Genomic DNA, 57671 nt, shown 5'->3' on the forward strand with positions numbered 1-57671 from the left:
TGCCGAGGCTGATGACGGCCTTGGCCTTGTTTTCCGGCACAACCGGCTCGCCGGAGCGATCCTTCAGGTCGGTCACGGCCTCGCCCAACCCTTTCAGCTCGGCCGAATAGCGGGGCAGCCTTTCATCCGCCAGCGCCGCCAGCGTGTCCGCGTAGTTGTCCAGCAAGGCCACCAGGCTGAGGATGTGCGTGTTGTCCTGCGCGACCGGCGCGCAGTCGGCGGCGGCTTTTGCGCGCACATCGTCGATCCGGAACGCCACGAAGGCATCGCGCGTCTGTTCCTGCATCATGAACTGCGACTCGCACAATCGTACCGGGGTATCGGCGATGGCCGCGAACGACGCCCCCAGCTTCCGGGTATCATCCGCGTAGGTTCGCACGGCCGAGAAGTCGGCGCAGCCGGCGACCTGCAGCGCGATCGCGATCGCAAGGCCCGGCCGGGCAAGAATTGACAGCGAGGTGCGGCGCATTCTGTTCACGTTCAGCTCTCCCGATCGTTGAGACGAAAGCGACGAGGCGGATTCCCGCGAACACCACGGCGCCCGGCGTCCGGGCACTTGTCGGGAATCCGACACCTGTCGAATTGCTATCAGTTACTCTACACGATCGCACTGCCGTTGGGGAGACGGCCCCTGCGATTTTTCGACATGGCCGGCGCGAAGCCCTGCGCCGGCGGCGCGGCACGCACGCCGCCGGCGGATTACTCCGCCGCCGGCCCCATCGACGCCACCAGCGCGTGATACCACCGCTCCTTGCGGGTCTTGTGCAGCTGGTACCAGGCACGGATGGTCTCGGGCCGCCACACCTTCAGCATCTTGAGGACCTCGGCGCTGAACTCCAGCGGCGCCAGCCCGGTGGCGGTCAGCAGGTTGTCGCCGCGCACGGCCGGCTCGTGCCGGTACAGTTTTTCGCCCCGGTAGTCCGGACAGCTCTGCTTCAGGTAGCCCAGGTCGTTGCTGGTGTGGCGGCGCTTGTCCAGCGCCCCCACGCTGCCCAGCCCGTCCACCGCGCCGCAGATCGCCGCCACGTGATGGCCGGCATCGAGCACATCGCGCACCAGCTCCAGGACCGGCCGCAGCTCGGGCTCGTCCCATCGCTCGCCGCCCGGCAGGATCAGCACGTCGCCCGGCTCCAGCACCAGGTCCGCAAGCGCCAGGTCCGGCACGTGGATCACGCCGCCCATGCTCGTTACCGCGGCCGTGGTCAGGCCCACCTTCCGGAAGCTGAAATCGGCCAGCGGGTTGGCGAAGAAGCGGCGGCTGTGCAGCTCCGCGCACAGGTAGCCGATCTCCCAGTCCGCCAGCGTATCGACCACCACCAGGTAAGCGTTCATGGATGTCTCCTTCGTTATCGGGTCTTCCAGTATAGAGGCTTGCCGGCAAAACGGATCAGGCGGCGCGCGGCAGCAGGCTGTCGCGCCACAGGCGGGCTGCCCGCGCGCCTTTGGAACGCTCCAGGAAAGCGCAGCCTGCGTGGAGCGCGCCATCGGCCAGCGTGCGGTCGTGTGCGACCGCCGCCTCCAGCTGGAACAGGCCCTGGTCGTCGTCCTCGGCGAGCAGGATGCAGCCGAAGTGGAACGCCGCACGGGGGAACGGGCCGCCCGGCCGGGCCAGCAGGCAGGCCAGCACGTCCTTCGCCGCGGCCGGCGCAACCAGCCCGACGCGCAGCAGCGCCAGCTCGTGCAGGTCGGCGGGCGACAGCGCGGCCAGCGGCTGCGCATCCAGCTCGGCGAGCCGCGACCGCTCCCGGCCCGCCTCGCGGTGGCGCGCCTGCCAGGACCGCGCGGCGCGCGCCCACCAGGCCTCGTCGAATTCGCGCACCAGCACGCGCAAGGTTCCGGCCGGCAGCAGCACATCGGCCGCGCAGCGCTCCACCGGCCGCGGCAGGGCCGGCCGTTCACCGATCGCCTGTACCCGCTCGCGCAGGCAGGGATGGGTATCGTGCACGTCCGAGCGCACGGCGAGCGCGGCGGCCAGTGCCTGCGGCTGGGCCCACTGCGCGTAGCCGGCGCCGAACGCGGTCTTCATCGCGGCGAACGGCATGAACGGCGGCTGCGCGGCGTGATCCGCCTGGCGCAGCAGCGTCGGCCAGAACTGATCGGCGATCCAGCGCGCCTGCAGCGTGTCGCGCACCAGGCCCTGCGCGTTGGCGACGCTGCCGGCCAGGCTGCTGGCGATGCGGTCGGCCTCGTATTCGTTCTGCCGCGACAGCACGAACGTGTACGCATGGTAGCAAGGCATGAGCCGGTCGAGCACGCCGGCGGCGGCGCGGTGGCACAGGCTGCCCGCGGCGTGCCCGCTCACGTGCTGGTGCAACATGTCGAACAACAGCCGCTGCCGGCCGATCCAGGCGCCCGACTTGCCGTGATCGCCGCACAGGTGGCCGACCTCGTGCGCCACCGTTGCCGTCATTTCCTTTGTCGGCACGCCGAGCATGTATGGCAGGCCCAGCGTCAGGTAATTCGTTTGCCCGAACAACACGCCGAAGGGCCCGAGGAAGCCGAAGCGGGGCCGCTGCGCGATCGCCGCGTTGTAGCGGTCGTCGACCAGCACGTGATCGATGCGGGGCGCGTCCAGCCTGGCGCGGACGCGGTCGAGCATGTCGAACAGGGCCGGGGCTTCGTCCCGCGTCAACGGACGGCCCGCCGGCACCGGCAGGCGGCCGGACAGCGTGCGCAGCACCAGCAGCGCCGCGGCCATCGGCAACAGGGCCAGCAATGCGAAGCCGGCGGCGGCGGCCGCGATATGCGCGGCGAGCGCGAAGCGCACGGCCAGCGCGGCCAGCAGCAGCGCCGATACCAGCGGGACGAGGATGGCGGCATGCGCCAGGGCGCTTACCAGCAGCACACGCCGGCGAAAGGCGTCGGGCGCCGCGTGCGAATCGAGTTCCAGCCGCCGCACCAGGCGGCTGTCGTGGTGCATGCCGGGCCCGTGCCCCGGTTCCGCCCGGCACCGCATGCCCGGCTGTTGCCGCGTGTCGAACTCCTGTTGCGTGTTCAACTTCTGCTGGGTGTTCAACCGGTCTCCCTTTATCGTTTTGCAAAAGAGCGCCACGATAAAAGAAAAAGACCTTTGGAAAACTCTCCAAAGGTCACTTTGCTCAACAATATTTGAGCCTGCCGGCCCCGATCACTGCGGCGGCACGTCCTTCAGCACGCCGATCGGTGCATTGACCAGCTTGCCATCGACCTTCTTCACTTCGCGGATGTACATGTTCTGCACGATGTCGCGGGTGGCCGGGTCGATGCTGATCGGGCCGCGCGGGCTGTTCCACTTCATGCCGGCCAGCACCTTGATCGCCGTGTCGCCGGTCACGTTGCCGTTCAGCTTGCGGACCGTCTCGGCGATCATGCCCATCGTGTCATACGCCACCACGGTGACGAACGTCGGCGCCGGGCGCTTCGGGTTGGCGGCGGCATAGGCCTTCAGGAACACCTTGTTGGCATCGTTGTCCAGCGCCGTGGAATAGTTCAGCACCGTCACGGCGCCGAGCGCGCGATCGCCCAGTGCTTCCAGCGTGGGCGAATCGCTCGTCATGTCGCCCACGCCGAGGAACCTGATGCCGGCCTTGTCCAGCCCCTTGTCGGTAAAGACCTTCAGCAATGCCGTGCCGTCTTCGGCGCCGGGCGCGAAGAAGAACAGCGCATCGGGTTTCTGGTCCTTGGCGCGCTGCACGAACGGCGAATAGTCGGGATTGGCCAGCGGCGCGCGCGCCGAGCCGACCACCTTGCCGCCGGCCTCGCTGAAACCCTTGATGAACTTCGTCTCGGCATCGGCGCCGGTGCTGTAGTCGCTGACGAGCGTATATACGGTGCCAATCGCCTTGCCGTTCCTGCTCTTGCCCGTCCAGGTGCCGAACGGCTCCGTCATCTGGTGCATCGTCATCGACGTGCGCACCATGTACGGCGACTTTTCCGTGATGCCGGTGGTAACGGCGTTCATCACGATCATCGGCGTTTTCGAACGCGTGGCCAGCGGCGCCACCGCCAGCGCGCTCGGCGTCAGCGAAAAGCCGATCAGGAAGTCGACCTTCTCGCGGGCGATCAGTTCCTGCGCGGCGCGTTTCGAGTGGTCGGCATTCGAGCCGCCGTCGTCGCGGTAGATCACCTCGATCTTCTTGCCGGCCACCTTGTCGCCGTATTGCTGTAAGTAGGTGCGAATGCCATCCTCGAACGGCTTGCCGATGTTCGCATACGGGCCCGTCAGTGCGGCGATCACGCCGATCTTGATCGTGTCCTCGGCCAGCGCCGCCGATGGCAGGCAGGTCGCGGCGATGGTGCCCAGGGTAGCAAGTGCGATGGTGCGGATCTTCATGGTGTCTCCTCCATTTATAGGTTGTCAGTGCGCCGTCAATGCGTCGTCTGCGCGTTGTCAGTGCGCCCGGATGGTGCCGTCACCGTCACGACCGCCGTCGTACATCGCTGCCACCTGCTCCGCGCGCCGAGCCAGCACCGCCGCCTGGTTGACGGAACCCTTGTCCGTCAATTCCCGGTGATCGATGGATGGCGGCTCGTCCTGCAGCCGCAGCATCGCCACCGCGGTCGAGGAACCGGTGGATTCGGCATTCAGGCGTCCCAGCAGGCCGGCAAAGAATTCCCTTACCGGCGCGCTGGCAAGCACCTGGGCCGGTGTCGCCCCGGCCGCCAGCCCCGCCAGCGCCTGGCAGTGTTCCATCCGCGGGAACACCAGCAGCCCGATCGCGTTGCGGTCGATGCCGGTAGCGACGGCGTCGAGCACATATGGCGCGCCCATGCTGATCACCTTCGCGCGCAAGGGCCCCACGCTGACGAAGGTGCCGGTGGCCAGCTTGAAATCCTCGGCGATGCGGCCGTCGAACATGAAGCCCAGTTCCGGCTGCGATGCGTCGGCGAAGCGCAGCGCGTCGCCGGTGCGGTAGTAGCCTTCGTCGTCGAACGCCTCGGCGGTCAGCGCCGGCATGCGCCAGTAGCCCGGCATCACGTGCGGCCCCTTGAAGCGCGCTTCGAGCTTGCCGCCGACCGGCACCAGCTTGACCCGGCAGCCGGGCGCCGGCACGCCCACGTAGCCGGCGCGCACGATCGGCCCGGTGCCGAACGTGCACGACGGCGACGTCTCCGTCATGCCCAGGCCCGTCATGATGCGGATCGATTCGCCGCAATGGCGCACCGCGATCGCGTCGAGCCGGTCCCACGCCGCCTGCGACAGGCCCGCACCCGCGCAGAAGAACAGTTTTACCCGCGAGAAGAAGGTGTCGCGCAGCTGCGCATCGGTTTCCAGCGCGTCGGTCAGCATCTCCCATCCCTTGGGAATGTTGAAGTAGACGGTGGGCGCGATTTCCTTCAGGTTGGCCAGCGTGCGGCCGATATCGTTCGGCGTGGGGCGGCCGTCGTCGAGGTACAGCGTGCCGCCGTTGTACAGCGCGATCCCCACGTTGTGGCTGCCGCCGAATGTGTGATTCCACGGCAACCAGTCCACCAGCACCGGCGGCTCGTCGCCGAAGAAGGGAAACGTCTGCAGCAGCATCTGCTGGTTGCTGCTCCACATGCCGTGCGTGGTGATCACCGCCTTCGGCTTCTTCGTCGAACCGGACGTGAACAGGAACTTGGCGATCGTGTCCGGCCCGACGGCGGCATTGGCCGCGTCGACCGTCGACGGCACGGTCTCCAGCAGCGCGGCAAGGCGGGTGGCCTCGATGCCGGGAACGTCGCCTTCATCGAGGATCAGTTCCGCATCGCCCGGCAGCACCGCCGCGATCGCCCGGCCGAACAGGCGGCCGTCCGACGCATACACGGCGCCGGGCGTCAGGTGGGCGACCAGTTCGTCCAGCCGGCCGAAATCGGTGGCCACCAGCGAATAGGCCGGCGACACCGGCACATAGGGCACGCCGGCGTACATGGCGCCCAGCGCCAGCTGGTAATGCTGCAGGTCGTTACCGGACAGGATCACCAGCGGCCGTTCGGCGGACAGGCCGCGGTCCAGCAGCGCCTGGCCGATCCGGCGGGCGCGCTCGAGCATGTCGGCGTAGGTCAGCCGCACCCATTCGTCGTCGGGCCCGCGCCGCGCGACCAGCGTACGCGCCGGCCACTCGCGCGCGCCGCGCACCAGGCAATCGGTAAAACGGCGCGGCACGTCGCCCAGCGGCGTTTCGGCGTCCACGTACCAGGCGTCGCCTTCCTCGCGGACGGATACCTGCGGGCGGCCGATCGCCACGGGACGGCACCGTCCCGGCATCTGCGATGCAATCATGTGCCCTCCTCAGATCGGGTAGTGGCGCGGCGTGGTCTGCACCGTGATCCAGCGCAGGTCCGTGAATTCGGCGATGGCGGCCCTGCCGCCGAAGCGGCCGTAGCCGCTGGCCTTCACGCCGCCGAACGGCATTTGCGCCTCGTCGTGCACGGTGGGCCCGTTGATGTGGCAGATGCCCGATTCGATACGGCGCGCCACGGCCATCGCGCGACCGATGTCGCGGCTGAATACGGCGGCCGACAGGCCGTATTCGCTGTCGTTGGCGAGGCGGATTCCTTCCTCGTCGCCGTCGAAGCGGATGATCGACACGACCGGGCCGAAGGCCTCTTCGCGGTAGGCGGCCATGTCCGGCGTCACGCCGTCGATGATGGCCGGCTGCAGCAGGTTGCCGTCGGCGCTCGGCACTGCCGGCAGCACCGTCGCGCCGCGTTCCACCGCGTCGCGCACCAGCGCTTCCACGCGCTGCGCGGCGGCCGGGTCGACCATGCCGGCAAGCGGCGCGTCGGCATGCGCAGCCTTCAGGCCGGCGGTCTTGGCGGCGAATTTTTCCAGGAATGCCGGGGCAATCTTCCGGTCGACGAGGATCCGGTCGGCGGACATGCAGATCTGGCCCTGGTTGAAGAACGACGAGAACGCGGCCGCTTCCACTGCGGCATCGATATCGGCATCGTCCAGCACCACGACCGGGTTCTTGCCGCCCAGTTCCAGCAGCACGGGCTTCAGGTGCTTCGCGGCCTGCTGCGCGATGATGCGGCCCACATGCGTGGAGCCCGTGAAATTGATGCGGCGTACGGCCGGGTGGGCGATCAGCCGTTCGACCACGGCGGCCGCATCCTGCGGCGCGTTGGTGATCACGTTGACGACGCCGGCCGGGAAGCCCGCTTCCTCGAACACGGTGCCGATCAGCCGGTGCAGCGCCGGACATTGCTCGGAAGCCTTCAGGATCACCGTGTTGCCGCAGGCCAGCGGCATCGCCACGGCGCGCGTGGCCAGGATCACCGGCGCATTCCACGGCGCGATGCCAAGCACCACGCCGCACGGCTGGCGCACGCCCATCGCCAGCGAACCGGGAACGTCGGATGGAATCACTTCGCCGGCAATCTGGGTGGTCATGCCGGCCGCCTCGCGCAGCATGTTCGCCGCCAGCGTCACGTTGAACCCGTACCACATCGGGCTGCCGCCCGCCTCGAGCGTGCCGCGCGCCACGAACTCGGCGCGGTACTGTTCCATCGTGTCAGCAGCCTTGAGCAACAGGCCGCGGCGCTGGGCCGGCGGCATCGCCGACCATGCCGGGAAGGCACGCTGCGCGGCATCGGCGGCGCGCTGGGCGTCCTCCACGGTGGCCGCGGCGGCGCGGGTGGCGGTTTCGCCACTGGCGGGATTGCGGCGCTCGAACACGGCGCCGTTCGAAGCGGCGGACGGCGATCCGTCCACCAGCAAATCGGTGTCAAACATGGTGTCTCCTCTGTGTTCCGGGTGGGCCGGCGGGTGGCTCCCGCTCTTGTGGCCCGTACTATATAGGAAGGATCGAAGGCGGATCAGCCGCGCTTGTAGGCCTGCAGGCCCGGCTTGATGGTCTTGTCGTCCAGGAACTGCTTGAGGCCTTCCTTGCGGCCCTTTTCCGGGTCGCGGTAGTTCGACTGGTCGGTCTTCGCGTACAGGTAATCCTCGCCCTGCTCCCAGGTCAGTTCGCGGGCGCGCTTGAAGCCCTGCTTCGCATAGCGCAGCACCACCGGGTTTTTCTCGAGCAGGTTCCGGGCCAGCGCGATGACCGCGTCGCGCAGCTCTTCCTTCGGCACGCTGCGGTTGACCAGGCCCATCGCGGCGGCCTGCTTGCCGGTGAACGTCTCGCCGGTCATGATGTAGTGCAGCGCCTGGCGGTGACCCATCGTGTCCGCCACGGCCTTGCTGACCAGGTTGCCCGGGGGGATGCCCCAGTTCACCTCGGACAGGCCGAATACCGCCTCGTCGGCCGCGATGGCCAGGTCGCAGGCCACCAGCGGCGAGAACGCGCCGCCGAAGCACCAGCCGTTGACCATGGCGATCGTGGCCTTGCTGTACATGCGCAGCAGTTTCCATTGCCACTGGGAGCAGTCGCGGCGCATGCGCTCCTGCATGATTTCCGGCTTGCCGTCGGTCTCGCGGAAGTACTCCTTCAGGTCCATGCCGGCGGTCCACGCCTCGCCGGCGCCGGTCAGCACGATCACCTGGGCATCGTCGTCAAGTTCCAGCGTTTCCAGCACGTCGATCATTTCGCGGTTCAGCGTGGGGCTCATCGCATTGCGTTTTTCCGGGCGGTTCAGCGTGATCCAGCCGATGCCGTCCGCCACGTCCACCTTCACCGTCTGCCAGCGCGCTTCGTAATTTGCCATCTTTGTCTCCTCTGGGTTGTCCTCGGCAGGCAGCCCGACTGTCGTCCGATATCGATTCATCGGTTTATATCAGGCTGCCTGATATGTAGAACATACTATTCCCAATCAGGCAGCCTGACAAGTGCTTTTTTACGGGGTGATTACTGGCAACTGAAGCTGGCGGCGTCGTCCACATTGCCGCCGACATAAGTGGCCACCTTCGGCCAGCTGCACAGCGGCCGCGTGCGGCCGGCGGGGATCGTGCCGAGGCCCGGATTGGCGCTGGCCGCCCGGGCCGTGGCGCGGATGGCTTCCGGCTGCGCGCCGTTTTCCACCCAGTCCACCAGCGCGCCCAGCATGTCGAACTGGTCGGTGGCCGGGCCGCCGCTGCAGTGGTTCATGCCCGGCACCGCGAACACGCGGGCGAACGACGGGGCGTCGGCGTAGTTGGCCTTCAGCGCGTTCAGCCAGTCGACCGTGTCGTCGAACGAAAACACGGGATCGCTGACGCCATGGAACACGAGCACCTTGCCGCCGCGGCCGCGCAGCGTGTCGAGCCGTCCCGGCGTGGCCGGCGTCATGAACGACATCGACGATTCCCTGTAGATGCCCGTCGCGGTGTGGATAGCGGCCGCGCCGGTATCGAAATTGAAGTTCAGCGCGTAGTCGAGCAGCGTGGTGCCGCCGCCGGTCAGCACGTCAGGATTGGCCGGTGGCGTGGAGAAAATGAAGGCCATCGACGGCGCGCCCAGCGTGGCGGTCAGGCCCGGCGCGGTCGCGCTGCCCAGCTTCCAGGCGCGCCAGCCTGGTGCGGCCAGGCCCGGGTCCCACGACCAGCGCGCATACAGCGCCGTGCCCGCCGAGTTCTTCGGGCCGTCGTACACCTTCCGCAGCGCGGCCTTCTGCGTGGCCGTCAGGCACGTGCCGTCCGGCGTGCCGGCGCAGATGGGCACATCCTTCTCCAGCGAGAACGCGGCCTGGCAGCGCGGCGTGTCCGACACGATGCCGTCGGCCAGGCCGTCGAGCGCGTCGCAGCGCTCGAGGATTTTATTGGCCACCAGCCGCAGGTCGGGGTCGGAGAACCCGGCGCCGATATTCGGGCGGCCGTCGGCGGCTTTCGGCGCGGCAGTGGCCAGCGCCTGCGCATCCCACATCTGCGCGACCGCCGCCCGCGGCAGGTTGTAGCCCGGCGCGCCGGCCAGCACGCCGTCGTACTGGTCGCCGAAGCGGCTGGCGGCCACCAGCCCGTGCCGCCCGCCGTTCGAGCAACCCACGATGTACGAGCGGTCCGGCGCCTTGCCGTAGGCGGCCTTGATCAGGTTCTTCGCCATCGGCGTCAGCTGGCCGACCGCGTTGTAGCCATAGTCGAGACGTGCCTGCGGATCGAGCCCGTACACCTGGCCGGCGATTGCGCCGCCGCGCGTGGCGTCGGGCACGTGGCCGGCATCCGAGCTGATGACGGCGTAGCCCTGCAGCAGCGCATTGCTGACCGGGCCGCCACCCGGCAGGTTGCCGAAGGCGGCGTTGCCGCCCGTGGTGCTGCCGTCGTTGCCGCCGTTGGCCTGGTAGAAGAAACGGCCGTTCCAGTCGCGCGGCAGGCGCATCTCGAAACCGATCGCATAGGGCCGGCCGTCCACGCCGGTGCGCTCGTTCATCTTGCCGAGCACCACGCAATGTTCGGGCATCGGCGTGGCCACGCCGTTCAGCGTCTGCGTCACGCTGCCGGCCGGTGCCAGCGTGGCGGAAGTGATCGTGGTATTGGCGAACGCCGCCTTCGCGGCGAGGTCGGTACAGCTGGCGAGGGCCGCGCCGCTGGCCGCGGCCAGGCGGGGCAAGGTACCGGCGGTCGAAGTTGCCGGGGTAGTGGGCGAGGTATTCGCGGTGCCGCTGCCGCCGCATGCCGGCAGCGTGGCGGCGAGCGCCAGCACCGCCAGCGCCGGGCGGAAGGTTGATGTCTGCATGAACGTCTCCGGTTATTGTTGAATTCAATATCAGGTTTCCTGATATTGACTTCATGGTAACTCCAGAGACTGTGCCGTGACAAGCGTTCGTTACAACACCTGGAAGCCGTGCGTGCCGTCCCGCGTACCGTCCTGCACGACGTATCCCGCCATCGCGCCGGCAGCACTTACAATACCGGCAGTTCCACTATCAACCTCGACATGCCATTACAGAACGACATGCCGGGCCGCCCGTCCGGCCTGGCCTACCTCGTGGGCCGCCTCGATCACGTGCTCAGCCGCCGCCTGCGCGACAGCCTCGCGCCGCTTGGCCTCAGCGTGCCCCAGTACACCGCCCTGTCGGTGTTCCGCGCCCAGGGTTCGCTGTCGAACGCGCAGCTCGCCGAACGCACGATGGTGTCGCCCCAGTCGGCCAACGAAATGGTGAAGACGATGGAGGCGCAGGGCTGGATCGAGCGGCGCCCGGATCCTTCGCACGGCCGGATCATCCAGATCAGCCTGACGGTCGCCGGCCACGCGGTCATGCAACGCTGCGATGCGGAAGTGGTGAAGGTGGAGGCGCAGATGTTCCCGGACCTGGACACGCCGCAGCGCACGGCGCTGCAGGCCGCCTTGCGGGGCGCGGTGCGCGCGCTGAGCGAAGGATGACCGTCGCGGCCGCCGCGCGTCACACGGCTGAAGCAAAAATCACGGATAATCGCGCTCTTGCATCGTGCTCCTGCACCGGGCTTTTCCACCGCGCTTTTCCAGAACGAATCCAATGACGCAACTTTCCATCATCGTCGCCATCGACCGCCAGCGCGGCATCGGCGTGCGCAACACGCTGCCGTGGCACCTGCCGGAAGACCTGGCCCACTTCAAGCGCCTGACGACCGGCCACCCGATCATCATGGGCCGCAAGACCTTCGATTCGATCGGCCGCCCGCTGCCCAACCGGCGCAGCATCGTGATCACACGCGACGCCGCGTGGCGGCGCGATGGGGTCGAGGCCGTGCATTCGCTGGAGGAAGCGGTCGCCCTGGCGGGCGACGCGCCGGCGTTCATCATCGGCGGTGCCCAGGTGTTCGACACGGCGCTGGCCGTGGCCGACCAGCTGATCGTGACCGAGATCGACGGGGAGTTCGAATGCGACACGTTCTTCGCACCGGTCGACCCGGCCACGTGGCGCGAGGTCGAACGCACCCGGCACCTGTCGGCAAACGGGATGGCGTTCGACGTCGTCATCTACCGCCGCCACGGCTGATGCGCACCGCACTCACCTCTTCCAGGTCCGGGCGCCCCACGGTGGCGCCGCTGCCGGGGCGGTTCGGTGATAATTTTTATACCTGAGCGGTGCGAATTCTGCGAAAATCGCGGACCTGATTTTTCAGACTTGTTTTTTGCACCCAGCCCGCCCTGGTCACATGAGACCCGGGCGTTCTTCTTTTTGGAGTCACAATGAAATTTCGTTTCCCCATCGTCATCATCGACGAGGACTTCCGTTCTGAAAATTCTTCCGGCCTGGGCATTCGCGCGCTGGCCGCGGCGATGGAGAAGGAAGGCATGGAAGTGCTGGGTGTGACCAGCTATGGCGACCTGTCGCAGTTCGCCCAGCAGCAGTCGCGCGCGTCGGCCTTCGTGCTGTCGATCGACGACGAGGAATTCGGCGGCGGTTCGCGCGAAGAGACCGATCACGCATTGAAATCGCTGCGCGCGTTCGTCGAGGAGATCCGCTACAAGAATGCCGACATTCCGATCTACCTGTACGGCGAGACCCGCACCTCGCGCCACATCCCGAACGACATCCTGCGCGAACTGCACGGCTTCATCCACATGTTCGAGGATACGCCGGAATTCGTGGCCCGCCACATCATCCGCGAAGCCAAGAGCTACCTGGACGGCCTGTCGCCGCCGTTCTTCCGCGCGCTGGTGCATTACGCCAACGACGGCTCGTATTCCTGGCACTGCCCCGGCCACTCCGGCGGCGTGGCATTCCTGAAATCGCCGATCGGCCAGATGTTCCACCAGTTCTTCGGCGAGAACATGCTGCGCGCCGACGTGTGCAACGCCGTCGAGGAACTGGGCCAGCTGCTGGACCACACCGGCCCGGTCGCCGCCTCCGAACGCAACGCGGCGCGCATCTACAATGCCGACCACTGCTACTTCGTCACCAACGGCACGTCGACGTCGAACAAGATGGTCTGGCACTCGACCGTGGCGCCGGGCGACATCGTGGTGGTCGACCGCAACTGCCACAAGTCGATCCTGCACTCGATCATCATGTGCGGCGCGATCCCCGTGTTCCTGATGCCGACCCGGAATCACCTGGGCATCATCGGCCCGATCCCGCTGGAAGAGTTCACGATGGAATCGATCCAGCGCAAGATCGACAACAACCCGTTCGCCCGCGAGGCCAAGAACAAGAAGCCCCGCATCCTGACGATCACCCAGTCGACGTACGACGGCGTCGTGTACAACGTCGAGGTGCTGCGCGAAATGCTGGACGGTAAAATCGACACGCTGCACTTCGACGAAGCCTGGCTGCCGCACGCCACGTTCCACGACTTCTACAAGAACATGCACGCGATCGGCAAGGACCGCCCGCGCGCCAAGGAATCGCTGATCTTCTCCACGCAGTCCACCCACAAGCTGCTGGCGGGCCTGTCGCAGGCTTCCCAGGTACTGGTGCGCGATTCCGAGACCGTCAAACTGGACAAGGACATGTTCAACGAGGCGTACCTGATGCACACGTCCACCTCGCCGCAGTACTCGATCATCGCCTCGTGCGACGTGGCCGCGGCGATGATGGAAGCGCCGGGCGGCACGGCGCTGGTCGAGGAATCGATCCTGGAGGCGCTGGACTTCCGCCGCGCGATGAAGAAGATCGACGAGGAATGGGGCGCCGACTGGTGGTTCAAGGTATGGGGACCGGACACGTTCGCCGAGGAAGGCATCGGCACGCAGGAAGACTGGATCTTCAAGGAAGAAAGCGAGGAGTGGCACGGTTTCGGCAAGCTGGCGCCGGGCTTCAACATGCTCGACCCGATCAAGGCCACGATCGTCAACCCGGGCCTGTCGCTGCAGGGTCAGTTCGCCGACAGCGGCATTCCCGCATCGATCGTGACGAAGTACCTCGCCGAGCACGGCGTGATCGTGGAAAAATGCGGACTGTACTCGTTCTTCATCATGTTCACGATCGGCATCACGAAGGGCCGCTGGAACACGCTGCTGACCGCGCTGCAGCAGTTCAAGGACGACTACGACAAGAATGCGCCGCTGTGGCGCATCCTGCCGGAGTTCTCGGCGAACAACCCGCGCTACGAGCAGATGGGCCTGCGCGACCTGTGCCAGCAGATCCACGATTTCTACAAGGCCTACGACGTGGCGCGCCTGACGACGGAGATGTACACGTCGAGCATGGTGCCGGCGATGAAGCCGTCCGACGCGTTCGCCAAGATGGCGCACCGCGAGATCGAGCGCGTGGCGATCGACGAACTGGAAGGCCGCATCACGTCGATCCTGCTGACGCCTTACCCGCCGGGCATTCCGCTGCTGATCCCGGGCGAACAGTTCAACCGCACGATCGTCGATTACCTGCGCTTCGCACGCGACTTCAACGAACGCTTCCCCGGCTTCGAGACGGACGTGCACGGGCTGGTCAAGCGCGAGGTCAACGGCAAGCGCGATTACTTCGTCGATTGCGTGAAGCAGTAAAACCCTGTCCACCAGGACAAAAAAGCGGCCCTTGCGGCCGCTTTTTTCATGGTCGCAAGCGAGTCGCATGACGACCGACAGTTTGCTGTAAAGGTCTTTTTTAGTTAAACCCGCCTCCTGCCAGCGCTGCTATATTGACCCATGCGCCGCTACGGTTGCAGGCGGCTACGGTCTTCACGCACGAGGTAGCCATGGCGTTGTCGATCTGGATGCAGGCACTGGGACCGGGCGCCGCGAAGGCCGCCACGGCACTGCGCGCGGCGCTCGGCAGCAGCGGGGTGGCGGTTGGCGACGGCGCGAAAGCGGGCGGCGCGGCAGGCTTCGGTGTCGTGCTCTGCGGTGCGTGCGATGGCGCGCTGCTGCAGACTATCCAGGACATCGGGCGCAGTGCCGCCGTGCTGGCCGTCGATTGCACGCCCGAGTCCCTGCCGCCGGACGCGATGTGGGCGCTGCTCGACGCCGGCGCCACCGACCTGCTGGCGTGGACGTCGGCCGAACTGTGCGCGCAACAGATCGCGGCCCGCCTGCAACGGTGGGATGCGCTGCAGAAGCTGATGGCTTCGAATGCCGTGCGGGGCTGCCTCGTGGGCGGCAGCGCGCCGTGGCGGGCGCTCGTACAGGGCGTCGTCGAAGTGGCGGCGTTCACGCAGTCTCCCGTGCTGATCACCGGCGAGACGGGGACCGGCAAGGACCTGATCGCCCAGCTGATCCACAAATTGTCGGGTGCGCCCGGCGAATTGACCGTGCTCGATTGCACCACGCTGTCGCCCGAGCTCGCCGGCTCCGAACTGTTCGGCCATGAACGGGGCGCGTTCACCGGCGCCATCAGTGCGCGCGACGGCGCCTTCGCGCTGGCCGACGGCGGCATCCTGTTCCTGGACGAGGTCGGCGAACTGCCGTTGCCGTTGCAGGCGCAGCTGCTGCGCGTGATCCAGGAAGGAAAGTACAAGCGGGTCGGCAGCAACATCTGGCAGCCCAGCAGGTTCAGGCTCGTGTGCGCCACCAACCGCGACCTGGAAGCCGATATCGCCACCGGCGCGTTCCGTGCCGACCTGTACTACCGCATCGCCGCGTGGCGCTGCCGTCCACCGCCGCTGCGCGAACGCCAGGCGGACATCCTGCCGCTGGTCGACCATTTCCTGCGCCAGCTGGACCCGCGGGGCCAGGGATGCCAGCTGGACGGGGCGGTGCGCGACTACCTGCTGACGCGCGACTACAAGGGCAATGTGCGCGACCTGCGCCAGACCGTGGCGCGTATCTGGTACCGGCACACCGGTCCCGGCCCCATCACGATCGGCGACGTGCCGCCGGACGAACGCCTGCACCACGCCCCCGCCTGGCCGGACGCGCCGTTCCGCGACGCCATCCGCCACGCCGTCGACCGCGGAATGTCGCTGGCGCGCATCGGCCAGGCCGCCACCGACACCGCCATCCGGCTCGCGCTCGAGCAGGAAGGCGACAACAACCAGCGCGCCGCCCAGCGGCTGGGCGTGACGGACCGGGCGCTGCAGATCCGGCGCAAGGCGGCAAGGGATGGGGAGCCGGACAGCCGGCACTGAGACGCGCCCGTTGGAAATTGCCTGGTGTCGGACATCGGCTTTTCGGTGGCGAAGCAGGGGGTGAAGCGGCGGTTTCCTGGAGCATGCTCCAGGGCTGCGGAACGATGCGGTCCTGCAGGACCGCAGCTTCAAGGAGCATGCTCCTTGCCTGCGTAGCGGGTCATGCAGGCATGCCCCTCTCCGGACACCGGTTTTCAGCACCGGCGTCGGTAAAACGTTGGCGAAAACCGGTGTCCGACATCCTTTTCCCTTGGAAAAGGTGTCCGACACCAGAAGCCGTAGCGCCGGTCAGCCGCCCTGCCCGATCAGCCGCAGGAAGTTCAGCCCGGTGATCAGCGCCTCGTCGTCCTTGTTCAACCCCAGCAGCCGCACCTTGTGGAGTTCCAGCCCCGGGTGCAGCCACGGTCCGTCCGAGCCGAACAGCACCTTGTGCGGGCCGGCGCGCCGCACGGCTTCGCACAGCAGGTCGAAGCGCCGGATGCCGGATGTGTCCGTGTAGATGTTCGGGTGCCGCGCCAGATGGTCGATCAGCGCCAGCTGCGACGACCACTCGTCGGCGAAGCTGCCCAGGTGCGGCAGGATGAAGTCGACGTCCGGGTATTGCGTGGCCAGCAGTTCGGCCACGTGCACGTCGCCCATCGGGTCGTACAGCACGGGCAGGCCGAAGGTGCGCGCGGCATCGCAGATCTCGCCGCTGATCGGCGCATCGTGCCGGTGCACCTTGATGCCGACGAAGCCATGGCGTTCGACCGCCGTGCGCACCATCGCGCCGATGCGGCCCCGGTCGCGGGCCGCGTGCACGAACGCCAGGCCGTAGTACCGTTCCGGCTGGGCCGCCACGAGTTCGGCGACGGCGGCGTTGGCGCGCGCGTAGTCCGAGTGGAACGCGGCCAGCAGCACCGTGCGGTCGATGCCGGCCGCCGCGGCACGGCGCCCGTACCGCGCCAGCGCCAGGTCGCTGTCCCACGGCCCCGTCAGGCCGTCGCCGGGGCCGGCATGGCAGTGGCTGTCGATGATCATGGCGCGCCGCCCGCACCGCTACACGCGCGCCGACGGCACGTGCTGCCGCATCGCCGCCAGCAGCGCATCGCGCACGGCGGCCGGGCTCCCGTCGCCATCGGCGGCGTGTTGCGCGGCGCTGCCCGCGATGCGCACGAAGCGGCGCGCCATCTCGAACTCGGCCTGCTCCGGGTCCATGCCTTCCGCTTCCATTTCGAGCGCCTTGGCCAGCGCCGAGCCTGCCGCCTTGCCGATCATCGTGCCGACGCCGGGAATCGGAATCATCGAACCGAGCGCGCCGCCGACGAACGGCAGCGCCGTCTTGGCGATCCCCTTCAGCACGCCGCCCAGCGGCTTGACCACCTTGCCGACCACCGAGCCGACTTTCTTGATGCCTTTCCACGCTTTCTTGAACAGCCCGCCGAGGAACTGGTCCAGCTCTTCCTCGCTGGCGACGGACAGCAGTTCCATCGCCAGTTCCATTTCCTCGACCTCCGAAAACGGCCCTTCGAGCTCGCCCGGGCCGCCGAATTCGGCATTGAAGGTGGCACCGAGCGGCAGTACCTCGAACGTTGCCTGCGAGCGGCACCGGCCGCAGGTGCCGCAACTGCATTGTGATGCGTTCATGTCGATCTCCTCGTGTTCAATCCCATCCAAGCAATTCCATTTCCATTTCCAGCTCCGCGTTCTGGTTCGTCAGCACACCCGGGTGGTTTTGCAGCATCGCCCGGTTGATCGCCATTTCGATGTTGCGGCGCGCCGGCTCGGGCCGGCCGCTTTCGGCGATGTAGACATGGTGCCCCGCCACCGGCAACCCGAGTACCGTCGCTCCCAGCCGGTGCTTGACCAGCCGCTCGTGCAGGTTGCCGGTCTGGCCGTTGTAGGCTTTCCACGCGTTGCCCTTCCTGAACGTGATCAGGTAGAAGCCGGGCTTGCGCGGCAGCCCCAGGTTGCGCACGTTATCCAGGCGCCCCACGTACCGGAACGCGGGCGCGGCGGTCGCCAGCGACCCGATCACGGCACGCAGCGTCGCCGGCATTTCTTCCTGCGGGCCGCCGGCATCGCCGCCGTCCGCGGCGGGCAGGTCGATCGTTTCGATGGGCGGCGCCGGCCTGTCGTCGGGTTCGGCAGCCGGTTCCGCGGCAGGCGCCGGCAATAGATACCCCATCGGTTCGCTGACCATCACGCCGCCCGGCCAGCCGCCGTAGAACGGCCCCCAGTAAGGGCCACGCGGCCAGCGCCCCGGCCGAGGACCGGGCCAGGGCGCCTGGGGCGGCCGGGGCTTGCCCTGCGGCCGCGAAGGCCGCGCCACCGGCCCGCGGCCCGGCCTGGCACCTGCCCGGTAGACCGGCCGCGGGCCGCCCCTGCCCATGCCGCCCCTGCCGCCCATCGACATGCGGCCGCGCTCTTCCTCGGATTCGCCTTCGTCCTCGCCCTGCCACTCGTTGGCCCACTCGTTGGCCCACTCATTGGTCCACTCAGCGGCAGTCCCCGCTTCGGCTTCCGACCCGCCCGCCGCGAACGGCAGCGCCTCGAACTCGTCGTTCATTCGTTCCTCGTTCATGCCAGCTCCTTCACGTGATGCCGCACGGCGTTGGCCGCCCGTGCGATGTCCGCCCTCGTGTGGTCCGCGCGCAGCAGGAACGTCAGCAGCGATGCGCCGTCCCTGCACTGCGGTACCGCCATCACCCCGTCGCGCCGCAGGCCCGCGAGCGCCGCCGCCAGGTCGATCCGGCGCGGCAGCCGAACCGCCTGCACCGGGAAACCGCCGCCCTCGCAGGCAATACCCCGCGCCGCCAGCGCGGCGCGGAACTCCGCGATCCGGCACCGCAAGGCGTGGCGCAACGCATCGCCGCATGCCGCGTTCAGCTGCAGCGCATGCCGTGCCGCCAGCACCGTGGCCACCGGCGGCGGGCTCGCGTGCAACCGCGTGTCGCTGAAGGCTTCGAAGCGCTGCACGATGGCCGCGTCGCCGGCCAGTACCGCCAGCGGCACGCCGAAGCCCTTTGCCAGCGAGGCGCCCACCAGCACCGGCGCTCCGGCCAGGCCGTGCGCGACGACCGAACCGCCGCCCTGCCGGCCCAGCACGCCGAGCGCTTGCGTATCGTCCAGCAGCAGCAGCCCGCCTTCGCGCGCCGCCAGCGCCGCATAGCGCGCCAGCGGCGGCGGGCCGGCGCCGCCCGGGCAGTAGCCGTCCGCCAGGATCAGCGGCCGGCGGCCCAGCCCGCGTGCCAGCAGCGCCAGCCGCTCGAGCTCGGGCAAGGCGCCGCTGCGGAACGCACGCAACGGCAGGCCCAGGCCGGCCGCGCGCTCGGCTCCCCAGCGCGCCACCGGGTAGGCGGCGCCGTCCACCAGCACCATGTAGCGCCGCCGGCCCCGCGCATCGGCCCGCTCATCGAGCTGCTGTCGTGCCAGCACGCCGAACAGGTCCCAGAACAGGTGCAGCGTGGAGGGCAACAGCGTCGCTGCCGCGCAGCCCTGCAGTCGCGCCAGGTCGCGCGCCACCGCGCGGGCGCCCGGTACTTCTGCCAGAGCCGCCGGTTTGCCCAGCGTGAGCGCCGGCCAGTCGTCCAGCGCGGCGCGCCCGTGCCGCAGGCCCAGGTACAGCGCGCTGGTGAAATCCGCCGCCGCGTCCGCGCCCACCCCCGGTGCTCACACGGCCGTGCGCTGCTGCTGCGCCAGGCGCTGCCGCAGCAGGACCGAAGGCAGCGTGGCTTCCTCGGCCGGATTGGCCGCATCGATCGACAGGTCGACCCCGGTGGCGGCGCGGTAGGCGTGGATATAGCCCTGCGCCTGCGGCCGCCAGAAACGCGCCCAGTTGAACGCCTGCGTGGCCTCGTACACATCGCTCCAGTGGCCGAAGCGGATCGACAGCAGCAGCTGCTCGCCGAAGATCGCCAGGTTCCGGAAGTGCATCACGCTCGTGTCGCTCCACATCTGCAGCTTCTTCATCGCGTCCACCCGGTCCATCCACGGTTCCGGGTAGGCCACCATCACGCGCGTGGGCAGGAACTCGCGGAACTCGGGCCGCGCCAGCAGCCATTGCTGCATCAGCATCTCGATCCGCGCCGTCGACGGCAGGTCGCCGTACTGGTTGTGCGCGCCCTGCGACAGGATCAGGTGCACTTCCTTCAGCGCATTGAGGATCGGGAACGCATCGGCCTTCACGGTGGTGTCGTCGTCCTGCCGGTAGAACGACGTGAGGAGCCGGAGCAGGTGGTGGAACGCTTCGAGGAACTTCGAACGGCTGTCGGCCGGCCGCATGTTGCGCACCGCCTTCCCGTCCAGCCGGATACCGTAATGGTGGTCGTACTCGTAATTGCGCCGCACCACCGTGAGCCGGTGCTGTTCGTCCTGCGTGTATCCCCACAACAGGTTGTTCAGCGGCCGCAGCATGTCGATCTCGGTGTTGGCCAGCGGGTCGGTGGCCAGCGGCGAGCGCAGGTTCTGGAAGCGCTGCGTGATCACGTTCATCGTCTGCACCAGCATGCCTTCTTCCTGCCAGTAGCTCCAGATCAGTTCGATCAGGCAGGGGTTCGACAGCCGGTCCTGGATGATGCCGAAGCACAGCTCGGCTTCCTCGCAATGGGTCGTGCTCGGCACGATGATCGGCACGTCCGGCAGCTTGCGGCGGATCACGGCGAGGTAAGGCAGCATCTCGGTGCCGCCCACCGACTCCAGGTAATCCTCGATAAGCGTGTCGCGCAGGTTGCCGGCCGACGGAATGTCGCGCCGGTCGAGGTAGGCGTTGTCGTTGACCGGATCGAAGGCATACGGCTCGCGGAACACGCCGCAGTTCACCATCACGAAGGCCTCGGTGGCGGCCTTGAGCACGCGGTAGGCTTCGGAATCGGTGAACGGCAGCGCGCGGCGCGTCTTCAGCGACTGGAAAACCGAGGCCTTCTTGCCGAAGCGCGAGCGCTCGAACGGCGCTCCGGCCGCGTCGGCGGGCGGCACGCAGAACAGCTGGTCGAGGAAATCCATGTAGTTGTTGAAGCCCAGCGCCTCGGTGCTGTTGCGGATCAGCGTCCACAGCGCCAGGTCCGGCGTGGCTTCCGTTTCGGTGCGCGACAGCGACACGCCGATGTTGCCGGAGATCGGCTGCGCCGGCCGTTCCTCGGCATTGAATTCGCCGTTCACGGCCAGCATGGCGCCATTCGGAATGTTCGCCCCCACCCTGTGCGGCGTGCCGGTGATCAGGCCGGCGCGCCGGGCGAACACGAGCCGGCCCGTGAACTGGTACCGGCCCGGCTTGCGGATCAGCAGGCCGGCGGCATAGGCGCCGCCGGACTCCGGCTGCCACGTGCCGTCCGCCTCGAGCCCCACGCGGTCGCTGACGGCGCTGCCGCTGCCCTGGAAGGTCACGGTGGCGATGGCGTGGTTGCCCACGATCGCATCCTTGGTGCGCTGCGCCGCGCCCGGGGATTCGAAGTCGAACGTGACCTGGGGTCCGATCGGCAGCCGGATCGCCAGTTTCAATACCTGTTCGGCGCCCACCAGGCCGCCGACGTAGCGGTAGACGTTGGGGCCGTCGGCCGGCGTCACGTGATCGTACAGCGCGAAATACACGTCGGGCTCCAGCCCCTCGAACGTGACGATGCCTTCCGGCCCGGTCCGTTCGTCGATCAACGCCTCGTGATCCTCCGGCCGCCAGTTGTTCCAGTCATCGACGGTCCAGCTGCGGAACACGCCCGCATCGAGGTCCCGCGCACGGAACAGCCGCAGCGTGGCGCCCACCAGCGGCCGGCCGGTCACCTCGTCCATTACGCGCACCTCGATCGCGCCGCTGCCTTCCACCACCGCCACCACCGTCACGGCGGTCACCGCGGCAGGGGCCCCTCTCGCCATTTTCCTCGTACTCATGTCGCTCTCCTAGAAAGGTCATTCACCTGTCGTCCGCGCCGTTGCGCCGTTCTCGAGCGCGCCCCGCATCGCCCAGTGCGTGAGCAGGCGCGCCAGCAGCACGCTCTCGTCTTCCGGTGCCAGCAGGCCATCCGCGCGGGCCTGGCCGATCACTGCCAGTACCAGCGAAGGCGCGCTGTCGTACATGCGCTGCGGCGCCGCGTGCCACCAGCGGTAGAGCCGCGCCAACCGCGCCGGCTGGCGGCCCCCCACCGCCATCGCTTCCGCCAGCGAGGCGCCGCGCAGCGCGCGCGGCCGGTGCTGGGCCAGCAGCCCCGCCATCGCGGGCAGGCTGGCCGTCAGCTGTTCCAGCAGCAGCCGGTCGCGCGCCGCCAGGCCGTCGAGCGGATAGAAGCTGTCCCACAGCCGTTCGATGCGCGTCCACTGCGGATGCGGATACAGCAGCCGCCCCAGCGCGCAACTGAGCTTCACGCGCAGCCACGGCACCGGGTGCGGGTCGTCGCCGTTGAGCCGGAATACGAACACGCGCGGCAGCGACAGCACGCCGATCAGCCCCAGCGTGGCAACCACGCCCACCCGCGCCAGCGACCAGAAATCGGCCACCACCTCGGAGATCCAGCGCTCCCACAGCTGCCAGACGACGGCCGGGCCGCTGCCGCCATGCTGCAGCGCCTGCAGCACCGGCCGCAGCGAACCGACCAGATCCAGCAGCGCTGCGCCCTGGTGCCCCACCTCGTGCACCAGCGACGAGGCGATGCTGCTGCCGATCATCCGTTCGCGCGGCACGCGGATGATCGCGACCGGGTTCTCGCCGCCGCCGGGCAGCCGCGTGCGCGCCCGCCGGATCGCCGCGCCCGGGCCGCGGTCCAGGTAGCACACCAGCGGCGGACTGTCGAAGTAGCCGCCCGGCAGTTGCAGCGCGTCGCGCGATACCGCGTCGAGCCCCGCCAGCCAGATGCCGTTGCCATGCTCGCTGCGCTGCGTGACGACATCGATGAACAGGTCGAACTGCGTCAGCGCGGCATTGAATTTCAGGCGCAGGAAGGTGAAGCGCCGCTGCGCGTCCGCCACCGATACCCGGTTTGCCGCGGGGCTTTTCAGCCAGCCCAGGAAGCGCCGCACCATCGCGCGCAGCTCGCGCCGCCCCAGCGTGAGGTGCCGTTCGATCGCCGCCTGCGCCGCCGCGGGCAGCGCGGCCGCCGGCACCATCGGCTCGATCAGCACGAACGGCTGCATGCGGTCGACACGGTTCAGCAGCGAGCGCGCCTCCTGCGCCAGCATCCACGCCGCATAGGTACCGATGGCCATGGCCGTCACACGCCGTACAGCACGATCTTGCGGCCCTGGCGCATCCAGCGCCCGCTGCTGGCGCCCCGCCCGCCGTAGCCGCCACCGCGGTTCTGGCCGGAAGACTGGCCCCCCTGGGCGCCCCCCATGCCCTGCCCGCCCCGGCCCTGCCCCTGCCCCTGGCCTTGCCCTTGGCCCTGGCTCAGCAGGCCGGGCGCGAACTGCTTCGCCGCGGCGGTGGCGGCCGCCTGGGCGATCTGGCGCGGGTCGCCGCCTTTCGCCTGGGCGGCGCGGTTGACGGTATCCGCCGCGATCTTCACGAAGGTCTTGGCGCCTTCGAATTCACGGTCCTCGCCGGACATTTCGCCTTCCGCTTCCAGCCCCAGCGCGCCGCCGGCCGCCGATGCCAGCCCGCTGCCGATCTTGGCGCCCAGCGGACCGCCGAAGTAGCCGCCGATCGCGCCGCCGGCCAGCGGCAGCGCCTTCTTCGCCACGCCCTTGAGCACGCCGCCGACCGCCTGGCCGACCGGCGACTTGATGATGTTGCCGGCCACCGACGCGGCCTTTTTCAGGAAGCTGCCGAGGAACTGGTCCAGCTCCTGCTCGTTGGAGACCGACAGTAGCTCGTTGGCCAGCTCCATTTCGTCGGCCTCGGACAGCAGGCCGCCGCCTTCGCCGGTCCATTCGCCCTGGCCGAATTCGTACTGTTCCATTTCGTAGCCGCTGCCACCGCCAAATTCCTGGCCGAATTCCAGGGTCGTGCGATCGAGGTCATGCATGATTAGCTCCCGTTGAAAGTCAAACATCAAATCCGGAACGGTCATGCCGCCCCGCCTGCAAATCGATGGTCTGGATGCGCGGCACGGCCTGCGGCCCCGCCGCGCGCTGCCGCAACAGCCCGGGCGCGTTGCGGCGCGCCGCCTGCATCAGCGCGCGCTGCGCTGCCTGGCTTGCTGCCCGGTTCGCGGCCTGCCCGCCCTGCTCCAGGGGCGACTGCCCGGCACGCGCCAGCGCCGTCTGCGCCGCGTCGGCGGCCAGCCGCACGAAGTGCCGCGCCAGTTCGAATTCCTTGTCTTCGGGGGAAAGCCCCTCCAGTTCCAGCCCGAACACGCCGGACGCCTTGCGTTTCAGGTCGGCCGGCGCGCGCGTCGCGTTCAGCGGAAAGATCATCCGCGCCGCGCGGTGCAGCACGCGCAGGACCGGTTCGCGCAGCGCCCGCTGGTGCGCATCGGCGGCGGGCCCCACCAGGTCGGCCAGCACCGGCGCCAGTTCGTCCGCGCTGCGCGCCTCCAGCAGCCGGGCGGCGAAATCCATTTCGCCGTATTCGTTTCCGGCAATGCGGTCGGCAATGCGCTCGCGCCACGGCGCCGCGGTCTCGCCTGCGGCCGGCAATTCCAGTTCCGGCCTGAAATCGAGCAGCCGGCGATCGGCGGGAGGACGGGCTTGTTCCATGGTGGTCTCCGCGAGGGGTGCGGCCCCGTGCCGCACGTACACGGGTAAGTGCAAGCGGCGTGCCAGGAGTTTTGCGGGGAAGGATGCCGGGTGGCGGCGAAAAGCGGTTCGCCCCGCGGGATACGCGGGGCGAAAGCGGCGAAGCGATGTTCGCCGGAAGGGGTGCCGGGCCTTTGGCCCGTCAGGTCATCAGGCGATGACCGCGACCGTCAGCGTGGCCACGTAGCCGTCGGTGACGTTGCCCGTCACCGTGGCAAGCTGCAGCGAATAGCCGTCGCTGAAGACGTTGTCGGTCGCGAAGCTGATCTGCGCGAGGTTGCGCACGCTGGCGCTGTAGCCGGAGGTGGCATACACCTCGTTGCAGGCGGCTAGCGGGAACGCGAACTGCGACGTCTTGATGCGGTTCGACGCGCTCGATGCCTTGGCCAGGCTGGAATACACCTCGAAGTGCACGTGCGGCATGCGGCCCGAATAGCAGGCCGGGAAGATCGTGGTGAACGTCACGTCCCCGTTGGCATCCGTCTCCTGCACGCCGCGCAGATAGTTCTGGTTGGTCACGCCGCTCGAATACAGCGAGTAGTTGCCGTCGCGGTCGCAGTGCCACAGGTACACGGCGAACGCGTTGGCCGATGCGCAGCTGTTGTTGGCGTTCACGATGTGCAGCTTGATCGTCAGCGGCACGCCGGCCGCGGTGCCGCTCATGCTGCCGAAGCTGCTGCGGATGTCGCTGCGCACCACGCCGCTCTGCGTGAGCACGTTGACCACGCCGCTGCTGTTGCTGTTGGTGCCGTCGGCCGGGTATGGGCCGCCGGTTTCTTCCGGGATCACCGAGCAGCTTCCCGATGTCGTGGTGGTGGTCGTGCCGGTGGTGGTGCCGGTGGTGGTGCCCGTCGTGCCGGTCGTGGTGGTGCCGGTCGTGGTCGTGCCGGTGGTCGTGCTGGCTGAGGTATCGGAAGACCCGCCGCATCCCAGGATGGGCAGCGATGCCGCGCTGGCCAGCAGCCAGCGCAGCGACCGGCGCCGGCCGGTGGTGGTGTTCAGCATCGTCTGCAGGTCTTCTTCCAGGCTGTGCCCGTGATGTGCCATGGCTTGCTCCTAGTGGTCTCGTTGCTGTTGTGTGACGCTTGCCGTGTCGCTGATCCAGCGATACTCAGGCGGTGGTATTGATCAGGTTGCCGGCGCTGCCGGCCGACGGCAGCCTGGACGACAGCGTCTGCAGGAAGCTGGACAACTTCGACGAGGCATCGCTGCCGTCTCCGCCAAGCGCCGTGAGCAGGCTCTTGAATGAGCTCTGCAGCGCGGCCGTGCTGTCGGAGGCCTCGGTGCCGGCGACGCTGTCGGTACTGGCGGCGCTTTCCGTGCCGCCAGTACCATCCTCCAGCGACGAGATCAGGCTTTGCAGGTCCGATGCCAGCTTGCCGGGCCCGCCGCCGAGGTCGGGCCCGCCCTGCGGCGGCTCGCCATATTGCGCCGCACTGTCCGTGCTGCCGCTGTTCTGCGCATGCAGCGCGCCCATCAGGTTCTCGAGGAAGCTGCCGAGCGCCTGCGCCTCGCTGTCGGTACCGGTTTCGCTGGACTCGCTTGTGCTCGTGCTCGTACCCGAGCTGGCCGATGTCGAACCGGTGTCATCGGTACCGCCGATGCCGACGGATTTCAGCGCGTCGGCGATCGCGCCGAGCAGCCCGCCTCCGTCGCCGGGCGGCGGTGGCGGCATCTGGCTGCTCTGGCGAGTGGCCGTCGTCGACGACGTGCCGGACAGGCGGCTGGCATAGGACAGCTGGCTGGCCGCGCCGGCGGTCAGGGAGTTGATCGTCATGATGGTGGCTCCGGTTCGGTTACTGGACGGTGGCGGGTGACGGTTCGCGGCCCGGTTCGCGACCTGGTTCGCGATCTGGTTCGCGGCCCGGCTCGCCGCGAGGCGGACGGCCGCTCCTGCGCTCCTCGAGCGACTTGCGCTGCCCGGCGGTCAGCACGCCCAGCACTTTCTGTTCGGTGCGCAGGTGCGACAGCGTGATATTGGCATCGGCCTGCGCGGCCGCCTGCGCCAGCCTGACGGCGGCGCCATCGTCGTATTTCGCAGCGCGATGCAGTTCGAACAGGGCGCGGTCGGCCTTGTCGCGTGCCTTGTCCTGCTCGCGCAGGTACGGGATCTGGCCGTGCACGATGGAGAAGATCTTGTCCTGTTGCGCTTCGGTCAGGTCGATGCCGCGCAGGTACGGCGGCACGCCGTCGAAGCCGGGGCCGGGGCCGAAACCGGGACCGCGGCCGGGACCGCCGCCACGCGGGCCATCGCGCTCGTCACCGGCCTGCTGCGCCGGGCCGCGGCGTTCGTCGGCGCGCGGGCCGGCATCGGGCTTGCGGCCGGGTGCGCCGGGCGCTTCGTCGCCGGCGATGTCCGCCATCGCCGCCAGCGGCAGGGCCAGCACGGCGGCGAGCAGGAGTCGTTGCAGGTCTTGTTTTGTATTGTTCATCAGCGGTCCTTGTAGTCGGCCATTCGTGATCGGCCATTCTTGTACTGTGGAGCCGCCATTCTGTTGCCGCCCTGTGTAAAGGGCGGTTAGAGGCAGGTAAAACGGTGTAAAGACCGCGGCTGTAAAAGCGGGTAAAACGGCGCCGGGCACGGGAGCGCTTTGCTATGATGGCTGGATTCGTACAATGAAAATGGCATGATGAACAAGGTTTTGCTGATAGACGACGATGTCGAACTGGTCTCCATGTTCCAGGAATACCTGGAGCAGGAGGGCTTCGAAGTGAAAACGGCGCACGACGGCGAAGCCGGCACCGCCGCCGCGCTGACGGGCCAGTACGCGATCGCGATCCTGGACGTGATGATGCCCCGCATGAACGGCCTGGAAACGCTGCGCCGCATCCGCGCTGCCAGCCGGATGCCGATCCTGATGCTGACGGCCCGCGGCGACGACACCGACCGCATCGTCGGCCTGGAACTTGGCGCGGACGATTACGTGACCAAGCCGTGCACGCCGCGCGAGCTGACGGCGCGCATCCGCGCGATCCTGCGCCGCACCGCCGGCACGCCGCTGGACCAGCTGGCATCGGCCCCCCTCGTGGTCGGCCAGCTGACGATGTGGCCGGAACAGCGCCGCGCCACCTGGAGCGGCGCCACGCTGGAACTGACCAGCACCGAATTCAACCTGCTCGAAGTGCTGGCGCGGAACGCGGGCAAGCCGGTCAGCAAGAATATCCTGTCCGAACAGGGGCTGGGGCGGCCGATGGCGCGCTTCGACCGCAATATCGACGTCCACCTGTCCAGCCTGCGCCACAAGCTGGGCACGCTGGCCGACGGGCGCTCGTGCCTGCAGACCGTCTACCGCATGGGTTATCAGCTGATCAAGGATTGACGTGGGCCGCCTGTTCTGGAAGTTCTTCCTGTCGATCCTGCTGGCGCAGGTGGCGGCCACGGTGGGTATCGGCGGCGCCCTCTGGCTGAAGAACCGTGCCGCCGAACAGGACAAGCGCCCCGCCATCGATGTCAGCCCGCCCGCCGCGATGGCGATCGAATCGGCCGCCGCTACGCTGGAGTTCGGCGGGCCGCAGGCGCTGACCCGGTTGCTGGAGAACATGGACCGCCACCGCGTATTCGCCGTGGACGACCTGGGAAAGGAAATGCTGGGCCGCATCGTCAACCCGGTGCACGTGGCGGCGGCGCGCGCGGTGCTCGAGAAGGGCGACACCCGCGTGGTGCGCCGCATGACGCTGCCGAACGGCCGGCATTACCTGCTGTTCCTGCCCGCGCAGGACCGCATCGCCGCCATGAACCCGAACGATGCACGCCCGCTGCTGGCCGGCGCCGGCATGCCGATGCCGGACATGATGCCGAACACGGGCCCGCAGCGCGGCCCCGGGCCGCAGGCCGGCAGTGTTCCCGGCTCTGGCTCCTACGGCGCGGCGCCCCGGCCCGGCGACGGCGCACCCGGCGGCAACCCGGTGTTCCGGTTCGATCCCGGCCCGGGCCCGATGGGGCCCGACGGCCCGCGCGGCCGCTTCCAGCCCCTGACACCGTTCATTCCGCTGGCCGCCGCCCTGGCGGCCAGCCTGCTGTTCGCCGCCCTGCTGGCCTGGTATTTTTCCCGCCCGATCCGCTCACTGCGGCAAGCCTTCGAGGCCGCGTCGCAGGGCGACCTCGCGCCGCGCTTCGCCGATGCCGCCGCCGGCCGCGGCGACGAATTGACCGACCTGGGACGCGACTTCGACCGCATGACGGCACGGCTGCGCAGCCTGATGGATGGCCAGCGCCGCCTGCTGCACGATGTCTCGCACGAGTTGCGCTCGCCGCTGGCGCGGCTGCAGGCCGCCATCGGCCTGGCGCACCAGAACCCGGCACGGATGGCGTCCTCGTTCGAGCGCATCGAGCGCGAGAGCGTGCGCATGGACAAGCTCGTCGATGAGCTGCTCACATTGTCGCGCCTCGAGGCCGGCGCCCTGTCCGGCTCGCGCGAGGAAATCGATGTGGCCGAACTGCTGCACGGGATCGTCGGCGATGCGCAGTTCGAGGCGGCCGCGCAGGGCCGGACCGTGACGGCGCGCGGCACCGCGGACGTGGTGCTGCTCGGCCAGCCCGACCTGCTCGCCCGCGCGATCGAGAACGTGGTGCGCAACGCGATCAAGCACAGCCCCGAGGGCGAGACCATCGTCGTGGAAAGCCTGGCGCAGGAAGGCACGCTGCATGTGCGGGTGCTCGACCGCGGGCCCGGTGTGGCCGAGCAGGACCTGAAGACGATCTTCGAGCCGTTCTTCCGCAGCAGCGGCACCGAAAAGGATGTGGAGGGGCATGGCCTGGGGCTGGCGATCGCCCGGCAGGTGGTGCAGCAGCACGGCGGCACGATCGGCGCGGTCAATCGCGATGGCGGCGGGCTGTGCGTGGAGATCGCGGTGCCGCTGGTGTGAGCGGCAAATGCGGTGGTGGATGAACAATGGCGCCGTCGGCGCCATTGTTCATTGCGGATTCAACGCTTCCCGGGCGGTTACGCCTTCGGCAGCGTGACGCCGCGCTGGCCCTGGTACTTGCCGTTGCGGTCCTTGTATGAGGTTTCGCATACTTCGTCGCTCTCGAAAAACAGCACCTGCGCGCAGCCTTCGCCGGCGTAGATCTTGGCCGGCAGCGGCGTGGTGTTCGAGAACTCCAGCGTCACGTAGCCTTCCCATTCCGGCTCGAACGGCGTGACGTTGACGATGATGCCGCAGCGCGCATACGTGGACTTGCCGAGGCAGACGGTGAGCACGTTGCGCGGAATGCGGAAGTACTCGATCGTGCGCGCCAGCGCGAACGAATTCGGCGGAATGATGCAGACATCGCTCTTGATGTCCACGAACGAGTTCGAATCGAAGTTCTTCGGGTCGACGATCGTGCTGTTGATGTTGGTGAAGACCTTGAACTCGTCCGCGCAGCGGATATCGTAGCCGTACGACGAGGTGCCGAACGAGATCACCTTGCGGCCATCCACTGAGCGGACCTGCCCCGGCTCGAAGGGCTCGATCATTCCGGTCGATTCGGCCATCCGGCGTATCCATTTATCGCTTTTAATCGTCATCGCAAAGGCTTCAATTCTGTTGGTGGGTGGTGCGGCGCCGCCGCGTGGCAGCGATTTTACGCGATCGGCCCGGTCACTGAAAAGTTTTGCAGCGGATTATGCAGTTTGCAACCGTTGCGCCGTCTCGCACAGCGCCAGCTCGCCGCCGATCAGGTCGCACACCATGTCGCGCACCGCCTGCGCCGTGAGCACCGGGAATTCCATCGGGAACAGGTGGCCGCCCGGCATCAGCCGGAAGTTGCGGCCCACCAGGGCTTTCGTGGCCGTCAGGCCCGCCTGGCGGTTCTCGATCGAGATACGGCCGGCCAGGTAGCCCACCGGTACCGGGAACTCGCCTGCGACCAGGTGGCCGATATGGTGCGGCAATGTGCGGTACACGGCCGTTTCCGCTTCGCGCGAAAAGCGCAGCTGCACCCCTTCAGGATGAGGGGCGAGGCCCGCGTGCAGGTAATCCTGCAGCACGCCGGGCGCCCACGCCGCGAACAGCTCCTTGCTGGCGAAGTGGCGCAGCGCGTCGGCCTCGCCCGGCCACACGTTACGGCGCCGCATCGACAGGCGCGACGGCGAATAACGGTCCTCGGCGCTGAAGCGCTTGACCAGCCGCCATGCGAACGCGCGCCAGCCCGCCAGCACCGGCGAATCGAGCAGCACCACGCAGCGCGCCAGCTCGGGGCGCTGCGCCGCCGCCATCAGGCTCAGCATGCCGCCCAGCGAATGGCCGACCAGGATCACCGGCTCCCCGCGGTAGCGCGCCGTGAGCTCGGCGACCAGCTCGTCCACCAATTTTTGCCAGCCGTCCTGCACGGGATAGGCCGGATTGTGGGCATGCATGTCGAGCGCCTGGACGTCGAAATCCTTGTCGAGCTGCTCGAAGAGCTGGCGGTAGGTCCCGGCGGGGTAGCTGTTGGCGTGGGCGAAGTGGAGGATCGGTTTCATTGTAGGCGGCGCTGGGAGCGCCTGGAATTGCGGGCGTGGGGAAAGTAGCGGGCGAAACTTAAGATTGCATTATTTTAATAATCTTAACACAGGAGAAATAACGGTCGGCGGATGTATCGGGATGGCGGCGTGCGCGAGACAATTACACGACGCTTTTCGGACATCCGGACCAATCTTTGTCCGTACTATCGACCCTGATCGAACGGTCCGGCAGGTTCGCCGCACCTTGCGGACGACCGCGCACGGGCCACGATCGATCAACGGTCCATGCGGCGGACGACATCGCGCGCAGGGACCTCGGCAGGCACGCGCGTGGAGCCCGCGCAAGTGCCCGCAGTATGTTGCCGCCCATGGCGAGGTGCCTACCACCAGGTATTTTCCGACGCACCTCCAGGCAGCGTGGAGCGAACTGCGTTGCACCATGCGGGATTCGGCACCGGTCCCCGGAGCGCCCGGAAAGACGAATCGTCGTCCTGTCGCCACGCTCGGCCGGACAACCGGCGCGGCAGGGCGCGTCGGCATGCACTGCGCTGCGCACCAACCTCTACCCACGCCTGGCAGCTTTCTGCCGCGTCATCGATTCCAACCTATGGAGCACACATCATGCCTGGACTTAACGTTTCGAATGTTCGTCACCTGCTCAACCTTGCCGGGAATCCGTGGTCGGCGCGCGAGAGCAGGATCACTGCGCTCGACGACGACGCGCGGCGGAGCCTGCTTGGCGTGCTCGTCGACCGCAGGCAACTGGCCGAACTCGCGCGCAAACCGCGGTTCGCCACCGCGATTGCCGGCCTGCCCGTCGCAATGGACTGGCGCAACGTCGGCGGCCGGAACCACATCTCTCCCGTCAAGGACCAGAAGCATTGCGGCGCCTGCGTGTCGTTCTGCGTGTGCGCCGCCGTCGAATCGGTCGTTTCCATCGCAACCGGGCAGATAACGGACCTGAGCGAGGCCGACCTGCATTTCTGCTCCAGCCACGGCGCCGGTTGCGGTGGATGGTGGCCCTCGGATGCCATCGACCAGGCCACGGCACGCGGCATACCGGTGGACGAACTCTTTCCGTACGACAGCGCCTTCGACGGCGCCGGCACGCCGGGTTGCCGCATCGATCCGCACCGGGAGGCGCGTTTATACCGGCCTTCCGGACAGTCAGTCCTGATGACGACGGCTGAACGAAAACAGTGGCTTTCGTCGCGCGGTCCGGTCTGTGCGGCGTTTCATGTCTACGACGATTTTTTCCTGGCCGGCACGGGGATCTACCGTCACCTGACCGGCAACCACGCCGGCTACCACTGCGTCGAGGTGGTGGGTTACTCCGACACGGACCGCTGCTGGATCGCCAAGAACTCATGGGGCCCCGACTGGGGCGATAGCGGCTTCTTCCGGATCGGCTACGGCGAATGTGGCATCGACGATACGAGCACGGACCGCGACCCGGACGGCTCGCTCAACCAGTTCCCGATGTACGGGATCGAAGGGGTGCAGATTCCCGGCGGCTGGCGCGGTTTCGAGCTGGCCCCGCAGGGCAGCGCCGCATTGAATGGCGGGCTCGCCGCCGTGACGCGGATCCCCGGCAGCATGGAGACGTGGTGGATCGGGGAAAATGGCTCGGTCCAGGCCGCTTTCTGGTACGACGGTGGGCAGTGGCAACGCTACGAACTCGCGCCGGCAGGCAGTGCGTCGCCCGAAGGTGCGATCGCAGCGGTATCGCGCATTCCAGGCAGCATGGAAACCTGGTGGATCGGCGCCAACGGCTCGGTGCAGGCAGCGTTCTGGTACGAAGGCGGCCAATGGACGCGTTACGAACTGGCACCGGCCGGAAGCGCCTCGCCCGCCGGTGGCATCGCCGTGGTGTCGCGCATTCCCGGCAGCATGGAACTCTGGTGGACAGGCGCGAATGGATCGGTGCAGGGCGCATTCTGGTATGAAGGCGGGCAATGGACGCGCTACGAACTGGCCCCCGGCGGAAGCGCGGCAGCGGACGGCGCGATCACGGTGGTGTCGCGCATCCCGGGCAGCATGGAATTGTGGTGGGTTACCGGGAATGGCTCGGTGCAGGCGGCATTCTGGTACGAGGGCGGCCAATGGACCCGCTACGAGCTTGCCCCGGCAGGCAGCGCGTCGCCGCAGGGAGGGATTGCCGCGGTATCGCGTATACCGGGGAGCATGGAGCTGTGGTGGACCGGTGCGAATGCCTCGGTGCAGGCCGCTTTCTGGTACGAAGGCGGCCAGTGGACACGCTATGAGCTGGCGCCCGCCGGCCACGCATCGGTCAACGGCGGCATTGCAGCCGTGTCGCGCATTCCGAACAGCCTGGAACTCTGGTGGATCGGCGGCGACGGCTCGGTGCAGGATGCTTTCTGGTATGAAGGAAACGCGTGGCAGCGATTCGCGCTGGCGCCGGCTGGCAGTGCATCCGCATCCGGCCGCATTGCTTCGGTCTCTCGTATCCCCGACAGCATGGAGCTGTGGTGGACTGGAAGCAACGGATCGATCGGCGACAGCTTCTGGTACCCATGACAGACTGCGGAAAACCGTCACCAGGCAACAGGGGAATGAGCGATGACACGACAACGCCCGGCGCTCACGATTGCCGCGGATCGGGACGGCAAGGCGTCGGTCGCTCTCCCGGAAGCCCCTGCCACTGGATATCGCTGGGAGCTGGAAGATGCGGCACTGGCCTGTCATGTTGCCGCTGCCACCTTCGCCGAGGAGGAAGGCAAGGCGCCTGGCGGTGCGGGCAACCGTGTTTTCAGCCTGGATCTCCAGGGCCGGGCCACCCTGGAGCTGGTTTTCATCCTGAAACGCGGCTGGCGCACGGAGGCCCTCGAGCGCCAGGGGGTTACCGTCAGCCAGCATTCGCCTTGACGGCGCGCGGGATGCCCGGTGTGACACGGCGATGCGGCAGGCGCGTCGGCGACGCTGTGCGGCAGTCGTCCAGCGGATCTCCAGCCGCCCGATAGCGCCTGCCGTCGCACGCGAAACGGCCCGGCGCGCTATCATGGCGGCCGGTACCAATCGGCACGCACCGTTGCCGGCATACCGCGCTGTCAACCCAGGCTTTTTCGACCCAGGCGACTCCCGATTCATCACCAAGGAGAACACATGAGTTACACATTGCCGCCCCTGCCGTACGCCTACAACGCGCTCGAACCCCATTTCGACGCGCGCACGATGGAAATCCACCACACGAAGCACCACCAGACCTACATCACGAACCTCAACAACGCGCTCGGCGAGGCCGGCGTGGAACCGGTGCCGGTGGAAGAACTGATCAAGTCGATCGACACGCTGCCCGCGCAGATCCAGGCGGGCGTACGCAACAACGGCGGCGGCCATGCCAACCACACGCTGTTCTGGACCGTGCTGACGCCCGAAACTTCCGCCCCGGCGGGCCGGCTCGCGCAGGCCATCGACACGGACCTGGGCGGCTATGACAAGTTCCGGGAAGCATTCACGAAGGCCGCGCAAACCCGCTTCGGCAGCGGGTGGGCGTGGCTCACGGTGGGCACGGACGGCAAGCTGCTGGTCGAGAGCAGCGCCAACCAGGACAGCCCGCTGATGGGCAAGTTCGCCGGCCTGTCCGGCGGCACGCCGGTGCTGGGCCTCGACGTCTGGGAACATGCGTACTACCTGAACTACCAGAACCGGCGCCCCGACTACATCGTCGCCTTCTTCAACATCATCGACTGGAACGAAGTGGCGCGCCGCTACGAAGCCGCCCTGAAGTAACACACCCGCTTCCCTCCGCTTTTCGCGCGTGATTTGCGCATACTTCGCGCGCATCCCCGCCGCATCCGGACAACGCCAGCCCGACGCCAGCCTGCTCCGGTTTCCACAGTGGCGCCGCACGGCATCATTGCTCCCCTTGGTCTTCCACCTTCGACTGTCCCTTCCTGGCGTTAGCACCCGGCCGGGAGCCCCCGCACCGTGTTCCTGAACGCCGTCCGCATCGTCGCGGTGCATCGCGCGCCTCTTTTGGGGCAATCCTCCACGCCCGATTGTCGACAATCGGCGCCCGCGCCACAGCCCGCCGAAGCGCCGGAATGCAGGCGCCATGCGCCTCCACGGCTGAAACACGTCGTGGATTGTCGACATTTTCCAGCAGTGGCACGCGGTTTGCTTAGCAATACCCGACTCCATTGAAAACAACGTACCCATGCCGCCTGCCCCGAAACCGATCATGCTTTCGCCGCCTCCCGCCGACATCGCGCCGGAAGAGCGCATGTACCTCGACGTGTACGACGCGATCATGTCGCACCGCCTGACCGCCGGCACGAAGCTGACCGAACAGGCGCTGGGCGAGATCTACGGCATGGCGCGGCACCACGTGCGGCGCGTGCTGGCCCGGCTGGCGGCCGACGGACTGGTCGACCTCGAACCGAATCGCGGGGCCTACATCGCCAGCCCGGGCGAGCGCGAAGCCGAGGACATGTTCGAACTGCGCCAGGTACTGGAGGCAAAGGTGATGGACAAGCTGGCCGGCAGCCTTACCGAGGCGGGCCATCGCGCACTGCGCGAGCTGATCGCACGGGAACGCGATGCCTGGATGCGCGGCGACCGGCCCCTGTGGATCCGCCTGTCCGCCGACTTCCATATCGAACTGGCGAAGCTGGCCGGGAACGGCCTGCTGGTCGACACGCTGCGCCGGCTGGTGTCGCGCACCACGCTGCTCATCTCCAACCTCGATACCGCCGGCCAGCAGCCCTGCTCGTTCGACGAACATGCGGCCGTGATCGATGCGCTGCGCGACAGGGACGGCGCGCGCGCGCAGGCGCAAATGGCGCGGCACCTCGAACAGTGCGCATGCCGCATGCTCGCGCGCGCGCCGGCACGCTTCGACTTGCGCAGCGCCCTGGGCAAGGGGGCGCCGCCCGGGGGCGCGCCGGGCAGGCGCAAGCGGGAATAGCCAATTACACGGCAACCCGGACACGCCGGGCCGCAACCACATTCATCGCAACCGTACTCGTTACAGCCATTCAACCAGAAGAAGGAATACCCATGCGTTCTACCATCCGTTCGTCCCGCGTGTCCCGGCTCGCCGCCGGCCTGGCGCTGTGCATGCTCGCGCTGCCCGCCCTGGCCCAGGAGACGAAGATCAAGTTCCAGCTCGACTGGCGTTTCGAAGGCCCGGCGGCGCTGTTCCTCGTTGCGAAGAGCAAAGGCTACTTCGCGCAGGAAAAGCTCGATGTGACGATCGACGCCGGCAACGGCTCGGCCAACGCGGTCAACCGCGTCGCTTCGGGCACGTACGACATGGGCTTCGCGGACCTGGCCGCGCTGATGGAATTCACCGCCAACAACCCCACCGCGCCGGGCAAGCCGGTCGGCGTGATGATGGTCTATAACGATACGCCGGCCGCCATCCTGGCGCTGAAAAAATCCGGCATCAGGTCGCCGGCCGACCTGAAGGGCAAGAAGCTGGGCGCGCCCGTGTTCGACGCCGGCCGCCGTGCGTGGCCGATCCTGGCCAAGGCCAACGGACTCGATCCCGCCGGCTCGCCGTGGACCAGCATGGAACCGGCGCTGCGCGAGACCATGCTGGTCAAGGGCGACGTGGATGCGATCGCCGGCTTCTCGTTCACGTCGCTGCTCAACCTGAACGCGCGCGGCGTGAAGGACGCGGACGTGGTGATCCTGCCTTATCCGAACTACGGCGTGCGGCTGTATGGCAACGCCATCATCGCCTCGGACTCGCTGATCAAGCAGAAGCCGGAAGCGGTGAAAGGCTTCCTGCGCGCCTTCGCGAAAGCGACCAGGGACGTGATCGCCAACCCGGAAGCGGCGATCAAGGTGCTGAAGGAACGCGATGGCCTGATCGACGAAAAGCTGGAACTGCGCCGCCTGAAGCTGGCGATTGCCAGCGCGATCGCCACGCCGAGCGCGAAAGCCGAAGGCTTCGGCCAGGTCTCCGCGCCGCGCCTGTCGCTGATGGCGTCGCAGGTGTCGGATGCCTATGCCACGAAGACACGCGTCGATCCGAAGGCGATCTGGGTGTCGACACTGCTGCCTTCCGCGGCCGAACTGAACGTGTTCCCGAAATGAGCGCCGGGGCCGTGATCAACGCGCCGGCGGATTCGCCGGCGGCGACGCCTGACTTCGCGGGGAACGCCACGTCCACGACTTTCGTCGACTTCAACCAGGTATACCTGGCGTACGACAACTCCGACGCGTTCGCGGTGGAAGACATCACGCTGCAGACCAGGCCGGGAGAATTCATCGCCATCGTCGGCCCGTCCGGCTGCGGCAAGTCCACGTTCATGAAGCTGGCCACCGGCCTGAAGGCGCCCACGCGGGGCACCGTGCGCATCGACGGCCAGGCCGTGACCGGGCCGCTCAAGATCGTGGGCATGGCGTTCCAGGCACCCACGCTGCTGCCCTGGCGTACCACGCTGGAAAACGTGCTGCTGCCGCTGGAAATCGTCGAGCCCTACCGGAACACGTGGAAGAAGGATCGCGCGAAGTACGTGGAGCGCGCTCTGGCGCTGCTCAAGACCGTGGGCCTGGAAGGCTACGCGGACAAGTATCCGTGGGAGCTTTCCGGCGGCATGCAGCAGCGCGCATCGATCTGCCGGGCGCTGATCCATGAGCCGAAGATGCTGCTGCTGGACGAACCGTTCGGCGCGCTCGACGCATTCACCCGCGAGGAGCTGTGGTGCGTGCTGCGCGACCTGTGGACCGAACGCAAATTCAATGTGATCCTGGTAACGCACGACCTGCGCGAAGCGGCCTTCCTGGCCGACACGATCTATGTGATGAGCAAGCGCCCGGGCCGTATCGTGGCCCGGCGCGAAAACCCGCTGCCGCAGCCGCGCGACCTCGACACCACGTACACCGAGCCGTTCAGCGCGCTCGTGCACGAATTGCGCGAGCACATCGGCCGCGTGCGCAGCACCTGAACGGACCCGCAATGAACAACAAATCCCTCAAGACCTTCGCCCCGTGGGCGCTGCTGGTGGCGATCCTGCTGCTGTGGCAGGTCGTCTGCGGCGCGTTCTCGATCTCCGAGTTCATCTTTCCCAGCCCCTGGGCGATCGGCCAGTCGCTGGTCGAATACGCCGGCCCGATCGCCGGCCATGCCTGGCGCACCTTCTGGGTGACGATGACGGGCTTCGGCATCGCCGTCGCCGTCGGCGTCGCGCTCGGCGTGCTGATCGGCTCGTCGCCCGTCATGTACGCGGCCGCCTATCCCCTGATGACCGCCTTCAACGCCCTGCCGAAGGCGGCCTTCGTGCCGATCCTCGTCGTGTGGTTCGGCATCGGCGCCGGCCCGGCCATCCTCACCGCGTTCCTGATCTCGTTCTTCCCGATCATGGTCAACATCGCCACCGGCCTGGCCACGCTGGAACCGGAGCTGGAGGATGTGCTCCGGGTGCTGGGCGCACGCCGCCTGGACGTGCTGCTCAAGGTCGGCCTGCCGCGCTCGATGCCCTACTTCTTCGCGTCGCTGAAGGTGGCCATCACGCTGGCCTTCGTCGGCTCCACGGTGTCGGAAATGAACGCGGCCAACGAAGGCATCGGCTACCTGCTGGTGTCGGCGGGTTCGTCGATGAAGATGCCGCTGGCGTTCGCGGGCCTGGGCGTGATCGGCGCCATGGCGATGGCGATGTACGAGCTGTTCGCCGTGATCGAGAAACGCTCCACGGCCTGGGCGCACCGGGGCGGAACGGGGCGTTAAACCTCGCCATCGCACATTGCTCACCAGGTTGATTGCTTCCGTGTTGACACCGCCGGCCGCGCTGGCATCTACTGGCCGGAAGCAGTAAAAACAATACGGAGACAGGATGAGCGATATCGATGGCGGTTGCCCTGCGGCGCAGGGCCGGCCATGAAGCATGCCCTCTTCCGCCTGGCCGGCGGCTTCTGCGTGGCGCTGGCCTGCCTGTCGGTCTTCGACGCCGGCTGTGCCACGGCGGCGCCGGCGCAGCGCTACAAGAATCCGGTCATCCATGCCGACTACTCGGATCCGGACGTGATCCGGGCGGGCGACGACTACTTTCTCGTCGCATCCAGCTTCCATTTCTCGCCCGGCTTGCCGGTGCTGCAGTCGAAGGACCTGGTCCACTGGAGGATCGCCGGCCATGTCCTCGACAGCCTGCCGTTCCACCCGTCCTACGACATGGTGCCGCCGTACACGCTCGCCGACGGCATTTCAAAGCCGGTCGGAAGCGGCATGCGCTACGCCGGCGGCGTGTGGGCGCCGGCCATCCGCCAGCACGGCGGGCGCTTTTACGTCTACTGGGCCACGCCGGACGAAGGCATCTTCATGAGCTCCGCGCAGCACCCGGCGGGCCCGTGGTCGGCGCCCGTCACCGTGCTGGCGGGCGCGGGCTACGAAGACCCGTGCCCGTTCTGGGACGACGACGGCAAGGCATGGCTGGTGCATTCGAAGGTGGGCGCCGGCCCGATCATCCTTCACGCGATGAGCCTGGACGGCACCCGGCTGCTGGATGCGGGCAAGACGATCATCGAGGACAAGGTCAACCTGCCGGTGCTGGAAGGCCCGAAGGTCTACAAGCGCAACGGCTGGTACTACATCTTCGCGCCGATCGGCGGCGTGGGCACCGGCCCGCAGGCGGTATTGCGCGCCCGCTCGATCCATGGGCCCTATGAACATCGCACTGTGCTCAATCCGGGCAACGGCCTGAACGGTCCGCACCAGGGCGGCTATGTCGAAACGCCGTCCGGCGAAGGCTGGTTCGTCCACTTCAACAGCACCGGCGCGTTCGGCCGCATCGCGCACCTGCAACCCGTGGTCTGGGAGAACGACTGGCCGGTGATGGGCGACGGCGGCCTGCCCGTGCCGGAACATGCCGTGCCGCGCACCGCCGTCCGGTCTCCCGACTACCGCCTGCAGGACTCGGACGAGTTTTCCGATGGCACGCTCGGCCTGCAGTGGTCGTGGAACCATAACCCGGACGCGGCGCGGTGGAGCCTCGCCCAGCGCCCGGGCTTCCTGCGCATCGAAGGCAACAGGGCGCGCCACCTGGTCGGCGCGCGCAATACGTTGACGCAGATCCTGCAAGGACCGGCCGCCGAGATCACCACGCGCATCGAGCTGCAAGGCATGGCCGAGGCGCAGCGCGCCGGCCTCACCCTGTTCGGCGTGAAGGTGCCGTGGATCGGCATCGTGCGCGAAGGCGGCGCGAACTACCTGGCGTATGCGAACGCTGGCCAGGAAACGCGCGGCCCGCGGATCGACGGTAACTCGGTCGTGCTGCGCGCCAGCGTACGCACTGACCAGACCGTGCAGTTCTCCTACGCCCTGGGCGACAACGACGGATTCAGGGATTTGGGGCCCGTGACGGAACTGGCGAAATTCTCGTGGTGGAAAGGCAGCCGCCCGGCGGTGTTCACGTACATCCGTTCCGACGCCGACGAAGGCAAGGCGGACAGGCCGCCGGACACGATCCAGCGTAACTACATCGATGTGGACTGGTTCCGTGTCCGCATCCTCGAATGACGGGAGATGGCTGATGGTGGCAACGACGAATCCGCGGCGGCGCAGGCTGGCCCTGGCGATGGCCGGCGGCCTGTTCGGCACGGCCTTGCCGGCGGCGGCCATGGCGGCAAAGTGCGGCACGGCGCCGGCATGGGCCGATGCGCTGCGGCGCGACCTGGACAGGATGGCGGAAGAACTGACGCGCACGCTGCGCCCCTGGCCGGTACCGGACCAGGTGTTCGAACCGGAATCCTACGGCCTGGCGACAGGCGCGAAAGGCGCGCTGGCCACGCCGGCCATCCAGCGCGCCATCGACGCCTGCGCCGCCGCCGGCGGCGGCACTGTACGACTGGGCCGGGGCGATTACGTGAGCGGCACGATCGACCTACGCTCGGGCGTGATGCTGGAAATCGCCGAGGGCAGCCGCCTGCTGGCCAGCACCGACCTTGCCGATTATCCGGAACGCCGGGCGCGCCGGCCCACGGTCCAGGACAGCAACATGGGCATGAACCAGTCGCTGATCTTCGCCGAAGGCTGCGAGCGCGTGGGCCTGGCCGGCAAGGGCACGATCGACGGCCGCGGCACGAAGGACAATTTCCCGGGCGAGCAGACCACCGGGTCGACGCCGGGGCGGCCGTTCCTGATCCGCATGCTCGACTGCAAGAACGTGGTGATCAGCGGCCTGCGCATGCGCGATTCGCCGTGCTGGATGCAGAATTACCTGAACTGCGAAGACCTGATCGTGGACGGCATCCATGTCGAGAACCAGGTCAACCACAATAACGACGGTCTCGACATCGACGGCTGCGGGCGCGTGATCGTGCGCAACGTGTTCATCAACGCGGAAGACGACGGGTTGTGCTTCAAGGGCGCCAGCCAGCGCAACGGCGAAAACATCCTGATCGAGAATTGCGAGTTCTACAGCACCTGCAACGCGCTGAAGTTCGGCACCGATTCGCAGGGCGACTTCCGCAACGTGCTGGTGCGCAATGTGGTGCTGGGCGGGCCGTCCGACGCGATGCGCGCCGTGCGGCGGCGCAAGGCCGACGGCGGCATTTCATGGGAAACCGTCGACGGCGGCACGCTGGAACGCGTACTCGTGCACGACGTGCGCATCGTGCGCACGGAAAGCCCGCTGTTCCTGATCCTCGGCGACCGGGGCCGCGTGCGCCCGGAACAGAAGCGGCCGGGCCCGGGCACGCTGCGCCACATCGTGTATGACCGCATCACCGGCGAGGACAACGGCGTGCGCGGCTCGTTCTTCATCGGCATCCCGGAGCGCCGGATCGAGCATGTGCTCCTGCGCGACGTGCAGCTGGCGATGGCGCCGGCCGCCGGCCCGGCGCCCGATCCGGCGAAGATCCCGGACGGGCGCGGCCTGTACCCGGACCCGCACATGTTCGCTGCCGTGATGCCGGCCTACGGCCTGTGGGCGCGGGACGTGCGCCACCTGACGCTGCAGCGCGTGCGGTTCACCAGTGCCGGCAGGGATGCGCGGCGGGCGCTGATCGCGCCGATGGCCTGCACGCTCGCCTAGGGAAGCGCTGATTTATTGCTGGTGGATGAGATTAGTCTTGAAAAACGTGTCCAGCAAGACGCAAATGCCCTGTCATACCTGGGTATGGCAGGGCATTTGTGACGCAGCTGGGCGCGTTTTCTCATGGCTAAGATCGCCGCCATGAATAAATCAGCGGTTCCCTAGGGAAGTTCGGGCAAAGGAAACGGCTGCGCGGGCAGCCGTTTTTTCAATGAGGCTGCCTACAGCTTCACGTTCAGCGTGGCGAAGAAAGTACGTCCCAGCGGATCGTAGCTGGCCGACACCGAGTTGTTCGACGGCAGCTGCGTGGAACCCAGCACCGGCGGGTCCTTGTCGGTCACGTTGCGGATACCGGCAGTGAAGTTGACCGACTTCGAGAAGTCGTAGCCGGCCGTCAGGTCCAGGTACGTGTAGCCGCCGATCCGCGGATTGGTCAGCGAGTCGTACGCCGGCGGCGTCACGCCCTTGCGCAGCGGTACCAGGTAGGCATCGGTCGTCACGCTGCTGCTGAACCGCGCGCGGGCGGACAGCATCAGCTTGCCGGAATTGACCGTGACCCGCGCCGTGCCCTTCCACTTCGACACCGGCTGGCCGCAGGTGCCGCCCCAGGAGCCCACGCACTCGTTCGTCACGCCGGGAATATCCTGGATCGGCGTGAAGGTCAGTTCGTCGACGTATGTCCAGTTCGTGTCCAGGTTCCAGCGCGCGCCGTTGCCGAACAGGCCCCAGGCGGTCGGGAAGCCGTAGTGCACGGCCAGGTCCACGCCCTTCGTCCTGATGCCGCCGATATTGGCCGAGGTGGTCATCACGTAGGTGGGCGCGGCGATCTGGCCGGTGACCGGGTCGCGGTTGATCGCCCGGCAGTAGACGCTGTCCACGTTCTGGATCGTGTTGTAGCACAGGTCGAGCACCGACTGGATGCCGCCGCCACCCAGCGTGGAGATGGCGTTGTCCAGCGTGATTCTGTAGTAGTCGAGGCTCATCTGCAGGCCGCGCATGGCGGCCGGCGCGAACACGGCGCCGATGGTGGTGGTGTGCGACGTCTCCGCCTCCAGGTTCGGGTTGCCGCCGAGGACCTGGGTGAGGAACTGCGTGGGCTGCACCGATGGGTCGAACACCAGGCCGGCCGGCACGCCGGTGGCCTCGCACAACGCGCGCACGGCGGCGGTCTGCTGGCCGGATGGCGCCCGGCTCGAGCACGGGTCGATGGCGGTCGGGCCGTTGCGGCCCTGGCCGCCGTACAGTTCACCCACGTTCGGCGCCCGGATCGATTTCTGCTTCTGCACGCGGAACGTCAGGCTGTCCACCGGCGCCCATTCGGTGCCGATGGAACTGGTCCACACCTTGCCGACCGATTCCACGTCGTAGTCGGAATGGCGGAACGCGCCGCTCACGCTCAGGCTCTTCGCGAACGCCCGGTCCTTCAGCAGCGGCATGCGCGCCTCGCCATAGAATTCCTTGACGGTCGCTTCGCCTTCCGTGGCACGCGCCGCGTTCCAGCCGGACACGTCGCCCGACGACAGGAAGGCATCGGGCGTGTACTTGCTGTACGAATGGCGGCGCTCGAAACCGGCCGAGAAGTCCACCGGGCCCGAGGGCAGTTCGACGAGCTTGCCCGTGACGTTGCCGGCGACGACCTGCTGCTCGGCGACGATGTCGGAATTCGATGCGATCATGATCGCATCGCGCCCCGCGGCGCCGATGTTCTGGCCGAACGGGTTCAGTACCGGTGCCGCGCCGTTCTGCGACAGCAGCGCGTTCTGGAAGCGGCTGAGCGAGATCGAGCCGGCCTGGTACTGCGATTCGGTGGTGCGCGCGTTGGTATAGTACACATCGTATTTCAGGTCGCTCAGGTAGTTCTCCGAAACGCCCGGCAGGTCGCCGCGCAGCCCGATCGCGACGCGGTACACGGAGTGGTCGGTCTCGCCCACGCGGGTGCCCACGTCGGACAGGCGGCGGTTCAGGTTGACCAGCGCCAGGCCGTCGCCGGCCACCGTCGTCAGCGTCTGCGAGCCGTTCGTGGCGCGCAGCGTGCCCGTTTCGCGCAGGTCGAGCTGGCGCATCACTTCCTGCATCTGCGGGCTCAGGTACGGGTTGTTCGTGTTGACGAGGAAGTTGCCGCCGGCGCCGCTCGGGCCGATCTGCACCCGGGCGGTATTGCTGCTGTAGTGCATTTCCAGGTAGCCGGTGGCACGGTCGTTGAAGTCGTAGTGGGCGAACGCATTGCCCATCCAGCGCTTCTGCGGCGTGACCACATAGGACAGCGGGCCGAGATCGTAGCCGTCGTCCGGCGCCACATACGGCCGCACCGCCTTGCCGCTCGCGTCGAAGATGGCGCCCAGCGTGCCCATGCCCTGCAGGCCGGCGGCGCGCAGGGCCGCGTCCAGCGCCGGATTCGAACCCGGCGAGCCGATGACGGGCAGGTTGCCGATCCTCCCGTTGGGCACGGTGGACGAGCCGCTGTAGATCAGGCCGGGGCGGCCGCCGGCGGACAGGCACGTCTGCCCGCCCGGCACGGCCAGCGGCGTGCCGGGCCGGGTGGCCGACCATGAAGCGGCGGTCACGCACCCGTCGCCCAGCGACGGCAGCGAATAGCCACCCAGCTCGCCGCGCGTCATGCCTTCGCGGTTCAGGTAGTTCAGCGACAGCACCGCGTTGCCCCGGTTGTTGGCGAAGTTGCCGCCGACGGTCAGGTCGACACTGTTCGTGGGTGTGCGGGTCGGCTGGTCCCAGCTGCGCTGGGCATTGACTTCCACGCCTTCGAAGTTGTCGCGCAGGATGAAGTTGACCACGCCGGAGATCGCATCGGAACCGTACACGGCGGAAGAGCCGCCGGTCACGGTCTCGATGCGCCGCACCAGCGCCGCGGGAATGGCGTTGATATCGGTGGTGAAATCCGGGCCCGTGATCGCGAAGCGGCGGCCGTTCACCAGCACGAGGTTGCGGGTCGGGCCCAGGTTGCGCAAATTGAGCGTGGCCGTGCCGGAAGGCTGGCCTGCCTGCATGGTGTTGGCGGTGGGGCTGCTGAGCTGGCTGGCCGTGAACTGCGGCGTGTCCGTCAGCAGCGTTTCCAGGTTCTGCGTGCCGGTCACCTTCAGCTCCTGGGCGTCGAGCACCGTGACCGGTGTGGGCGCGAGGAAGCCGCGGTTCACCAGGCGCGTGCCGGTGATGACGACCTTGGTGTCTTCTTCCTTCGGCGCCTGCGCTTCCTGCGCGATGGCCACACCGCCCGTCGCCGCCGCGCCGGCAATGCCTGCCGCGATCCGAAACACGTCGAGGACCGCCGAAACCGATTGCTGTTGCCGGGTTTTCTTCCCGGTGCCGCGCTGTTGCTGTCGCATCGTGCATCCTTCGATCAAAGGTACCGCTTCTTGTTATACGTCTCCACTCACCCGTGCGATCCGCCGGCCGCCGATGTTTGCGCTCCCAGGCATGATCGGATCGATGGTATGAACGTTTTATCCGGGGAGTCAATTCCCGGATGATCAGGGAATTGATTAATGTCGCCGCGGTCATGAAGTTGCGCGTTCGACGCGCATTTCTTTCCGATTCGCGGAATCCGGTCATTGGCATCGTTTCGGGCGATCGCCGGCCTGATCGGGCGGACATGCGCCCGATCACCGCATGATCAGCGGTTGCAGCAAAGCGACACGGCATTCAATGCCAGTACCGGCGCCGGACATCGCGGTACTGTTCGATTGCCATCCCGTCGCCCAGGTCGATCGTGACAGCCCCCGACTCGTCACTGCGCACCGACCACACGCCACGCTTGCCATACCGGTCCATCACTTCTTTCTTCGGATGCCGGTACCGGTTCCGGTACCCCACCTGCAGCAGCGCGATTTCCGGTCGCACGGCATCGAGGAACGGTTCCGTCGACGACGTGCCGCTGCCGTGGTGCGGCACCAGCAGGATGTCGGAACGCAGGCCGGCGCCCGAGCGGGCCACGAGTTCAGCTTCCTGCCGCGCCTCGATATCGCCGGGGAGCAGCACCGTTCCGCCGGGAGAGACGATGCGCAGCGTGCAGCTGCGCCCATTGGTTTTCAGCGAAGCGTCGGCATAGCTGCCGGCTGTCGGATGGAGCATTTCGAAGCGCACGCCGTCCCATTCCCAGCGCTGGCCTGCAATGCACCGGCGATGCGCGGGCGCGGCCCGGGCGACCGGATGCCCGGGATCGAGCGACGAAAGCGACCAGCCGACCCGGATATCCCGCAGCACGGCCAGCGCGCCGCCGGCATGATCGGCGTCGCCATGGCTGACCACCATGCCGTCGAGCCGGCCGATGCCGCGGGCTCGCAGATAGGGAACGATCACGCGGCTTCCGGCATTCGCATCGCCACCGTACGAAGGTCCCGTGTCGTACAGCAGCCGGTGGCCGGCCGTCTCGACCAGCACCGCCATGCCCTGCCCCACGTCGAATGCCAGCACGCGCACGGTGCCGGGCGCCGGCGCATCGGGCTGCGCGGCCAGCAGCGGCACCCACGTGAAGGCGCCAAGCCACCGGGTGGGCCAGCCGCGCGGCGCCAGTAGCCAGGCGGTGCCGAACAGCGCCAGCGCGAACAGCCACCATGGCGGCACCGGCGCGTTCCACACCGCCAGCGGCGCAACGCTGAACCACTGCAGCAAGCCGGCCAGCCAGCGCATCAGCTCATGCGCCGCAACCAGCAACGGCGTCGCCAGCGGCTGGGGCAGCAGGCCGCCGGCCAGCGCGAAGGGCGTGACCAGCAGGCTGACCACGGGAATGGCGATGGCATTGGCGATGGGGCTGATGACGGACACCTGCGCGAACAGCAGCATCGTCAACGGCACCAGGCCGAGCGTGACGGCGTATTGCGTATTGACCGCCGCCTTCAACGTGACGGCCAGGCGCTGGCGGCGCGTCAGCGGTGCCGGGCGCCGGGCATCGGGATCGGGCGATCCGGGGTCGCCGGGATTCTTGTGCACCGCGGTGCGGCCGACCGACGCATACAGGATGACCGCCACGGCGGCGAACGACAGCCAGAAGCCCGGCCACATCACGGCCCATGGATCGAGCAGCACGACCAGCCCGGCGGCCAGCGCCAGCACATGCGACACGCACGCGATCCGGTCCAGCCACAGGGCCAGCGCCACCACGCACAGCATATAGAGCGTGCGCTGCGCCGGCACGCCGAAGCCGGCCAGCAGCACGTACGACAGCGCCGCCAGGATGCCCGCCAGCGCGCCGACCTTCTGTGCGGGCAGCAGCAGCGGCAACTGCGCATGGCGCAGGAACAGCGAGCGGCGCCACAGCGCCGACGCGGCCCAGGCAACCAGCCCGGCGATCATCGTGATGTGCAGCCCCGAGATCGAGACGAGGTGGCTGATGCCGGTGCGGTTGAACACCTGCCAGTCGCCTTGGTCGATGCCGCGCTGGTCGCCGACGACCAGCGCCACGATCACCGCGGCATACTCCCTGCCAGCCAGCGCCCGCCCGATCTTGTCGCGTAGCGCGTGGCGCATGCGCTCGACCACGTTACGCGGAGTGAAGACAAAGCCATCGAGACGCTCGTTAGGGCCTTCGCTGCGCACGTAGCCGGTCGCGCGGATGCCCTGTTCGAGCAGCCAAAGTTCATAGTCGAAGCCGTGGGGATTGGCGTTGCCGTGCGGCCGCTGAAGCCGCACCTTCAGCCGCCAGCGCTCGCCTGGCCGCAGGTCGGGTACCTGGTGGACTTCGCCGCGAAATCCCGAATACCATGACAGCGCGATGCGCGGCGGTACGTCGATGCCTTCGGCGTGCTCGACCGTGAAGAAGAAACGCGTGAACTGGCTGGCGCGGTTCGGCAGGTTGTCGACCGTGCCGGTGACGATGACGTCTCGGCCCTCGTCGGCCTTGGCCAGCGCCGGCGCCAGCGCGTGCGATGCCAGCAGTGCGGCCCAACAGAAACCCAGCGCCGCGCCGCATGTGGCGCCCGCCGCCACGCGCCACCCGCCGCGTGCCCGCCAGGCAAGCAGCGCGGCGACCACCGCGCATGCCATCAGGCAGGAACCGGGGTGCGAAGGCAGCGAGGCCTGCGTCTGCAGGAGCGCCGCACCGCCGACGAAGCCGAGGATCGAGCTGCGCATGCCACCTCACCGGAACAGGAAACCTTGCGGCCGGATGCCGCATGCCCGCGCGGGCGGGCGGCCGAGGCACTACGATAGGCGCGTCCACCGCCGTGGCCTTGAAGTTCGTCAAGGCCGGCCTCATGCGACCGCCGTGTCGATGCGCCCTGGCGGATGATCGGCGTTGCATATTGCCAAAAAACATATCGATGCTTCGACATGTTCTTTGACTTCGCGGGTACCTGACGCGATACTGGCGCCATGGTATCGGTACCATCGATCACCGGCGGACGCGGCGCAAGCTCGCCGATGACGGCACAAACAATCGGATGAAAGGGACAATGTATGAAGGCGGTGGGCAAGATGGCAATGCACCTGGTCATGGGCGCGGCGGCAATGGCGGCATTTGCGCCGGTTGGAGCGTCGGCGGCGGCGCTGGCACCAACTGCCGAATATTACGGCGACGCGCGCCCCGACGCCCCCGAACTGGCGGCACGCGGCCCGCTGCGGGTCGGCGTGCGCACGCAGGTCATCGAGCACGCCGGTCAGCTCGATATCCTGCGCGCCACCGCCGGCAATCCCGATCCGCGCTACACGCGCAAGCTGACGCTTGAAATATGGTATCCGGCCAGCCTGGCGCCCGGCGAGAAGGAACACACGGTCTACACCGACGTGCTGGGCTCGGGGCCGGGCAACCCGGCGCGGCCCAACACGCCGTTCCAGTTCACCGGGCGGGCCGCGCGCGATGCAAAACCGGCGCCGGCCACGGTGTCGTCATCCGGCTATCCGCTGGTCATCGTTTCGCATGGCTATCCCGGCTCGCGCCTCCAGATGAGCTACCTGACCGAGAACCTGGCATCGAAGGGATATATCGTGGTCGCCATCGACCATGCCGAATCCACGCGCGCCGACAAGGCCGGCTTCCCCAGCACGCTGCTGAACCGCCCGCTCGACGACCTGTTCGTGCTCGAAACAGTGGCCGGATGGTCGAAAGCCGGCAGCGGCCATTTCCTCGCCGGCCGGGTCGACACCGGAAACACCGCGCTGGTCGGCTACTCGATGGGTGGCTACGGCGCGCTCAACGCAGTGGGTGCCGGCATCAGCGAAGCGGCCGTCGCCTACGTTTCCGGCGGCGCCCTGGCGATCCACCAGCAGGGCAATCCGCGGTTCGACGCGCGGCGAGACCCGCGCATCAAGGCCGTCGTCGCCATCGCGCCGTGGGGCGGTGCCGGCAAGATTTGGGATGCCGCAGGGCTGGCCGGCATGCGCACGCCCACGCTCTTCATCGGCGGCGACCAGGACGATATCTCCGGCTACGAGGATGGCGTGCTGCGCCTTTTCCAGGGCGCCGTCAACGCCGACCGCTACCTGCTCACCTACCGGGGCGCGCGCCATAACACCGCGCCCAACTCGCCACCGCCGGCCGCGGCGGCAGCCGGCTTCGAGGATTTCATGGCCTATGCCGAACCGGTGTGGGACAGCCGGCGCATCAACAACATCAACCAGCACTTCATCACGGCATTCCTCGGCATTACGCTGAAGGGGCAGCCGCTGCAACCGTACCTGGACCTGCCGGCGCTACCCGCGGCCGGTACCGCGGGGCCGGATACCGCCGAGTGGAAGGGTTTTCGCAAGCGCGCGGCCGTTGGACTGCAATTGCGGCACCTGCCGGCGCAATAGCGCGGCTATGCGCCCGTCAATGCGCGCAGCCGCGGCATGACGGCGTGCGCGTTCGCCGTGGTGGCGGCCTGCAGTTCGTCCAGCGAAATACCCCGCAGCTGCGCCAGCACTTCCGCGATACCGGGCACCTGGTCCGGCGTGTTGACGCCGGGATGCACCCAGTGCGGAGCGATGTCCGGCGCATCGGTCTCCATGACGATCGACGATAGCGGCAGCTGCTCCGCCAGCCGGCGGATCTGCAGCGCACGGGTAAACGTGAGATTGCCGCCGAAGCCCAGCCTGAAGCCGATGTCGATGTAGCCTTGCGCCTGCTGGAAGCTGCCGTTGAACGCGTGGGCGATGCCGCCGGCCGGCGGGATCTGCCGCACGTGCTTCAACACCTGGTCCTGCGATTTGCGCACGTGGGTCAGCACCGGCAAGGCAAACTCGCGGGCGATCTTCAATTGTTCTCGGAAGAACAGCACCTGTTTTTCGCGCATCGCCGGTTCGCACAGCTCGGGAATGAAGAAATCCAGCCCGACTTCGCCGATGGCGACGAAGTTCGGGTCGTCCATCGCGGCAAGCACCGCCTCGCGCAGCGCGGCGAGATCGTCCTCGGTGGCGGCCGGCACGAAGATCGGGTGGATGCCCAGCGCATACGAGGCGTTGCCGGCGGCGGCGCCCAGCGACCGCACGGCTTCCCAGTTGCCGCGGTCGATGGCCGGGATGACGATCATGCCGACACCCTTGTCCAGGGCCCGTGCGGCAACGCCGAGCGAATCTCCGCCGAATTCCCGCGCATCGAGGTGGCAGTGCGTGTCGATCCACATGGCGTTACTCCTGGCGCAGGCCTTCGTCCGTGAGCCGCAGCACGCGGTCGCAGCGACGCGCCAGTTCCGGATCGTGGGTGACGATCACGAACGCCGTGCCCAGCGTGCGCGACAGCTCCAGCATCAGGTCGAAGATCTGCTCGGCCGTGCCGTGATCGAGGTTGCCGGTCGGCTCGTCGGCCAGCACGCAGGCCGGTTGCGTGACCAGGGCCCTGGCCAGCGCCACGCGCTGCCGTTCGCCGCCGGACAGCTCGCCCGGCACGTGCGTGACACGCCTGGCCAGGTTCACGCGGGCCAGCATCGCCTGCGCCTGTTCCTGCGCCGATGCGCGCTTGACCCGGCGGATCATCAGCGGCATCGCCACGTTGTCCAGCGCCGAGAATTCCGGCAGCAGGTGGTGGAACTGGTAGACGAAGCCCAGCGCCGCGTTGCGCAGGTCGCCGCGCGCCGCTTCGGACAGCGTGGCGAAATCCTTGCCCTGCAGCGTCACATTGCCGGTGGTGGGCGTGTCGAGGCCACCGAGCAGGTGCAGCAGCGTGGACTTGCCGGAGCCGGACGCGCCGATGATCGCCACGCGCTCGCCGCGGTGCACTTCGAAGTCGATGCCCTTCAATACCGGCACGGAATAGCTGCCCTGCGTGAAGGTCTTGCCGAGGTTGCGGCAGGACAGTACCAGGGAATCGCCCGTGGCGGATCGTCCACCGGCAAGTTCCGGGGCGTTGCCGCCCTGATCGTGTTCACTCATAGCGCAATGCCTCGGCAGGTTTCACGCGCGAAGCCCAGCGGCTCGGGTACACGGTGGCCAGGAAGGCCAGCAGCACGGAGATCACGCCGATCTTCGTCACGTCCGGCCAGCGCATGTCCGACGGCACGGTGGTGATGTAATAGATTTCCTTCGACAAGAACTGCACTCCCATTAAATGTTCGATAAACGGCACGATCACATCGATGTTCAGCGCCACCAGCACGCCGCCGCCCACGCCCAGCGCGGTGCCCATCAGGCCCACCAGCGCGCCCTGGATGACGAAGATCTTCATGATCGAGTTCGGCGACGCGCCGAGCGTGCGCAGGATCGCGATGTCCGGCTGCTTGTCGGTCACCGTCATCACCAGCGTGGACACCAGGTTGAACGCGGCCACGGCGACGATCAGCGTGAGGATGATGAACATCATGCGCTTTTCCGTCTGCACGGCGGCGAACCAGTTGGCGTTCAGCTTCGACCAGTCGCGCACTTCAAGGTTGGCCGGCATGATCTTCTTCAGCTCCCCGGCCACCTCCGGCGCCCGGTGCATGTCCGCCAGCCGCAGGCGCAGGCCGGAAGGCGCCGCCATCCGCAGCATGCGCTGGGCATCCTGCAGGTGGATGAACGCCATGCCCGCGTCGAATTCCTGGTGCTGCGCGGAGAAGATGCCCACCACCGTGAACGAACGCATGCGCGGCACCAGCCCGGCCGGCGTCACTGTCCCCTGCGGCAGCACCATCGTCACCTTTTCGCCGATGCCGGCGTTCAGCGAGCGGGCCAGGTCGATGCCCAGCACGATATTGAATTCGCCGGGCCGCAGCGCGTCGAAGCTGCCCATCTTCACCTGTTTCGCCACGCTCGATACGGCCGGCTCCTGCTCCGGCAACACGCCGCGCACCATCGCAGGCCGCAGCGCGTCGTTGCCGTGCATCAGGCCCGCCTGCGTTTCGGAGAACGGCGCGGCGCCTTTCACCTCGGGATGGCGCAGCGCGTTTTTCGCCTGCTGCTGCCAGTCGGGCATGCCGCCCGCCCTGTCGAAGACTTCCACGTGGGCCAGCACGGAGAGCATCCGGTCCGTCACGTCCTTCTGGAAACCGTTCATCACCGACAGGATGATGATCAGCGCGCCCACGCCCAGCGCGATGCCGGCCATCGAGATCAGCGAGATGAACGAGATGAAGCGGTTGCGGCCGCCGCGCTTGCCGGCACGGGTATAACGCAGCCCGACCAGCCATTCATAAGGAAGATTTTTCAGGAAGCTCATCGCTCACCATTCGAAAAGGGAGCCGGAGTTTGCCACAGATTCGCGTTATTCAAAGTCGTATTATTCATAACGCAATGCCTCCGCGGGCTTGACGCGCGCCGCCCACCAGCTGGGATACAGCGTGGCCAGGAACGCCAGGCCCACGGCGGTGCCGCCGATCGCGGCGACGTCGGTCCAGCGCAGGTCGGACGGCACGGCGCTGATGAAGTAGATGTCCTTGGAGAGGAACTTCATGCCCAGCACCGTTTCGATGGCCGGCACGATCACGCCCACGTTCATCGCGATCAATACGCCGCCGGCCACGCCGAGCGCGGTGCCGATCACGCCCACCAGCGCGCCCTGCACCATGAAGATCTTCATGATCGAGCGCGGCGACGCGCCCAGCGTGCGCAGGATGGCGATGTCGGCCTGCTTGTCGGTGACCGTCATGACCAGCGTGGCTACCAGGTTGAACGCGGCCACGGCGATGATCAGCGTGAGGATGATGAACATCATGCGCTTCTGCGTCTGCACGGCGGCGAACCAGTTCACGTTGAGCTTCGACCAGTCGCGCACCAGCAGGTCGCCCGGCATCGACTGCTTGAGCTGGAAGGCCACCCGGGGCGCCTGGTCCATGTCCTCGATCTTCAGGCGCAGGCCGTACGGGCCCGCGAGGTTCAGCAGCTGCTGGCCGTCCGCCAGGTGGACGTACGCCAGCGAGGAATCGAATTCGTTGTGGCCGGCCTCGAAGATGCCGACCACGGTGAACGTGCGCATCGTGGGCGCGCCGCCGGCGATGCCGCCCTCGGTCAGCGCCATCGACACCCGGCCGCCCACTTTCACTTCCAGCGCCTTCGCCAGCTCGATGCCGAGCACGATGCCCTTTTCTCCGGCGCGCAGGCCCGCCAGGCTGCCCTGCTTGACCTGGCGCGGCACGTCGGAGACCTTGCCTTCTTCCTCGGGGAGGATGCCGCGCACGACGGCCGGGCGCAGCACGTCGCCGCCATGCGCCAGCAGCGCCTGCAGCTCCACGAACGGCGCCGCGCCCTTGACCTCGGGGTTGGCGAAGGCGTTGCGCGCGGTGGCGCGCCAGTCCTTCATCGGGCCGCCCATTTCGTAGATCTCGATGTGCCCCAGCACCGACAGCATCCGCGCCGTCACTTCCTTCTGGAAGCCGTTGTAGACCGACAGGACGATGATCAGCGCCGCCACGCCCAGGCCGATTCCCGCCATCGAGATCGCGGAAATGAACGAGATGAAGCTGTTGCGGCCGCTGCGCTTGCCGGCGCGCGTGTAGCGCAGGCCGACCAGCCATTCGAACGGCATCTTGTGCATGAAACTCATGTAAGGAAAAGGCCAATGGTGCAAAGACCGCAGTTTGCCATATAAACAGCATTGCCGGGCTTACTGCTGAGCACGCGGCACCGGCCGCGCGGCGCCGCGGGGACTTGCAATCGACTTGCAAGATATAATGACGCATGCCTTCCACGACCCTCGTTTTACCTTTCGGCCTGCCGCCCGCCGAAATGGCGCCGGACCTGATTCGCTCCCTGCAGGCCCCCGCCCTGGCGACTTTACTTTCTCGCAACAGCAAGCGCACGCACCACGGGTTCGAGCAGGATTCGCGGCTGCTGCCGCACGAGGCCTGGCTGGCCCATGCGCTCGCGCTGGCCGGTGATCCAGCCAATGCGCCGGCCGCGCCGTTCGCACCGGCCGTGATGCGCGGGCTGGGGCTGGCGCCCGATGGCGGCCACTGGTTCATTTTCCATCCCGTACACCTGGTGGTCGGCACGCACCTGATGATGCCGGACCTGCGCGGCCTGCGCATCGCCGACGCCGACTCGCGCGCGCTGTTCCAGGCGGCCCTGCCGTTGTTCGGGGAACTGGGCAAGACGCTGGTCTACGGCGACGCCCACACGTGGTTCCTGCGCGCGGACGACTGGGCGGACCTGGCGACGGCGTCGCCGGACGCGGCCACCGGCGACAACCTGCATGCGTGGCTGCCCGCCGGCGCCGCGGCGCGCGATTTCCGCCGCCTGCTCAACGAAGTGCAGATGCTGTGGCACACGCATCCGGTCAACGAGGGCCGCAAGCAGGCGGTGAACTCGTTCTGGCTGTGGGCCGGCGGCCCGGCGGCGCAGCCGCGGCCGGAAGCGGCGCTGGCCACGGCCGCCGCCCCTGCCTGGCTCAATGCGCTCGCCACGCCCGAACTGCGCGACGCCACGGCGGTCCAATGGCTGGCGTCGCGCGATCCGCGGCGCACCGCGCTGCTGGGCCACCTGGCCGGCGCCAGCCTGGCCGAAGACTGGTCGACCTGGCTGCAGCTGATGGGGCAGCTCGAAGACCAGTGGTTCGCGCCGCTGCTGGGCGCGCTGCGCGCGGGCCAGGTGGCCGACGTGCACCTGGTGCTGACCAATCGCCTCGGCTGGATCGAGAGCACGGCGACCAGGATGTCGCTGAACAAGTTCTGGCGCACCGAAAACCTGAAGAACCTGCTCACGCCCGCCCGAGCGGGCTGACGGATCAGGCAGACGAATCAAGCTGAAAATCAAGCTGAAGGACAAGTAGAACCCATGACCCGCATCGCCACCCGCCCCTGTCCGTTCCGCGAATCGGAAATGCTGCGCCAGGGAGGGATCCACCCCGTGCTGGCGCGCCTGTTCGCCGCCCGCGGGCTGACCGATCCGAAAGACCTGTCGTCCGAACTGTCGGCGCTGATCCTGCCTTCGGGCCTGCTGCACATCGATGCCGCGGCCGTGTTCCTGGCCGATGCCATCGCCGCGCAGAAGCGCATGGTGATCGTGGCCGACTACGACTGCGACGGCGCCACCGCCTGCGCCGTCGCGCTGCGCGGCCTGCGCGCGATGGGCGCGAATGTCGACTTCATCGTGCCCAACCGTTTCGAGTACGGCTATGGCCTCACGCCGGAGATCGTGGCGCTGACGGCGCGCGAAAAATCGCCGGACATCATCATCACCGTCGACAACGGCATCGCCAGCATCGATGGCGTGGAAGAGGCGAAGCGCCGCGGCATCGAAGTCGTGGTGACCGACCACCACCTGCCGGGCGACACGCTGCCCGATGCGCGCGTGATCGTCAACCCGAACCAGCCGGCGTGCGGCTTCCCGTCGAAGAACCTGGCCGGCGTGGGCGTGGTGTTCTACGTGCTGCTGGCGTTGCGCGCCGAACTGCGCCGGCGCGGCGTGTTCGACGCGCAGACCCAGCCCAAGCTCGACTCGCTGCTGGACCTGGTGGCGCTCGGCACGGTGGCCGACGTGGTGAAACTGGACACCAACAACCGCATCCTCGTGGCGCAGGGCCTGAAACGGATGCGCGCCGGCCGCATGCATGCCGGCGTGGCGGCGCTGTTCCGCGTGGCTGGCCGCCAGGCATGCAGCGCCACGCCGTTCGACCTGGGCTTTGCGCTCGGCCCGCGCCTGAACGCGGCCGGCCGCCTGGAAGACATGTCGCTGGGCATCGAATGCCTGGTCACGGACGATGAAGGCCGCGCCTGGCAACTGGCCCAGCAGCTCAACGAGATCAACCTGAAGCGCCGCGAGATCGAAGCCGAGATGCAGGACACGGCGCTGCTGCACCTGGACGATTTCCAGCCGTCGCACAGCTCCACCATCAGCGTGTTCGACGATACCTGGCACCAGGGGGTGATCGGCATCGTGGCCTCGCGGCTGAAGGAAAAGTTCTACCGGCCCACGATCACGTTCGCGCCGGCCGGCGACGGCTGGATCAAGGGTTCCGGCCGCTCGATCGCCGGCTTCCACATGCGCGATGCGCTCGACCTCGTGTCGAAACGGGCGCCGAGCCTGATCGACAAGTTCGGCGGCCACGCGATGGCGGCCGGGCTGTCGATCCGCGCCGATGCGTTCGACGCGTTTTCGCAGGCGTTCGAGGCGGTGGGCCAGGCGTGGCTGTCCGAGCACCAGCTCGAGCGCGTGATCGAGACGGACGGGCCGCTGGAAGATGCCTACTTCACCACGCAGTTCATCGAACTGATGGACGGCATCGTGTGGGGCCAGGGCTTCGCGCCCCCCGTGTTCTGCGACGAATTCCGCGTGATCAGCCAGCGCATCCTGAAGGACCGGCACCTGAAACTGCTGCTCGAACGCAATGGCGCGCGCTACGATGCGATCTGGTTCGGCCGCACGGATGCGCTGGGCGACCGTGCCCGCGTGGCCTTCCGGCTCGATGCGAACGAGTACAACGGCACCACGCGGGTGCAGCTGATGGTGGAGCACGCCGAGCCGGCATAGCCGGACCGCCTGCCGGAGCGGGGATGCGCGCATGCTGTCGCACCCGCTTGCAGGCACTCCGAAAACGGAGTATAAAGACTCCAGATATGGAGGCCCTATGCATTCGTCCCACGCCCATCCGCAGCCGTTTCCCTATGTTTACCCCAGGTCGCGCTATGAACCGGCCACCCCGGTCGACCTCAATGCCCGCGAAGAGCGGGAGCGCCTGTCCCAGTCGGCCCTGAAAGGGTTCTACAAGCTCGTTGCCGCCTGGAATCTGCGTGAGGAAGACGCCCGCGAACTGCTGGGCGGCCTGCCCAGCAGCACATTCTACGACTGGAAGCGCAATCCCGACCGCGTGCTCGAAGTCGACCGCATCACCCGCATTTCCTACCTTCTCGGCATCTACAAATCCCTGCACATCCTCTACGGCGACAAGCTCGCCGATGAATGGATCACCTTGCCCAACAAGAACGCCATCTTCAAAGGGAGCACGCCGCTGGCTTACATGCTGGCGGGCGGCCTGCTGGCGATGCAGACCGTGCGCAAGCTGGTCGATGCGCGCCGCGGGGGCCTGTAATTGCCGCCCGTGCCCGTGCCGGCCCTTCTCGTGCCGCCGTTCCGCGCGCTGCGGCAGTTCGATACCTGTCGCCTGATCCCCTCCCGCTTTGCCGATCTCGACGATTCGGTGCTGGCGCCGCTGGCCGACAGCGACGCCGAACTGGCCGACCTGTTCGACCTCGATAACGCCACCAACGCCCGCCTGCTCGCCGAGCACGGCGGCGCGCCCGGCATCGGCATCGACGAATTGCTGTTCCACGTACCGAACTTTCGCATCGTCAACGCCGCGTTCACGTACCCGCGCCCTGAAGGCAGCCGGTTCAACGATGGCGAACGGGGCGCCTGGTACTGCGCGTTCGATGCCGAGACGGCACTGGCCGAAGTGATTTTCCATAAGACGGTCGAGTACGCGGAGATCGGCCGCTTCGACGACAGTGTCAGCTACCAGGCGATGCTGGCCGATTTCACGGCCCC

At 67.8% G+C, this 57671-nt stretch carries 47 protein-coding genes (2 of these 47 only partly in view); 20 read left to right on the top strand and 27 right to left on the bottom strand.

The features are described 5' to 3' along the window. The 8 genes from GJV26_RS28735 to GJV26_RS28770 all read right to left on the bottom strand — a co-directional run. Window positions 1-478 carry the 5' portion of a hypothetical protein gene (locus tag GJV26_RS28735; RefSeq protein ID WP_155711972.1) on the bottom strand. It extends 356 nt beyond the left edge of the window, so only the first 478 of its 834 coding nucleotides appear in the window; its start codon is at window positions 476-478; its stop codon lies beyond the left edge, outside the window. A gap of 221 nt (window positions 479-699) precedes the next feature. Next, entirely contained in the window at window positions 700-1332 is a 633-nt protein-coding gene (locus GJV26_RS28740) for a DJ-1/PfpI family protein (RefSeq protein ID WP_155711973.1), read from the bottom strand. Between the two features lie 55 nt (window positions 1333-1387). Further along, a complete protein-coding gene (locus GJV26_RS28745; protein WP_155711974.1) occupies window positions 1388-3016 on the bottom strand; it encodes a M48 family metallopeptidase in 1629 nt (542 codons plus the stop codon). Window positions 3017-3127: 111 nt separating this feature from the next. Next, entirely contained in the window at window positions 3128-4312 is a 1185-nt protein-coding gene (locus GJV26_RS28750; RefSeq protein ID WP_155711975.1) for an ABC transporter substrate-binding protein, read from the bottom strand. Between the two features lie 57 nt (window positions 4313-4369). Then, on the bottom strand, window positions 4370-6223 hold the full coding sequence (locus GJV26_RS28755) for a feruloyl-CoA synthase (protein ID WP_155711976.1): 1854 nt from the start codon (window positions 6221-6223) through the stop codon (window positions 4370-4372). A gap of 9 nt (window positions 6224-6232) precedes the next feature. After that, entirely contained in the window at window positions 6233-7678 is a 1446-nt protein-coding gene (locus GJV26_RS28760; RefSeq protein ID WP_155711977.1) for an aldehyde dehydrogenase, read from the bottom strand. Window positions 7679-7761: 83 nt separating this feature from the next. Further along, window positions 7762-8595 carry a p-hydroxycinnamoyl CoA hydratase/lyase gene (locus tag GJV26_RS28765; RefSeq protein ID WP_155711978.1) on the bottom strand — a complete coding sequence of 278 codons (834 nt, stop codon included), beginning with the start codon at window positions 8593-8595 and terminating at the stop codon, window positions 7762-7764. Between the two features lie 140 nt (window positions 8596-8735). Beyond that, window positions 8736-10535 (bottom strand): tannase/feruloyl esterase family alpha/beta hydrolase, encoded by a 1800-nt coding sequence (locus GJV26_RS28770; protein WP_155711979.1) that lies wholly within the window; start codon window positions 10533-10535, stop codon window positions 8736-8738. A gap of 201 nt (window positions 10536-10736) precedes the next feature. Here GJV26_RS28770 and GJV26_RS28775 point away from each other — a divergent pair, with 201 nt between their 5' ends. The 4 genes from GJV26_RS28775 to GJV26_RS28790 all read left to right on the top strand — a co-directional run bounded on the left by GJV26_RS28775 (window position 10737) and on the right by GJV26_RS28790 (window position 15787). Then, entirely contained in the window at window positions 10737-11183 is a 447-nt protein-coding gene (locus GJV26_RS28775; RefSeq protein ID WP_155711980.1) for a MarR family winged helix-turn-helix transcriptional regulator, read from the top strand. 112 nt (window positions 11184-11295) lie between these two features. Beyond that, the gene (locus GJV26_RS28780) at window positions 11296-11778 is read left to right on the top strand and encodes a dihydrofolate reductase (RefSeq protein WP_155711981.1); all 483 of its coding nucleotides are present in this window, start codon (window positions 11296-11298) and stop codon (window positions 11776-11778) included. Window positions 11779-11972: 194 nt separating this feature from the next. Further along, the gene (locus GJV26_RS28785; protein WP_155711982.1) at window positions 11973-14228 is read left to right on the top strand and encodes an arginine/lysine/ornithine decarboxylase; all 2256 of its coding nucleotides are present in this window, start codon (window positions 11973-11975) and stop codon (window positions 14226-14228) included. 191 nt (window positions 14229-14419) lie between these two features. Then, on the top strand, window positions 14420-15787 hold the full coding sequence (locus GJV26_RS28790) for a sigma-54-dependent transcriptional regulator (RefSeq protein ID WP_155711983.1): 1368 nt from the start codon (window positions 14420-14422) through the stop codon (window positions 15785-15787). 288 nt (window positions 15788-16075) lie between these two features. Here GJV26_RS28790 and GJV26_RS28795 read toward each other — a convergent pair whose 3' ends face one another. From GJV26_RS28795 to GJV26_RS28845, 11 genes are all read right to left on the bottom strand, one after another. Next, the gene (locus tag GJV26_RS28795) at window positions 16076-16807 is read right to left on the bottom strand and encodes an amidohydrolase family protein (protein WP_155711984.1); all 732 of its coding nucleotides are present in this window, start codon (window positions 16805-16807) and stop codon (window positions 16076-16078) included. Window positions 16808-16825: 18 nt separating this feature from the next. Next, window positions 16826-17413, bottom strand: a complete 588-nt coding sequence (locus GJV26_RS28800; protein WP_155711985.1) for a hypothetical protein — start codon at window positions 17411-17413, stop codon at window positions 16826-16828. A gap of 16 nt (window positions 17414-17429) precedes the next feature. Further along, a complete protein-coding gene (locus tag GJV26_RS28805; protein ID WP_155711986.1) occupies window positions 17430-18350 on the bottom strand; it encodes a GIY-YIG nuclease family protein in 921 nt (306 codons plus the stop codon). Continuing rightward, window positions 18347-19429, bottom strand: a complete 1083-nt coding sequence (locus GJV26_RS28810; RefSeq protein ID WP_189441780.1) for an aminotransferase class I/II-fold pyridoxal phosphate-dependent enzyme — start codon at window positions 19427-19429, stop codon at window positions 18347-18349. Before GJV26_RS28810 ends, GJV26_RS28805 begins: the two co-directional genes overlap by 4 nt. A gap of 9 nt (window positions 19430-19438) precedes the next feature. After that, complete coding sequence (locus GJV26_RS28815; protein ID WP_155711987.1) at window positions 19439-21649, bottom strand: hypothetical protein; 2211 nt, start codon at window positions 21647-21649, stop codon at window positions 19439-19441. An 18-nt stretch (window positions 21650-21667) separates the two neighbouring features. Further along, window positions 21668-22957 (bottom strand): hypothetical protein, encoded by a 1290-nt coding sequence (locus GJV26_RS28820; protein WP_155711988.1) that lies wholly within the window; start codon window positions 22955-22957, stop codon window positions 21668-21670. A gap of 5 nt (window positions 22958-22962) precedes the next feature. After that, window positions 22963-23715, bottom strand: a complete 753-nt coding sequence (locus tag GJV26_RS28825; RefSeq protein WP_155711989.1) for a hypothetical protein — start codon at window positions 23713-23715, stop codon at window positions 22963-22965. Window positions 23716-23734: 19 nt separating this feature from the next. Further along, complete coding sequence (locus GJV26_RS28830; RefSeq protein WP_155711990.1) at window positions 23735-24388, bottom strand: hypothetical protein; 654 nt, start codon at window positions 24386-24388, stop codon at window positions 23735-23737. 189 nt (window positions 24389-24577) lie between these two features. Beyond that, window positions 24578-25474, bottom strand: a complete 897-nt coding sequence (locus GJV26_RS28835) for an intradiol ring-cleavage dioxygenase (RefSeq protein ID WP_155711991.1) — start codon at window positions 25472-25474, stop codon at window positions 24578-24580. Window positions 25475-25538: 64 nt separating this feature from the next. After that, window positions 25539-26204 carry a hypothetical protein gene (locus tag GJV26_RS28840; protein ID WP_155711992.1) on the bottom strand — a complete coding sequence of 222 codons (666 nt, stop codon included), beginning with the start codon at window positions 26202-26204 and terminating at the stop codon, window positions 25539-25541. Between the two features lie 19 nt (window positions 26205-26223). After that, window positions 26224-26859, bottom strand: a complete 636-nt coding sequence (locus GJV26_RS28845; protein ID WP_155711993.1) for a Spy/CpxP family protein refolding chaperone — start codon at window positions 26857-26859, stop codon at window positions 26224-26226. Between the two features lie 198 nt (window positions 26860-27057). Between GJV26_RS28845 and GJV26_RS28850 the strand changes: the two genes are divergently transcribed. Together GJV26_RS28850 and GJV26_RS28855 are read left to right on the top strand one after the other, a co-directional pair. Beyond that, on the top strand, window positions 27058-27747 hold the full coding sequence (locus GJV26_RS28850; RefSeq protein WP_173346361.1) for a response regulator transcription factor: 690 nt from the start codon (window positions 27058-27060) through the stop codon (window positions 27745-27747). A gap of 1 nt (window position 27748) precedes the next feature. Further along, window positions 27749-29293: a HAMP domain-containing sensor histidine kinase gene (locus GJV26_RS28855; RefSeq protein WP_189441782.1), complete on the top strand. Its 1545-nt coding sequence runs from the start codon at window positions 27749-27751 to the stop codon at window positions 29291-29293. Window positions 29294-29370: 77 nt separating this feature from the next. On the opposite strand, the gene dcd is transcribed toward GJV26_RS28855, so the two are convergent. Both dcd and GJV26_RS28865 read right to left on the bottom strand, forming a co-directional pair. Further along, a complete protein-coding gene (gene dcd / locus GJV26_RS28860; RefSeq protein ID WP_155711995.1) occupies window positions 29371-29937 on the bottom strand; it encodes a dCTP deaminase in 567 nt (188 codons plus the stop codon). 96 nt (window positions 29938-30033) lie between these two features. Then, entirely contained in the window at window positions 30034-30873 is an 840-nt protein-coding gene (locus tag GJV26_RS28865; protein ID WP_155711996.1) for an alpha/beta fold hydrolase, read from the bottom strand. A gap of 603 nt (window positions 30874-31476) precedes the next feature. Between GJV26_RS28865 and GJV26_RS28870 the strand changes: the two genes are divergently transcribed. The 9 genes from GJV26_RS28870 (at window position 31477) to GJV26_RS28910 (ending at window position 41852) form a co-directional block, all read left to right on the top strand. After that, window positions 31477-33393: a C1 family peptidase gene (locus GJV26_RS28870; RefSeq protein WP_173346301.1), complete on the top strand. Its 1917-nt coding sequence runs from the start codon at window positions 31477-31479 to the stop codon at window positions 33391-33393. A 42-nt stretch (window positions 33394-33435) separates the two neighbouring features. Continuing rightward, entirely contained in the window at window positions 33436-33741 is a 306-nt protein-coding gene (locus tag GJV26_RS28875) for a protease inhibitor I42 family protein (RefSeq protein WP_155711998.1), read from the top strand. A 237-nt stretch (window positions 33742-33978) separates the two neighbouring features. After that, on the top strand, window positions 33979-34605 hold the full coding sequence (locus GJV26_RS28880) for a superoxide dismutase (RefSeq protein WP_155711999.1): 627 nt from the start codon (window positions 33979-33981) through the stop codon (window positions 34603-34605). A gap of 451 nt (window positions 34606-35056) precedes the next feature. Further along, entirely contained in the window at window positions 35057-35782 is a 726-nt protein-coding gene (locus GJV26_RS28885; RefSeq protein ID WP_229419488.1) for a GntR family transcriptional regulator, read from the top strand. A 152-nt stretch (window positions 35783-35934) separates the two neighbouring features. Beyond that, window positions 35935-36918 (top strand): ABC transporter substrate-binding protein, encoded by a 984-nt coding sequence (locus GJV26_RS28890; protein ID WP_155712802.1) that lies wholly within the window; start codon window positions 35935-35937, stop codon window positions 36916-36918. Continuing rightward, entirely contained in the window at window positions 36915-37772 is an 858-nt protein-coding gene (locus GJV26_RS28895) for an ABC transporter ATP-binding protein (RefSeq protein ID WP_155712001.1), read from the top strand. Before GJV26_RS28890 ends, GJV26_RS28895 begins: the two co-directional genes overlap by 4 nt. Before the next feature lie 11 nt (window positions 37773-37783). Beyond that, the gene (locus GJV26_RS28900) at window positions 37784-38551 is read left to right on the top strand and encodes an ABC transporter permease (protein ID WP_155712002.1); all 768 of its coding nucleotides are present in this window, start codon (window positions 37784-37786) and stop codon (window positions 38549-38551) included. Between the two features lie 150 nt (window positions 38552-38701). Further along, window positions 38702-40336 carry a glycoside hydrolase family 43 protein gene (locus GJV26_RS28905; protein ID WP_155712003.1) on the top strand — a complete coding sequence of 545 codons (1635 nt, stop codon included), beginning with the start codon at window positions 38702-38704 and terminating at the stop codon, window positions 40334-40336. A gap of 13 nt (window positions 40337-40349) precedes the next feature. After that, complete coding sequence (locus tag GJV26_RS28910) at window positions 40350-41852, top strand: glycoside hydrolase family 28 protein (RefSeq protein WP_173346303.1); 1503 nt, start codon at window positions 40350-40352, stop codon at window positions 41850-41852. Window positions 41853-42073: 221 nt separating this feature from the next. Here the strand turns inward: GJV26_RS28910 and GJV26_RS28915 are convergent, their stop codons facing one another. Both GJV26_RS28915 and GJV26_RS28920 read right to left on the bottom strand, forming a co-directional pair. Beyond that, on the bottom strand, window positions 42074-45193 hold the full coding sequence (locus GJV26_RS28915; protein ID WP_155712005.1) for a TonB-dependent receptor domain-containing protein: 3120 nt from the start codon (window positions 45191-45193) through the stop codon (window positions 42074-42076). A gap of 316 nt (window positions 45194-45509) precedes the next feature. Beyond that, window positions 45510-47936, bottom strand: a complete 2427-nt coding sequence (locus GJV26_RS28920) for a DNA internalization-related competence protein ComEC/Rec2 (protein ID WP_155712006.1) — start codon at window positions 47934-47936, stop codon at window positions 45510-45512. Window positions 47937-48278: 342 nt separating this feature from the next. Here GJV26_RS28920 and GJV26_RS28925 point away from each other — a divergent pair, with 342 nt between their 5' ends. After that, window positions 48279-49595, top strand: a complete 1317-nt coding sequence (locus tag GJV26_RS28925; RefSeq protein WP_229419489.1) for an alpha/beta hydrolase family protein — start codon at window positions 48279-48281, stop codon at window positions 49593-49595. Window positions 49596-49600: 5 nt separating this feature from the next. Here the strand turns inward: GJV26_RS28925 and GJV26_RS28930 are convergent, their stop codons facing one another. From GJV26_RS28930 to GJV26_RS28945, 4 genes are read right to left on the bottom strand one after another with little or no spacing between them, the layout of a single operon-like run. After that, on the bottom strand, window positions 49601-50404 hold the full coding sequence (locus GJV26_RS28930; protein ID WP_155712008.1) for a TatD family hydrolase: 804 nt from the start codon (window positions 50402-50404) through the stop codon (window positions 49601-49603). 4 nt (window positions 50405-50408) lie between these two features. Next, window positions 50409-51149 carry a lipoprotein-releasing ABC transporter ATP-binding protein LolD gene (gene lolD / locus GJV26_RS28935; RefSeq protein ID WP_155712009.1) on the bottom strand — a complete coding sequence of 247 codons (741 nt, stop codon included), beginning with the start codon at window positions 51147-51149 and terminating at the stop codon, window positions 50409-50411. Beyond that, complete coding sequence (locus tag GJV26_RS28940; protein ID WP_155712010.1) at window positions 51142-52410, bottom strand: lipoprotein-releasing ABC transporter permease subunit; 1269 nt, start codon at window positions 52408-52410, stop codon at window positions 51142-51144. The genes lolD and GJV26_RS28940 overlap by 8 nt, the downstream gene beginning before the upstream one ends. Window positions 52411-52470: 60 nt before the next feature. After that, window positions 52471-53733, bottom strand: a complete 1263-nt coding sequence (locus GJV26_RS28945; RefSeq protein WP_155712011.1) for a lipoprotein-releasing ABC transporter permease subunit — start codon at window positions 53731-53733, stop codon at window positions 52471-52473. Between the two features lie 134 nt (window positions 53734-53867). On the opposite strand from GJV26_RS28945, the gene GJV26_RS28950 reads away from it, so the two are divergent. The 4 genes from GJV26_RS28950 to GJV26_RS28965 form a co-directional block, all read left to right on the top strand. Beyond that, window positions 53868-54908: a hypothetical protein gene (locus GJV26_RS28950; RefSeq protein ID WP_155712012.1), complete on the top strand. Its 1041-nt coding sequence runs from the start codon at window positions 53868-53870 to the stop codon at window positions 54906-54908. Window positions 54909-54962: 54 nt separating this feature from the next. Continuing rightward, on the top strand, window positions 54963-56657 hold the full coding sequence (gene recJ, locus GJV26_RS28955) for a single-stranded-DNA-specific exonuclease RecJ (protein WP_155712013.1): 1695 nt from the start codon (window positions 54963-54965) through the stop codon (window positions 56655-56657). A gap of 97 nt (window positions 56658-56754) precedes the next feature. Further along, on the top strand, window positions 56755-57216 hold the full coding sequence (locus GJV26_RS28960) for an antitoxin Xre-like helix-turn-helix domain-containing protein (protein ID WP_155712014.1): 462 nt from the start codon (window positions 56755-56757) through the stop codon (window positions 57214-57216). A 15-nt stretch (window positions 57217-57231) separates the two neighbouring features. Beyond that, window positions 57232-57671, top strand: the 5' portion of a protein-coding gene (locus tag GJV26_RS28965) for an RES family NAD+ phosphorylase (RefSeq protein WP_189441784.1). Its footprint extends 256 nt past the window's final position; only the first 440 of its 696 coding nucleotides appear in the window; its start codon is at window positions 57232-57234; the stop codon falls past the right edge of the window.

It is taken from the genome of Pseudoduganella dura (genome assembly GCF_009727155.1).
GTDB lineage: Bacteria > Pseudomonadota > Gammaproteobacteria > Burkholderiales > Burkholderiaceae_D > Rugamonas > Rugamonas dura.

Bases quoted from the DNA above. Each gene is read 5' to 3' on its own strand.
- GJV26_RS28740 (WP_155711973.1), bottom strand. From the start codon at position 1,332: ATGAACGCTTACCTGGTGGTGGTCGATACGCTGGCGGACTGGGAGATC.
- GJV26_RS28750 (WP_155711975.1), bottom strand. From the start codon at position 4,312: ATGAAGATCCGCACCATCGCACTTGCTACCCTGGGCACCATCGCCGCG.
- GJV26_RS28755 (WP_155711976.1), bottom strand. From the start codon at position 6,223: ATGATTGCATCGCAGATGCCGGGACGGTGCCGTCCCGTGGCGATCGGC.
- GJV26_RS28760 (WP_155711977.1), bottom strand. From the start codon at position 7,678: ATGTTTGACACCGATTTGCTGGTGGACGGATCGCCGTCCGCCGCTTCG.
- GJV26_RS28765 (WP_155711978.1), bottom strand. From the start codon at position 8,595: ATGGCAAATTACGAAGCGCGCTGGCAGACGGTGAAGGTGGACGTGGCG.
- GJV26_RS28770 (WP_155711979.1), bottom strand. From the start codon at position 10,535: ATGCAGACATCAACCTTCCGCCCGGCGCTGGCGGTGCTGGCGCTCGCC.
- GJV26_RS28775 (WP_155711980.1), top strand. From the start codon at position 10,737: ATGCCATTACAGAACGACATGCCGGGCCGCCCGTCCGGCCTGGCCTAC.
- GJV26_RS28780 (WP_155711981.1), top strand. From the start codon at position 11,296: ATGACGCAACTTTCCATCATCGTCGCCATCGACCGCCAGCGCGGCATC.
- GJV26_RS28785 (WP_155711982.1), top strand. From the start codon at position 11,973: ATGAAATTTCGTTTCCCCATCGTCATCATCGACGAGGACTTCCGTTCT.
- GJV26_RS28790 (WP_155711983.1), top strand. From the start codon at position 14,420: ATGGCGTTGTCGATCTGGATGCAGGCACTGGGACCGGGCGCCGCGAAG.
- GJV26_RS28795 (WP_155711984.1), bottom strand. From the start codon at position 16,807: ATGATCATCGACAGCCACTGCCATGCCGGCCCCGGCGACGGCCTGACG.
- GJV26_RS28800 (WP_155711985.1), bottom strand. From the start codon at position 17,413: ATGAACGCATCACAATGCAGTTGCGGCACCTGCGGCCGGTGCCGCTCG.
- GJV26_RS28805 (WP_155711986.1), bottom strand. From the start codon at position 18,350: ATGAACGAGGAACGAATGAACGACGAGTTCGAGGCGCTGCCGTTCGCG.
- GJV26_RS28815 (WP_155711987.1), bottom strand. From the start codon at position 21,649: ATGAGTACGAGGAAAATGGCGAGAGGGGCCCCTGCCGCGGTGACCGCC.
- GJV26_RS28820 (WP_155711988.1), bottom strand. From the start codon at position 22,957: ATGGCCATCGGTACCTATGCGGCGTGGATGCTGGCGCAGGAGGCGCGC.
- GJV26_RS28825 (WP_155711989.1), bottom strand. From the start codon at position 23,715: ATGCATGACCTCGATCGCACGACCCTGGAATTCGGCCAGGAATTTGGC.
- GJV26_RS28830 (WP_155711990.1), bottom strand. From the start codon at position 24,388: ATGGAACAAGCCCGTCCTCCCGCCGATCGCCGGCTGCTCGATTTCAGG.
- GJV26_RS28835 (WP_155711991.1), bottom strand. From the start codon at position 25,474: ATGGCACATCACGGGCACAGCCTGGAAGAAGACCTGCAGACGATGCTG.
- GJV26_RS28840 (WP_155711992.1), bottom strand. From the start codon at position 26,204: ATGACGATCAACTCCCTGACCGCCGGCGCGGCCAGCCAGCTGTCCTAT.
- GJV26_RS28845 (WP_155711993.1), bottom strand. From the start codon at position 26,859: ATGAACAATACAAAACAAGACCTGCAACGACTCCTGCTCGCCGCCGTG.
- GJV26_RS28850 (WP_173346361.1), top strand. From the start codon at position 27,058: ATGAACAAGGTTTTGCTGATAGACGACGATGTCGAACTGGTCTCCATG.
- dcd (WP_155711995.1), bottom strand. From the start codon at position 29,937: ATGACGATTAAAAGCGATAAATGGATACGCCGGATGGCCGAATCGACC.
- GJV26_RS28865 (WP_155711996.1), bottom strand. From the start codon at position 30,873: ATGAAACCGATCCTCCACTTCGCCCACGCCAACAGCTACCCCGCCGGG.
- GJV26_RS28870 (WP_173346301.1), top strand. From the start codon at position 31,477: ATGCCTGGACTTAACGTTTCGAATGTTCGTCACCTGCTCAACCTTGCC.
- GJV26_RS28875 (WP_155711998.1), top strand. From the start codon at position 33,436: ATGACACGACAACGCCCGGCGCTCACGATTGCCGCGGATCGGGACGGC.
- GJV26_RS28880 (WP_155711999.1), top strand. From the start codon at position 33,979: ATGAGTTACACATTGCCGCCCCTGCCGTACGCCTACAACGCGCTCGAA.
- GJV26_RS28885 (WP_229419488.1), top strand. From the start codon at position 35,057: ATGCTTTCGCCGCCTCCCGCCGACATCGCGCCGGAAGAGCGCATGTAC.
- GJV26_RS28890 (WP_155712802.1), top strand. From the start codon at position 35,935: ATGCTCGCGCTGCCCGCCCTGGCCCAGGAGACGAAGATCAAGTTCCAG.
- GJV26_RS28895 (WP_155712001.1), top strand. From the start codon at position 36,915: ATGAGCGCCGGGGCCGTGATCAACGCGCCGGCGGATTCGCCGGCGGCG.
- GJV26_RS28900 (WP_155712002.1), top strand. From the start codon at position 37,784: ATGAACAACAAATCCCTCAAGACCTTCGCCCCGTGGGCGCTGCTGGTG.
- GJV26_RS28905 (WP_155712003.1), top strand. From the start codon at position 38,702: ATGAAGCATGCCCTCTTCCGCCTGGCCGGCGGCTTCTGCGTGGCGCTG.
- GJV26_RS28910 (WP_173346303.1), top strand. From the start codon at position 40,350: ATGGTGGCAACGACGAATCCGCGGCGGCGCAGGCTGGCCCTGGCGATG.
- GJV26_RS28915 (WP_155712005.1), bottom strand. From the start codon at position 45,193: ATGCGACAGCAACAGCGCGGCACCGGGAAGAAAACCCGGCAACAGCAA.
- GJV26_RS28920 (WP_155712006.1), bottom strand. From the start codon at position 47,936: ATGCGCAGCTCGATCCTCGGCTTCGTCGGCGGTGCGGCGCTCCTGCAG.
- GJV26_RS28925 (WP_229419489.1), top strand. From the start codon at position 48,279: ATGGCAATGCACCTGGTCATGGGCGCGGCGGCAATGGCGGCATTTGCG.
- GJV26_RS28930 (WP_155712008.1), bottom strand. From the start codon at position 50,404: ATGTGGATCGACACGCACTGCCACCTCGATGCGCGGGAATTCGGCGGA.
- lolD (WP_155712009.1), bottom strand. From the start codon at position 51,149: ATGAGTGAACACGATCAGGGCGGCAACGCCCCGGAACTTGCCGGTGGA.
- GJV26_RS28940 (WP_155712010.1), bottom strand. From the start codon at position 52,410: ATGAGCTTCCTGAAAAATCTTCCTTATGAATGGCTGGTCGGGCTGCGT.
- GJV26_RS28945 (WP_155712011.1), bottom strand. From the start codon at position 53,733: ATGAGTTTCATGCACAAGATGCCGTTCGAATGGCTGGTCGGCCTGCGC.
- GJV26_RS28950 (WP_155712012.1), top strand. From the start codon at position 53,868: ATGCCTTCCACGACCCTCGTTTTACCTTTCGGCCTGCCGCCCGCCGAA.
- recJ (WP_155712013.1), top strand. From the start codon at position 54,963: ATGACCCGCATCGCCACCCGCCCCTGTCCGTTCCGCGAATCGGAAATG.
- GJV26_RS28960 (WP_155712014.1), top strand. From the start codon at position 56,755: ATGCATTCGTCCCACGCCCATCCGCAGCCGTTTCCCTATGTTTACCCC.